The sequence below is a fragment of the Paenibacillus dendritiformis genome, assembly GCF_021654795.1.
Lineage (GTDB): Bacteria > Bacillota > Bacilli > Paenibacillales > Paenibacillaceae > Paenibacillus_B.
In genome coordinates this window covers 5,815,515-5,873,185 of record NZ_AP025344.1, presented here as the reverse complement: position 1 = coordinate 5,873,185, position 57,671 = coordinate 5,815,515, and the positions used below count along the sequence as shown (strand labels likewise).

General features: G+C 56.7%; 54 protein-coding genes and 1 riboswitch (1 of these 55 only partly in view). Of the genes, 53 read left to right on the top strand and 1 reads right to left on the bottom strand.

The features are described 5' to 3' along the window. Positions 1–968 carry the 3' portion of a hypothetical protein gene (locus tag L6439_RS26165; protein WP_213469859.1) on the top strand. 37 nt of this gene lie to the left of the window's left edge, so the window shows 968 of its 1,005 coding nt (coding positions 38–1,005); the start codon falls outside the window, past its left edge; its stop codon occupies positions 966–968. Between the two features lie 409 nt (positions 969–1,377). Beyond that, positions 1,378–2,532, top strand: a complete 1,155-nt coding sequence (locus L6439_RS26160) for a hypothetical protein (protein WP_213469860.1) — start codon at positions 1,378–1,380, stop codon at positions 2,530–2,532. Positions 2,533–2,630: 98 nt separating this feature from the next. Here the strand turns inward: L6439_RS26160 and L6439_RS26155 are convergent, their stop codons facing one another. Then, a complete protein-coding gene (locus L6439_RS26155) occupies positions 2,631–2,777 on the bottom strand; it encodes a hypothetical protein (protein ID WP_168182704.1) in 147 nt (48 codons plus the stop codon). A 406-nt stretch (positions 2,778–3,183) separates the two neighbouring features. Between L6439_RS26155 and ychF the strand changes: the two genes are divergently transcribed. The 51 genes from ychF to L6439_RS25900 all read left to right on the top strand — a co-directional run bounded on the left by ychF (position 3,184) and on the right by L6439_RS25900 (position 57,239). After that, the gene (gene ychF, locus L6439_RS26150) at positions 3,184–4,284 is read left to right on the top strand and encodes a redox-regulated ATPase YchF (protein ID WP_168182705.1); all 1,101 of its coding nucleotides are present in this window, start codon (positions 3,184–3,186) and stop codon (positions 4,282–4,284) included. A gap of 140 nt (positions 4,285–4,424) precedes the next feature. Beyond that, on the top strand, positions 4,425–5,498 hold the full coding sequence (gene prfA / locus L6439_RS26145) for a peptide chain release factor 1 (protein WP_168182706.1): 1,074 nt from the start codon (positions 4,425–4,427) through the stop codon (positions 5,496–5,498). Next, a complete protein-coding gene (gene prmC / locus L6439_RS26140) occupies positions 5,495–6,481 on the top strand; it encodes a peptide chain release factor N(5)-glutamine methyltransferase (protein ID WP_237096654.1) in 987 nt (328 codons plus the stop codon). The genes prfA and prmC overlap by 4 nt, the downstream gene beginning before the upstream one ends. A 260-nt stretch (positions 6,482–6,741) precedes the next feature. Then, positions 6,742–7,530 (top strand): stage II sporulation protein R, encoded by a 789-nt coding sequence (gene spoIIR / locus L6439_RS26135; protein ID WP_168182374.1) that lies wholly within the window; start codon positions 6,742–6,744, stop codon positions 7,528–7,530. Positions 7,531–7,743: 213 nt separating this feature from the next. Next, positions 7,744–8,916 carry an L-threonylcarbamoyladenylate synthase gene (locus tag L6439_RS26130; RefSeq protein WP_213469861.1) on the top strand — a complete coding sequence of 391 codons (1,173 nt, stop codon included), beginning with the start codon at positions 7,744–7,746 and terminating at the stop codon, positions 8,914–8,916. Positions 8,917–9,024: 108 nt separating this feature from the next. After that, positions 9,025–9,588: a manganese efflux pump MntP gene (locus L6439_RS26125; RefSeq protein ID WP_168182372.1), complete on the top strand. Its 564-nt coding sequence runs from the start codon at positions 9,025–9,027 to the stop codon at positions 9,586–9,588. A gap of 184 nt (positions 9,589–9,772) precedes the next feature. Next, on the top strand, positions 9,773–10,366 hold the full coding sequence (locus tag L6439_RS26120; protein WP_168182371.1) for a low molecular weight protein arginine phosphatase: 594 nt from the start codon (positions 9,773–9,775) through the stop codon (positions 10,364–10,366). A gap of 44 nt (positions 10,367–10,410) precedes the next feature. Then, a riboswitch (ZMP/ZTP riboswitch) is annotated at positions 10,411–10,494 on the top strand. Between the two features lie 471 nt (positions 10,495–10,965). After that, a complete protein-coding gene (rpiB, locus tag L6439_RS26115; RefSeq protein WP_168182370.1) occupies positions 10,966–11,424 on the top strand; it encodes a ribose 5-phosphate isomerase B in 459 nt (152 codons plus the stop codon). A 23-nt stretch (positions 11,425–11,447) separates the two neighbouring features. Continuing rightward, positions 11,448–12,017: a TIGR01440 family protein gene (locus L6439_RS26110; RefSeq protein ID WP_168182369.1), complete on the top strand. Its 570-nt coding sequence runs from the start codon at positions 11,448–11,450 to the stop codon at positions 12,015–12,017. A 72-nt stretch (positions 12,018–12,089) separates the two neighbouring features. Next, a complete protein-coding gene (locus L6439_RS26105; protein ID WP_168182368.1) occupies positions 12,090–13,340 on the top strand; it encodes a serine hydroxymethyltransferase in 1,251 nt (416 codons plus the stop codon). Between the two features lie 524 nt (positions 13,341–13,864). Beyond that, a complete protein-coding gene (gene upp, locus L6439_RS26100; protein ID WP_213469862.1) occupies positions 13,865–14,494 on the top strand; it encodes a uracil phosphoribosyltransferase in 630 nt (209 codons plus the stop codon). Positions 14,495–14,560: 66 nt separating this feature from the next. Next, positions 14,561–15,715, top strand: a complete 1,155-nt coding sequence (gene wecB / locus L6439_RS26095) for a non-hydrolyzing UDP-N-acetylglucosamine 2-epimerase (RefSeq protein ID WP_213469863.1) — start codon at positions 14,561–14,563, stop codon at positions 15,713–15,715. A 176-nt stretch (positions 15,716–15,891) separates the two neighbouring features. Beyond that, positions 15,892–16,125 (top strand): AtpZ/AtpI family protein, encoded by a 234-nt coding sequence (locus tag L6439_RS26090; protein ID WP_168182365.1) that lies wholly within the window; start codon positions 15,892–15,894, stop codon positions 16,123–16,125. Beyond that, the gene (locus L6439_RS26085; protein WP_168182364.1) at positions 16,118–16,495 is read left to right on the top strand and encodes an ATP synthase subunit I; all 378 of its coding nucleotides are present in this window, start codon (positions 16,118–16,120) and stop codon (positions 16,493–16,495) included. The genes L6439_RS26090 and L6439_RS26085 overlap by 8 nt, the downstream gene beginning before the upstream one ends. 30 nt (positions 16,496–16,525) lie before the next feature. Next, on the top strand, positions 16,526–17,311 hold the full coding sequence (atpB, locus tag L6439_RS26080; protein ID WP_168182363.1) for a F0F1 ATP synthase subunit A: 786 nt from the start codon (positions 16,526–16,528) through the stop codon (positions 17,309–17,311). A 97-nt stretch (positions 17,312–17,408) separates the two neighbouring features. Then, complete coding sequence (atpE, locus tag L6439_RS26075; RefSeq protein WP_005544835.1) at positions 17,409–17,621, top strand: F0F1 ATP synthase subunit C; 213 nt, start codon at positions 17,409–17,411, stop codon at positions 17,619–17,621. Between the two features lie 92 nt (positions 17,622–17,713). Continuing rightward, a complete protein-coding gene (gene atpF, locus L6439_RS26070; protein ID WP_168182362.1) occupies positions 17,714–18,199 on the top strand; it encodes a F0F1 ATP synthase subunit B in 486 nt (161 codons plus the stop codon). Next, complete coding sequence (locus tag L6439_RS26065) at positions 18,196–18,738, top strand: F0F1 ATP synthase subunit delta (RefSeq protein WP_168182361.1); 543 nt, start codon at positions 18,196–18,198, stop codon at positions 18,736–18,738. Before atpF ends, L6439_RS26065 begins: the two co-directional genes overlap by 4 nt. A 34-nt stretch (positions 18,739–18,772) precedes the next feature. Continuing rightward, positions 18,773–20,287, top strand: coding sequence for a F0F1 ATP synthase subunit alpha (gene atpA / locus L6439_RS26060; protein ID WP_213469865.1), 1,515 nt, complete (start codon positions 18,773–18,775; stop codon positions 20,285–20,287). A 103-nt stretch (positions 20,288–20,390) separates the two neighbouring features. Further along, complete coding sequence (gene atpG / locus L6439_RS26055) at positions 20,391–21,251, top strand: ATP synthase F1 subunit gamma (protein ID WP_168182359.1); 861 nt, start codon at positions 20,391–20,393, stop codon at positions 21,249–21,251. Positions 21,252–21,294: 43 nt separating this feature from the next. Then, complete coding sequence (gene atpD, locus L6439_RS26050) at positions 21,295–22,701, top strand: F0F1 ATP synthase subunit beta (RefSeq protein ID WP_168182358.1); 1,407 nt, start codon at positions 21,295–21,297, stop codon at positions 22,699–22,701. Positions 22,702–22,768: 67 nt separating this feature from the next. Then, on the top strand, positions 22,769–23,191 hold the full coding sequence (locus L6439_RS26045) for a F0F1 ATP synthase subunit epsilon (protein WP_168182357.1): 423 nt from the start codon (positions 22,769–22,771) through the stop codon (positions 23,189–23,191). Positions 23,192–23,649: 458 nt separating this feature from the next. Continuing rightward, positions 23,650–24,024, top strand: a complete 375-nt coding sequence (locus tag L6439_RS26040) for an NADH-quinone oxidoreductase subunit A (RefSeq protein WP_213469867.1) — start codon at positions 23,650–23,652, stop codon at positions 24,022–24,024. Then, complete coding sequence (locus L6439_RS26035; RefSeq protein ID WP_168182355.1) at positions 24,009–24,527, top strand: NuoB/complex I 20 kDa subunit family protein; 519 nt, start codon at positions 24,009–24,011, stop codon at positions 24,525–24,527. Before L6439_RS26040 ends, L6439_RS26035 begins: the two co-directional genes overlap by 16 nt. Then, positions 24,524–25,864, top strand: coding sequence for an NADH-quinone oxidoreductase subunit C (locus L6439_RS26030; protein ID WP_237096653.1), 1,341 nt, complete (start codon positions 24,524–24,526; stop codon positions 25,862–25,864). The genes L6439_RS26035 and L6439_RS26030 overlap by 4 nt, the downstream gene beginning before the upstream one ends. A gap of 5 nt (positions 25,865–25,869) precedes the next feature. Then, positions 25,870–26,970: an NADH-quinone oxidoreductase subunit D gene (locus L6439_RS26025; RefSeq protein ID WP_213469869.1), complete on the top strand. Its 1,101-nt coding sequence runs from the start codon at positions 25,870–25,872 to the stop codon at positions 26,968–26,970. Further along, on the top strand, positions 26,970–27,980 hold the full coding sequence (gene nuoH, locus L6439_RS26020) for an NADH-quinone oxidoreductase subunit NuoH (protein WP_168183047.1): 1,011 nt from the start codon (positions 26,970–26,972) through the stop codon (positions 27,978–27,980). The genes L6439_RS26025 and nuoH overlap by 1 nt, the downstream gene beginning before the upstream one ends. Before the next feature lie 16 nt (positions 27,981–27,996). After that, a complete protein-coding gene (gene nuoI / locus L6439_RS26015; protein WP_168183046.1) occupies positions 27,997–28,449 on the top strand; it encodes an NADH-quinone oxidoreductase subunit NuoI in 453 nt (150 codons plus the stop codon). Then, positions 28,442–28,963, top strand: a complete 522-nt coding sequence (locus L6439_RS26010) for an NADH-quinone oxidoreductase subunit J (protein WP_168183045.1) — start codon at positions 28,442–28,444, stop codon at positions 28,961–28,963. Before nuoI ends, L6439_RS26010 begins: the two co-directional genes overlap by 8 nt. Next, a complete protein-coding gene (nuoK, locus tag L6439_RS26005; protein ID WP_168183044.1) occupies positions 28,964–29,275 on the top strand; it encodes an NADH-quinone oxidoreductase subunit NuoK in 312 nt (103 codons plus the stop codon). Positions 29,276–29,294: 19 nt separating this feature from the next. Continuing rightward, entirely contained in the window at positions 29,295–31,190 is a 1,896-nt protein-coding gene (gene nuoL, locus L6439_RS26000) for an NADH-quinone oxidoreductase subunit L (protein ID WP_213469871.1), read from the top strand. Then, positions 31,191–32,804 carry a complex I subunit 4 family protein gene (locus L6439_RS25995; protein ID WP_168183042.1) on the top strand — a complete coding sequence of 538 codons (1,614 nt, stop codon included), beginning with the start codon at positions 31,191–31,193 and terminating at the stop codon, positions 32,802–32,804. 4 nt (positions 32,805–32,808) lie between these two features. Beyond that, on the top strand, positions 32,809–34,353 hold the full coding sequence (locus L6439_RS25990) for an NADH-quinone oxidoreductase subunit N (protein WP_213469873.1): 1,545 nt from the start codon (positions 32,809–32,811) through the stop codon (positions 34,351–34,353). A gap of 166 nt (positions 34,354–34,519) precedes the next feature. Continuing rightward, positions 34,520–34,795: a hypothetical protein gene (locus L6439_RS25985; RefSeq protein WP_213469875.1), complete on the top strand. Its 276-nt coding sequence runs from the start codon at positions 34,520–34,522 to the stop codon at positions 34,793–34,795. Between the two features lie 561 nt (positions 34,796–35,356). Next, positions 35,357–38,221, top strand: coding sequence for a S8 family serine peptidase (locus L6439_RS25980; RefSeq protein ID WP_213469876.1), 2,865 nt, complete (start codon positions 35,357–35,359; stop codon positions 38,219–38,221). A gap of 41 nt (positions 38,222–38,262) precedes the next feature. Then, positions 38,263–38,523 (top strand): DUF1146 family protein, encoded by a 261-nt coding sequence (locus tag L6439_RS25975; protein ID WP_168179153.1) that lies wholly within the window; start codon positions 38,263–38,265, stop codon positions 38,521–38,523. Between the two features lie 296 nt (positions 38,524–38,819). After that, entirely contained in the window at positions 38,820–40,148 is a 1,329-nt protein-coding gene (murA, locus tag L6439_RS25970) for a UDP-N-acetylglucosamine 1-carboxyvinyltransferase (RefSeq protein WP_172878952.1), read from the top strand. Between the two features lie 406 nt (positions 40,149–40,554). Continuing rightward, a complete protein-coding gene (spoIID, locus tag L6439_RS25965) occupies positions 40,555–41,712 on the top strand; it encodes a stage II sporulation protein D (protein ID WP_213469877.1) in 1,158 nt (385 codons plus the stop codon). A gap of 84 nt (positions 41,713–41,796) precedes the next feature. Continuing rightward, entirely contained in the window at positions 41,797–42,579 is a 783-nt protein-coding gene (locus L6439_RS25960; protein ID WP_168179150.1) for a M23 family metallopeptidase, read from the top strand. A 349-nt stretch (positions 42,580–42,928) separates the two neighbouring features. Next, complete coding sequence (spoIIID, locus tag L6439_RS25955; protein ID WP_006674820.1) at positions 42,929–43,216, top strand: sporulation transcriptional regulator SpoIIID; 288 nt, start codon at positions 42,929–42,931, stop codon at positions 43,214–43,216. A gap of 200 nt (positions 43,217–43,416) precedes the next feature. Continuing rightward, a complete protein-coding gene (gene mreB, locus L6439_RS25950) occupies positions 43,417–44,424 on the top strand; it encodes a rod shape-determining protein (protein WP_168179149.1) in 1,008 nt (335 codons plus the stop codon). A 45-nt stretch (positions 44,425–44,469) separates the two neighbouring features. After that, entirely contained in the window at positions 44,470–45,336 is an 867-nt protein-coding gene (locus L6439_RS25945) for a flagellar hook-basal body protein (RefSeq protein ID WP_213469878.1), read from the top strand. 21 nt (positions 45,337–45,357) lie between these two features. Further along, positions 45,358–46,188, top strand: a complete 831-nt coding sequence (locus L6439_RS25940) for a flagellar hook-basal body protein (RefSeq protein WP_168179147.1) — start codon at positions 45,358–45,360, stop codon at positions 46,186–46,188. A gap of 18 nt (positions 46,189–46,206) precedes the next feature. Beyond that, complete coding sequence (locus L6439_RS25935; RefSeq protein WP_168179146.1) at positions 46,207–46,611, top strand: DNA-directed RNA polymerase subunit beta; 405 nt, start codon at positions 46,207–46,209, stop codon at positions 46,609–46,611. A 168-nt stretch (positions 46,612–46,779) separates the two neighbouring features. After that, positions 46,780–47,295: a CDP-alcohol phosphatidyltransferase family protein gene (locus tag L6439_RS25930; protein ID WP_006674815.1), complete on the top strand. Its 516-nt coding sequence runs from the start codon at positions 46,780–46,782 to the stop codon at positions 47,293–47,295. A gap of 282 nt (positions 47,296–47,577) precedes the next feature. Further along, entirely contained in the window at positions 47,578–48,009 is a 432-nt protein-coding gene (fabZ, locus tag L6439_RS25925; protein ID WP_168179145.1) for a 3-hydroxyacyl-ACP dehydratase FabZ, read from the top strand. 187 nt (positions 48,010–48,196) lie between these two features. Further along, positions 48,197–50,197, top strand: coding sequence for a DUF5693 family protein (locus L6439_RS25920; RefSeq protein WP_213469879.1), 2,001 nt, complete (start codon positions 48,197–48,199; stop codon positions 50,195–50,197). Beyond that, positions 50,173–51,381 carry a polysaccharide pyruvyl transferase CsaB gene (gene csaB, locus L6439_RS25915; RefSeq protein WP_213469880.1) on the top strand — a complete coding sequence of 403 codons (1,209 nt, stop codon included), beginning with the start codon at positions 50,173–50,175 and terminating at the stop codon, positions 51,379–51,381. The genes L6439_RS25920 and csaB overlap by 25 nt, the downstream gene beginning before the upstream one ends. 15 nt (positions 51,382–51,396) lie before the next feature. Further along, positions 51,397–52,164 carry a WecB/TagA/CpsF family glycosyltransferase gene (locus L6439_RS25910; protein WP_168179142.1) on the top strand — a complete coding sequence of 256 codons (768 nt, stop codon included), beginning with the start codon at positions 51,397–51,399 and terminating at the stop codon, positions 52,162–52,164. 114 nt (positions 52,165–52,278) lie between these two features. Beyond that, the gene (locus L6439_RS25905; protein ID WP_168179141.1) at positions 52,279–53,406 is read left to right on the top strand and encodes a glycosyltransferase family 4 protein; all 1,128 of its coding nucleotides are present in this window, start codon (positions 52,279–52,281) and stop codon (positions 53,404–53,406) included. Positions 53,407–53,603: 197 nt separating this feature from the next. After that, positions 53,604–57,239, top strand: coding sequence for an S-layer homology domain-containing protein (locus tag L6439_RS25900; protein WP_213469882.1), 3,636 nt, complete (start codon positions 53,604–53,606; stop codon positions 57,237–57,239). The last annotated feature ends 432 nt before the right edge of the window (positions 57,240–57,671 follow it).

Genomic DNA, 57,671 nt, shown 5'->3' with positions numbered 1-57,671 from the left:
TAAGCATGCTGGTGATGGCGGCCCTGCCGTTGACTGCGGCGGCCCAAGCGAATAACAGCAAGGCGAATAGCCATCAGGTGAGCGGTCAGGTCGTCAGCCAACAGGCAGACCATGTTGAAAAAGGCAATAAGAATAAGGATCTTGATCGGCCGATTGAACAGGATTGGCTCGCCACGAAAGGCACAATGGAAGAGATCCGCATCAATAAGAACGGCGCTTATGTCACGGTTACCGGGGAGGGCGTGCAGGACAATGCGCAAGATACCGTGGTGCTGGCCTTGACGAAGGAGACCGCGATTGTGGATCAGAACGGCAAAAAGGCGCATCTGCACCAGGCGGTAAAAAAAGGCTGGACCGTGACCGCTTGGTACGGCCCGAAGCTGACCCGCAGCATTCCGGCGCAGGGCACGGCGGAAAAAATCGTCGTTGAACGCCCGAGCAATGGCAATGACGAGCAAAAGAACGAAAAGAAAACGGATGGCATCATCGTGAACGCAAGTAAGGATCGCATCGAGCTGCTGGGCGAGAATCCGGTTATCCTGAACATTACCGACAAGACGGTCATCAAGGATGAAAAGGGCAACAAGCTTACAGCCGATGCGCTCAAGAACAATGTCCGGGTGGAAGCCCGTTACAGCGGGGTGATGACGAAGAGCCTGCCTCCGATCAGCAATGCCTCCAGCATCGTGGTCAAGGAAGAGACGGTCCGCCAGACAGGCACGATTCTCGATGTGAATGCGAAAGACGGCCAGGCGTCGATTCGCCTGGATGCGGATTCCGACGGGAACACCAACAACGATATCGTGTTATCCGTCAATAAGGATACGACGATCGTGACGAAGGACGGCAAGGAGCTGAAGGCAAGCGAGCTGAAGGCCGGCCAAAAAATTATCGGCTTTCATGCGCAAATTATGACCATGTCTTTGCCGCCGATGAGCTATGCTTATCAAATTGTGGTAACGGAATAATATATCTGAACAAGACAGTCCGGCCGGAGGATTCTGGCCGGACTTGTTTTATATCCGACTCGGAGACTGGATCTCTTTGACGTTATGCCTGCGTTCCGGCCTTCTTCATCCGAAACCATGGGGAGAATGCTGCGGCGAATGGATACGCCCCCTGCCGCGCAAGGCTCCAGGGGGCGTTCCGTGCCGTCTATTCGAAAAGGGGGGAGAATGTCATGCTAGTATAGATTTCACCGCTTATCGGCCACTTGAAACGGAAATGGTTTTCTTTTTGGAGCGAATGCGGCCTGCCGGGCATTTTTCATTTCGACATTTTCCGATATTTTTCAGTAACTTCCCGCGTCTCAAGTGATATAATGGCAATTAAAACCACGGCCCCGATAGAAAGGGCAGGCATATGGAGGAGAGAGTAATGGGGACGGCTTATGATGCGGGATGGCTGCATGCGTTCGGCTCTGGAGATTATATGCCCGAATTGCTCCACGTGATGGAGAACGGTTCACGGGAGCAGTCGGCTGATGCGGCCCATTCGTTATTCGAACAATTGTGCAGCGAGAGCATTGAGATGGATATCGCTGTCTGCGGATTGATCCATTCGCTGATCGATATTTTAACCGTGCAGAACAAATCCGTCGCGAAGGCGACGATTTTGAACGGCATCGCCCAGGTGCTGCGTCTGACGGCGACCTGCCGGCTTCCGTTCGGCGTTACGCCGAACTCCCGGATCCCGGACGAAGCGGGGGAGGGGGAAGCGGAACAGTTGGCAGGACGGTGGCTGACGGCACTTCGTGACCGGTTCGCGGAGTGGACCGCGCTCCTGCATGAAGACGAGCAGACGGCGATTCAGGCCATTTATGTCATTCATCTGATGCAAGACGCGGCGCCGGAAGCGGAGGATATGCTGCTTCACGCCACTCTGCATGCGGAATCGCAGCGGGTCCGGCTGAACGGGCTCATTGCGCTTGCCGATTGCCGCCGCCGGCTTCATAAGCCGTTCAATCCTTCGCTTGCGTTCGGCCAATACCGCGACGATGTGAAGGAGGAGGCGGTCCGTTCCATCTGCATGGCATTGGCCGGGCAGGAACGGCTGGGGCAGAACGAGTGGGAGCAACTGATTCAAGGCTGCGCCCTGCCGCGCCTCGATCGGATACAATTCCCCTGGGCCGACGGCGCCATCTCTTCCGTATGCGCCCAGGCGGCATGCCTCGCTCTCGCCCGATCCGCATCGCGCGAGGAGCGGGCCGAATTTTGGATGAAGGCATTGGAGCGGACCATTCAAGCGCATCGCCAGCGTTCCCGGCAGGTCGTCTGGGAAATCGGGGCCTCTACGGTGCAATGGGACGAGGAGTGGCTGCAGTGGAATTGGAACGGACCGATGCTGGTCGCGGACGGGATGCTGTCCTCCTTGTTCGCGGGGGGCCGCGAGGCCGAGAGCGAACCGGAGAACGAGCTGCCCATCGTCGCCAAAGTGCTCAAGCTATGCCTTCAGTATCAGGTAGAAATGCCGAATGCCGGGCGGTACGGGGCAAGCCGCCTCATACGAAGTCTGTACCGTTACCTCACCTAGACCTCCTTGGCTTCGGCTGCAGGGAAGGCCGCCAGCGGCGGCCCGCCTTTTATTGGCTGTCGGGACTGCCGGCCGCAATGGCCGCAATGGAGAACCCCTTACTTATTGTCCCTTGCCCGTCTGTCGGGAAGCGGATTCACCGACTTGGCATCTTCGACGTTGTCGTTCACGAAGGCCATGTCCTGGTTTTGGGCATTCATCCGCGTCGTGCCTTTGTAGTTGCCGCGATGCGTTTTATTTTCCATCGTCTTGCACCTCTTTCTTCCTGAGCTTATTTTATGCGGGCGGTTCTTGGGGCCCGAATTTACTTTTTGCCGAGAGCGAAAGACTTATCCGCTCCCGCGGACAACGGTTCAGCGGCAGCGGGCTTCCCGAATTCCGCCGGAACCGGCGGAGCGGCCTTTCCGGAAGCTTGATGTCCCGGCACCGCCGGCGGAGGGAGAACCGAACGGGGAACCGTGCCCGGGAGATGTAGACAATTCGGAAAAAATCCAGTCGATGACTAGGTTTTTTTTGTGTTGTTGGTTATAATGGTTAAGGAATTTTTGCGTCCTTTTTAACAGTAATGGTCAACGACAGGGCAGGGCCCGATCCTGCCGGCACAATGGACTTATGGATAGAGCACATCGAATGAAGGAGTTGTCATTATAAATGGCTTTGAAAGCTGGTATCGTCGGACTGCCGAATGTCGGCAAATCGACGTTGTTCAATGCGATTACGCAAGCGGGGGCGGAATCCGCCAACTACCCGTTCTGCACGATCGATCCGAATGTCGGCGTGGTGGAGGTTCCCGATGAGCGTCTGGACAGATTGACCGAACTCGTCGTACCGAACAAGACGGTGCCGACGGCATTCGAATTCGTCGATATTGCCGGCCTTGTTCGCGGCGCGAGCAAGGGGGAAGGGCTCGGGAACAAGTTCCTCGCCCATATCCGGGAAGTCGACGCGATCGTTCACGTCGTCCGCTGCTTCGAGGATGAAAATATTACGCATGTGGACGGCAAAGTGAACCCGGTTAGCGATATCCAGACCATCAATCTCGAATTGATTCTGGCTGACCTGGAATCGGTCGAGAAGCGTCTTGAGCGGACGAAGAAGAACATGAAGAGCGGCGATAAGAAATTCGCCCAGGAGGCCGAAGTGCTCGAGCGCCTCAAAGAAGTGCTCTACAATGATCAGCCGGCCCGCAGCCTGGAGCTGACCGATGACGAGAAGCTGCTAGTGCGCGATCTGCATCTGCTGACGATGAAGCCGGTGCTGTATGCGGCGAACGTGAGCGAGGACGGCGTAGCGGAGGCGGACAACAATCCGTACGTGCAGCAGGTGCGCGACTTCGCGGCTCAGGAGAATGCGGAGGTCGTGCCGATCAGCGCCAAGGTCGAGGCGGAGATCGCGGAGCTGGACGGCGAGGACAAGGAGATGTTCCTGCAGGAGCTTGGACTTGAGGAATCCGGCCTGAACCGTCTTATCAAGGCGGCTTATCGTCTGCTTGGGCTGTATACGTACTTCACCGCGGGCGTGCAGGAAGTGCGCGCGTGGACGATCCGCAAGGGCATGAAGGCTCCGCAGGCGGCGGGCGTCATCCATACCGACTTCGAGCGAGGCTTCATTCGGGCGGAAGTGGTGTCTTATGACGATCTGATCGCCGCCGGGTCGATGAACGCCGTGAAGGAGCAGGGCAAGCTGCGGCTGGAAGGCAAGGAATACGTCGTGCAGGATGGAGACATCATGCACTTCCGGTTCAATGTATAGATAAGCGCATGCGCCGATTGCCCGGCGGCGGCATATTGCTGTTCATAGTGCCGGGTCATTCGGTTCATTTGAAATATCGGTTAATTCAGAATTAACCAAAACAAGAAGCAAGTTGCATATCAGAAAGAGGTGAACGTGATATGTTGGACCGTCTGCAATCTTTGGCGGATCGTTATGATAAATTGAGCGAGCTGCTGTGCGATCCGGATGTGGCGAACGATCCGAAAAAGCTGCGCGACTATTCGAAAGAACAGTCCGATTTGCAGCCTGCGTACGAAGCTTATATGGAATACAAAAACGTGATAAGCGAGCTGGATGCGGCCAAAGCCATGCTGCAGGAAAAGCTGGACGATGACATGCGCGAAATGGTGAAGATGGAAATCGAGGAACTGGAGGAGCGCAAGGTCAAGCTGGAGGAGCGCATCCGCGTGCTGCTGCTGCCGAAGGACCCGAACGACGATAAAAACGTCATCGTCGAGATTCGCGGAGCGGCCGGCGGCGACGAAGCGGCGCTGTTCGCGGCCGATCTGTACCGCATGTATACGCGCTACGCCGATGCCCAGGGCTGGCGCACGGAGCTGATGGAAGCGAATATCAGCGATCTGGGCGGATTCAAGGAAGTGATCTTCCTCGTCTCCGGCAAGGGCGCTTACAGCAAGCTGAAATACGAAAGCGGCGCGCATCGCGTGCAGCGCATTCCGGCGACGGAATCAGGCGGCCGCATTCACACTTCGACCTCGACCGTCGCCGTCATGCCGGAGATCGATGAAGTCGAAGTGGAGATTCTCGACAAGGACATTCGCGTCGATACGTTCTGTTCGTCCGGCGCCGGCGGGCAATCCGTCAATACAACCAAGTCGGCTGTGCGGGTGACCCACATTCCGACGGGCATCGTGGCGACCTGTCAGGACGGGAAGTCGCAGAACGACAACAAAGTGAAGGCCCTTCAAGTGCTGCGGGCCCGGATCTATGATATCAAGCGGCAGGAAGAGGAAGCGAAATACGCGGGCGAACGGAAAAGCAAGGTCGGAACCGGCGATCGCAGCGAGCGCATCCGCACGTACAATTTCCCGCAGAGCCGCGTGACGGATCACCGCATCGGCCTTACGCTGCACAAGCTGGATCAGGTGATGAACGGCGATATGGAGGAGATTATTCAAGCGCTGACGCTGACGGAACAGGCCGAGCTGATGGAGCGGGAGAATCACGCATGATCCGGCCCGGCGGATCGGAGCGGGGAGCGCCAGGCTCCTTCCGCCTAGCCTGGCCGTTAACGATAAGAGAAGCCTGGGTGCAGGCTTCTTCTTTTTTGGCGGCCGGCGGGGTGGAGGATGCGCCGCATCATGCGGAGCTGCTGCTGCGCCATGTGCTTGGCTGGGAGCGGGCGCCCTATCTCGTGCGGCTGCCCGATCCGATGCCCGAGACGGCCTGCCGTCCGTACGAGGCCGCGATTGAACGGCGGGCCGGAGGCGAGCCGACCCAATATATTATCGGGGAGCAGCATTTCTACGGCCTCCCGTTCGCCGTGTCTCCGGACGTGCTGATTCCGCGTCCGGAGACGGAGCTGCTGGTCGAGGCGATCGTGGCCGAAGCGGATCGCCTCTGGCCGGCGGGAACCGCGCTGCGGGCGGCCGACATCGGCACCGGTAGCGGGGCCATCGCCTGCACGCTGGCGCATCTGCGGCCGTCCTGGCAGGTGACGGCGACCGACATCTCGCCTGCGGCGCTCCGCATGGCGCAATCCAACGCCGAGCAGCTCGGCGTGGCGGATCGCCTGAGCTGGCGCGAGGGCGACCTGCTGGCGCCGCTCGCCGGCTGCGGGCTGGACGTGCTCGTGTCCAACCCGCCGTATATTCCGGCCGGCGACATTGGCGGGCTCATGCGCGAGGTGCGCGATTACGAGCCCCGCACGGCGCTGGACGGCGGCGCGGACGGGCTCGACCCGTACCGCCGCATCGTCGCCATGCTGCCGCTGCTGAACTGCCCGCCCCGCCTCATCGGCTTCGAGGTCGGCCAGGGCCAAGCCTGCGACGTGGCCGCGCTGCTGGAGGCGGCGGGCTACGGGGAGCGGCTTGTCATCGTGCCGGATCTGGCCGGCATCGAGCGCCATGTCATCGGCGTGCACGCCATGCGGCCGGACGAGGAGGAGCCGAGTGGCGCCGCGGAGGAGCCGGACTCGGCACGGCAAGACGGCTGAGCGTTGGCCTGCAGTGAAGTTCCCGAACGAATCTCCCAATGGTGTCTCTAAGCGTGGAATCGGCTAGATTCGCTAGATAGATTATGCTTTTCAACTATTGATAGAGTTCCTCACCAGAGCGGCCTGTCTCTCAGGCAGGCTCAGGACGCGGGACTCTATTTTTTCTTCTATGAATTGCGAAGCGCCGACGTTTAATCCTGCCGCTGCCGGACATACTGATAGACAAGAGGCGCGCCCAACCTCACAAGGAGTAGAAGAACATGAAATCACGGATGTTCGTACTCGGTCTCCTGCTGGCAATCATCGCCGCAGGGACGTGGATGCGTTGGGATCAAGGCCGCGCGGCAGCGGCTGTGGAGGAAGCAGGCTTGACGGGGATAAAGACGGCGGAAGCCGGGCAGAGACCGGCAGCAGCGATACCCGAGGAGGCGATTCGGCTGCGCGTGCTGGCGAATTCGGACACGGACGACGATCAGCGGGTGAAGCGGCTGGTGCGGGATCGCATCGTCGAGCAATTGAACGGCTGGCTCCAGCAGCAGGACGCTCCGCAGACACGGGAGGAGGCGCGGGAATTCATCGCCGGCCATCTCGAGGATCTGGAGCGTACGGTCACGCGGGCGCTTGCGGGGGAAGGCATGCCGTATTCGGCGGAGCTGACGCTGGGCGAGGTCCCCTTCCCGGCGAAGCTGTACGGCGGCCAGGTATATCCGGCGGGCATGTACGAGGCGCTGCTCGTCTCGCTGGGCGCGGGCGAGGGTCAGAACTGGTGGTGCGTTCTGTTCCCGCCGCTCTGTTTCATTGACGGGGATACGGGCCAGGCGAAGGATGAATCCGGTGCCGGCAGCGAAGGCGTCTCGCCGGCAGACGCCGGGCAGGATGAAGCTCCGGGGGGCGGGGCAAGCGGGACATCCGGAATGGACGGCGGATCCGCTGCTTCGGGGGAGGATTCAAGCATGGATGAAGGAACGGAAGTGCGCTTCTTTTTATGGGATATGCTGGTAAGCTTGTGTCGGTGGCTGGCAGAGGTGTGGAATGCTCTTATCGGTTAAATTATAGGTTCCTCTAATCGGTTATTGGCGTGGATAGCGGTTGCTCTTGTTGCGGCATGTGTCGCGGGCCGGCGGGGCTGCGCCGCATGCTGGACGAGCTCTTGGCAATTATGGTACAACTAGAAGAAGACATCAATTCGACGGGATGGACTGGAGATGCCGAAGCTCTTTTGGCATCTTTCTTGCGTTGATCCCCATCTGAGAGAATAAGGAATGAACGTCATGAATCGATTCAATGAACCGAAGCTTGCCGACCAGGCCTTGGAAGTTGCTGCCGGTCATGAGGGCGAAGCGACGAAGCGCTGGACGGTCGATGCGGCGCGGCCGCTCGACGGTCAGCCGGCCATTGTGGAGGCGGCGGCCCTGCTGGCCGCGGGCGGCACGGTGGCTTTCCCGACCGAGACGGTCTACGGCCTTGGCGCCGACGCCCGCGATACGCAAGCCGTCGAGCGCATCTTCGCCGCCAAGGGCCGCCCGTCCGACAACCCGCTCATCGTGCATATCGCCGATATGGCGATGCTGGATGAGCTGGTCGAGCCGTTCGGCGGGACGGCGCGCCGCCTGATGGAGCGCTTCTGGCCCGGACCGCTTACGATTGTGCTCCCGGTGCGCCCCGGAGCCGTCTCGCCGCGGGTGACGGCGGGCCTCGACACGGTCGGCGTCCGCATGCCGGCGCATGATACGGCTCTGGCCCTGATCCGTACCGCCGCATGCCCGGTGGCCGCGCCGAGCGCCAACCGGTCCGGCCGTCCGAGCCCGACACGTGCCGAGCATGTCGCCGAGGATCTGGACGGCCGCATCGGCGGCATTGTCGACGGCGGACCTACCGGCGTTGGCGTCGAATCGACCGTCGTGGAGCTGCACGGCGACCGTATCCATGTGCTGCGCCCCGGCGGCGTGACGACCGCCATGCTGCGCGAGATTGCCGCCGAGGTTACGATCGACCCGGCCGTCGATCCGGACGGCGCGCTGGCGGTTCCCGCGGCGCGGGAGGACGGCGAAGCGCTGGCGGCGCCGCGTTCCCCGGGCATGAAATACGCCCACTACGCTCCGCAAGGCATGCTCGCGATCGTGAAGAGCGCCTCGCCGGAAGCCGCGGCCCGCCGCATCCAGGAGGAGCTCGACGCCGCCCGGGAACGCGGAGAGCGCACGGGCGTGCTCGCTTTCACCGAGCAGGCCGCTGACTACCGCGCGGATGTCGTCGTGCCGCTGGGCAGCGTGTCCGCGCCGGAGGAGGCCGCCCACCGGCTGTATGAAGGGCTGCGCCGCTGCGACGAGGAAGGGGTCGGCTTCATTATGGCGGAAGCCTGCTCCACCGAAGGGATCGGGTTGGCGGTGATGAACCGGCTGCTGAAGGCCGCCGGCCACCGCGTTATCCGCTGCTGAACGGCGGGGATATCAGGCTGGACGCCGCGCGTCCCCCTTAAGGACTAGTCATCATTGCCTTCTTGTCCGCATACGCTGATCTCAGACGATGGACAAGGGGAGAACGCGATGTGGGAGACGGCAGTACCGGCAGGTCAGTGGATCACGATAGTCGTCATGGCCGTGGCACTCGGTTTTGACGCCTTTTCGCTTTGTCTGGGCCTGGGCATGAGAGGGGTGCGCTCGGCGGATATGCTCCGCATCGGCGGAATTATCGCGCTGTTCCATGTCGCGATGCCGCTGCTTGGCGTCCTGACGGGCCATTACATCAGCTCCATCCTTGGGCATGTCGCGGTGATGGCCGCCGGCGGGCTGCTCATTATGCTGGGCGCGCATATGATGTTCAGCTCTTTCCGCGGCGGGTCTTCGGGCTCTTTGTATCAGATGCGGATCTGGGGAACGCTGCTGTTCGCTTTGAGCGTAAGCGTCGATTCGTTCTCCGTCGGGGTATCGCTGGGGATGTTCCATACCAGCCTTATCGTAACGATCATGGCCTTCGGCCTGGCCGGGGGAGCGATGTCCGTCATGGGACTGGCACTCGGCCAGCGGGTCGGGGCCGCCATCGGCGAATACGGGGAAGCGGTCGGAGGAGCGATTCTGCTTGCCTTTGGCATTCTCTTTTTGCTGCCATGACGGGTAAGCTGTCAATTTGGACGATTCGGGTACGATACAGTAAGGGATTTTTCCGTGTGGGGAGGAGACACGAGCCTGAAAGCCGCGGCTGGACTTACCGATAATCAGGGAGCCCGGTGCGCTTGCAGCCGCCCCGCCCTGCCGAGAAATAGAAAGCATATACCATCCAAAGGAGTGACGGCCTATGAACCGGATATTATTCGTATGTACTGGGAACACCTGCCGCAGTCCGATGGCGGAAGCGATGTTCCGCCAATTGGCCGCCGACCGGGGGCTGGCGTTGGAGGTCAAGTCCGCGGGCGTATCGGCATGGGATGGGACGCCGATGTCGGATCATGCCGCCGCCGTGCTCAAGGAACACAATATCGAGGGACACGAGACGTTCGCTTCGACCGCGCTGAGCGACGCGGAGGTGTCCTGGGCCGATCTGATCTTGACGCTGACCGTCGGCCATAAGCGCCATGTGCTGCAGCGGTTCCCCTCGGCTGCCGATAAAATATACACGCTGAGGGAATACGCGGAGCCGGGAGAGGGCGGTTCCGGAGAGCGCGAACGGCTGCAGGAGCTGGCCGCCGAGCTGCAGTTGAAGCAGGCGCTGGGACAGGAGCCGACGCCGGAGGAGCGGGCGGAGCTGGCTGAACTGGAGCGTCGCTGTCCGAACCCGGATGTCGCCGATCCGTTCGGCGGGTCGCTGGAGGAGTACCGGATGACCGCGATGCAGATTCGGGAAGCGCTGCTTGTCGTGGTGGACAAGCTGGCCTCGTCTGACACAAAGTGATTGCATTTCCGCGGCGCATCCCTTATTATCGGAAATAGATGAGTGGCACTCGGTGTGACTGGCGACGGAAGTGGGAGAACCACGGTGGAGCATCGAGTGATATACGGCCGGTCGCCTGGGCGAAAGAGCAATGCATGGTTACGGCCATGCTATGCTCTTTTTTCATTTTTGAGCGTCCGCTTCTGATCGCGAACGGAGGCAGGAAGTAGTTCGGCATCGAATCTTGCATTCGCTCTCGAACAGCGTCCGCTTCCGAAGTATGTTTCCTGCGGAAACGTTGTAGCTGTTCATGCCGTCTTGCCTGCACTGCGCGGCTCCTTGCAAGTTTTGCGAAGCAAAACTCGCTGCGAAAGCATCCGCTTCAAGTTCTTGCGACCTTCCCGGTGCTGAAAACCGGCCTTTTGAATACGCATGTCATGGCCTATACGGGGGATGCGGCCCCTTCTTCCGGTGCTGGCGTTGAGAAGCAAGCTTTCGCGAAAATGATGTCGAGAACGCGGGCCAACGGTTCGAAAATTGGTTATAATGGACAGACAGCATATTGTTTCCTGGAGGGGCGGAGGCTTCGCCCAGGGAATGATGGGATGGAGGGAACGTACATGAAAATTGCAATTGGGGCGGATCACGCAGGTGTGAAGCTGAAGGACGGCATCATCGCGGTCATTCGCGAACTGGGACATGAGGTGGAGGATCTTGGCTGCCATTGCGCCGATTCGGTCGATTATCCGGATTATGCCGTGCCTGTCGCCGAGAAGGTGGCCGCCGGCGAAGCCGATCGCGGAATTCTGATCTGCGGGACCGGGATTGGCATGTCCATCGCCGCGAACAAAGTTCCTGGCGTGCGCTGCGCGCTCGTGCATGATCTGTTCAGCGCGAAGGCGACCCGGGAGCATAATGATTCGAACGTGCTTGCGATGGGGGAACGGGTCATCGGCCCCGGCCTGGCGGAAGAGATCGTTCGCGTCTGGCTCGGCACGGAATTCAGTCAAGGAGAGCGCCATCTCGGCCGCATCCGCAAGGTGGAGGAAGCCGAGCGCAAGTACAACCCGGCTCCGTAGCGCATCAGCGAGGAGGAAGCGACATGAATTCTTCTTATGAGCGGCAGGCCGAGCAGGCTGCCCGGGAATTGGCGGCTTCGGCGAAGCTTGTCCCGGGCCAGCTGGTCGTGATTGGCTGCAGCACAAGCGAAGTGGCCGGCGCGCGCATCGGCACGGCCGGCACGCTTGAGGTTGCCCGCATGCTGTTCGACGGCCTGAATGTGCTGCGGACCGAGTTCGGCCTGCAGCTTGCATTTCAATGCTGCGAGCATCTGAACCGCGCGCTGGTGGTGGAACGCCGCACGCTGGAGCGGTTCCGCCTGGAGGAGGTCGCCGCGGTGCCTGTTCCGCATGCGGGCGGCTCGATGGCGGCGCAGGCGTACCGCATGCTGCCGGATGCATGTCTGGCCGAGTCGATCGAGGCGCATGCCGGGATCGATATCGGCGAGACGCTGATCGGCATGCATTTGCGCCGGGTGGCCGTCCCGCTGCGGACGGAACTTCGCGCCATCGGCAGCGCCAGGGTGACGATGGCTTCGACGCGGCCGAAGCTGATCGGCGGCGAGCGGGCGGTCTACCGCGTGCCGGACGATAGCGGAACTTCATGCGATTAGTGCGGTTCGCGGCCTGTTTTCGCAAGATTGGTGTCTGATTATGATTAAGGATGAAATGGGAGGGCTTAGCCAATGGTAGAACATTTACGACAAGCGGATCCGGAAGTGCTGAGAGCGATGGATTTGGAGCTGCAGCGGCAGCGGAACAATATCGAGCTTATCGCCTCGGAAAATATCGTAAGCGAAGCGGTCATGGAAGCGATGGGGACCGTCCTGACGAATAAATATGCGGAAGGCTATCCGGGCAAGCGCTACTACGGAGGCTGCGAGCATGTCGACATCGTCGAGGACATTGCCCGCAACCGCGCGAAGGAACTGTTCGGGGCCGAGCACGCGAATGTGCAGCCGCACTCCGGCGCGCAGGCGAACATGGCGGTCTATCTGGCGGCCTTGAAGCCCGGAGATACCGTTCTTGGCATGAATCTGGCGCATGGCGGCCACTTGACGCACGGCAGCCCGGTCAACGCTTCGGGTCTGCTCTATAATTTCGTGGCTTATGGCGTGGAAGAAGACACGTTCCTGATCGATTATGACAAGGTGCGCAAGGCAGCGTTCAAGCATCGTCCGAAAATGATCGTCGCCGGCGCCAGCGCTTACCCTCGCATCATTGATTTCGAAGCGCTCGGTGCTATCGCCAATGACGTGGGCGCGTTGTTCATGGTCGATATGGCGCATATCGCCGGTCTGGTCGCCGCGGGTCTGCATCCGAGCCCGGTTCCGCATGCGCATTTCGTGACGACGACGACGCACAAGACGCTTCGCGGTCCGCGCGGCGGCATGATTCTGTGCCGTTCGGCCTGGGCGCAGGCAATCGACAAAGCCGTCTTCCCGGGCACGCAGGGCGGTCCGCTCATGCATGTGATTGCTTCCAAGGCCGTTGCGCTGGGCGAAGCTCTCCAGCCATCCTTCAAGCAATATGCGGCACAGGTCATCGAGAATGCGCAGGCGCTGGCAGCGACCCTGCTCGAAGAAGGACTCAATATCGTATCCGGCGGCACAGACAACCATCTGATGCTGATTGACACGCGCAATGTCAACATTACCGGCAAGGATGCGGAGAAGGTGCTGGACTCGGTGGGCATTACCGTGAATAAAAACGCGATTCCGTTCGATCCGACAAGTCCGTTCATTACAAGCGGTATCCGCATCGGCACGCCGGCTGCGACTTCACGCGGCATGGATGTCGAAGCGATGCGCACGATCGGCAAGGTGATTGCCATGACGCTCAAAAATCCGGCCGACGAGGCAACGCTTTCGAGCGCGCGCCGGATGGTCCAGGAATTGACGGGGCAATACCCGCTGTATCAGACGATCAAATATTAATCGGCATAGAAGATGTAGTCCGGCTTTCCCCGGGGCGGCAGCTCAGGGGGGGCCGGTTTTTTTATGGGAGGAGAGGTGAAGGGCAGCCTTATCTCCACTATCCCCGCAGCCCATAATTTTCATCTTTTCCGAGTTGGCATATTCCCCTGCCTGACTGGATGGGAGAGAAGCCTGACCGGAGGGGATAGGGCCGCAAAGGACGGCATAGGAGATAAATCTACTCAAGGAGAACTCCAAGCCGGGCCTTTCCGGATTCAGGCGTTTCCGTACGCAGGGCGGAGAAAATGTAAAAAGGGCACAAACTTTATTTTTGATCCAGGTATAACCAAAGGGAGGGATGTCACTAATAGGGATAGAGCCGATTTGATGCGAGAGGCGCAGGCGATAAATGGGAGTCATAAAGTGATCTCGAAAACGTGCAGATGCAGGGCTGGAATGTTATAATAGGCCTGTTTGACGATGTATATGAATCGCTGGACATTTTCTAAGAAGCAACATGAGTAAAAAGCGGAGGGACACATTATATGGGCAAATTGATCATTTGCGATCATCCTTTGATTCAACACAAATTGACACTGATTCGCGACAAGCGCACGAATACGAAAGATTTTCGCGAGTTGGTCGACGAAGTCGCGACACTGATGGCGTATGAGATTACGCGCGAACTTCCGCTGCAGACATCCACGGTGGAGACGCCGGTGGCGGAGACGGAATGCAAGGTGATTTCCGGCCGCATGCTGGGCCTGATTCCGATTCTGCGTGCCGGTCTGGGCATGGTAGAAGGGGTCGTGAAGCTGATTCCGGGGGCCAAAATCGGACATGTCGGTCTGTTCCGCGATCCGGAGACGTTGAAGCCGGTTGAATACTACACGAAGCTGCCGACCGACGTGCATGAGCGGGCGCTGATTGTCATCGACCCGATGCTGGCGACCGGCGGTTCGGCGATTGCCGCCATTGATGTGCTGAAGAAGCGCCAATGCACCCAGATTAAGCTGATGTGCCTCATCGCGGCGCCGGAAGGGGTCAAGGCGGTTCAGGATGCGCATCCGGACGTCGACATTTATTTGGCCGCGTTGGACGAGCGTCTCGATGATCACGGCTATATCGTGCCGGGATTGGGCGATGCCGGCGATCGGCTGTTCGGAACGAAATAAGGGTTTTTCGCAAGTTAAACGGTGGCATGAAATGCCAATAATATGGGAATAGCGGAGGAGAACGAAATGTCGAAGCTGAAAGTGATGACGGTGTTCGGTGTCCGCCCGGAGGCCATCAAGATGGCGCCTCTCATTCTGGAATTGCAGAAGCATCCGGAGGAGATCGAATCGATCGTCTGCGTGACGGCTCAGCACCGTCAAATGCTCGATCAAGTGCTGGACGTATTCCGCATTCGGCCGGACTATGATTTGGACATCATGCAGGCCCGGCAGTCATTGAACGATATTACGATCAGGGTGCTGCAAGGGCTGGAGCCCGTGCTGAAGGAGGCGAAGCCGGACATCGTGCTTGTGCACGGCGATACGCTGACGACTTTCCTGGCCAGCTATGCGGCGTTCATGCAGCAGATTCCTGTCGGTCACGTCGAGGCGGGATTGCGCACGTGGAACAAGCTGTCGCCGTATCCGGAAGAGATGAACCGGCAGCTGACCGGGGTGCTGGCGGACCTGCATTTTGCCCCGACAGAATGGTCCGCGAACAACCTGAAGCAGGAGAATAAGAAAGAATCATCGATATATGTCACAGGCAACACAATAACAGATGTGTTTCAATATACAGTACGTTCCGATTACACCCATGAGGTTCTGGAATGGGCACAGGGCAAGCGCCTCGTGCTGATGACGGCTCACCGCCGGGAATCGCAAGGGGAGCCGCATCGCAATATTTTCCGTGCCGTGCGGCGCATCGCCGATGAATTCGAGGATATTGCCATTGTCTATCCGGTGCATCCAAGCCCGGCCGTTCGTGTTCCGGCGCATGAGATGCTGGGCGATCACCCGCGGATCAGGCTTATCGAGCCGCTCGATGTCGCTGATTTTCACAACATCTATCCGCATACGCATCTTATCCTTACGGATTCCGGCGGCATGCAAGAAGAGGCGCCGTCCTTTGGCGTACCCGTACTTGTGCTTCGGAGCACAACCGAGCGCCCGGAAGGCATTGAAGCGGGCACGCTGGAGCTCGTCGGCACGGACGAAGAGAAGGTGTATAACCGAACCAAACAATTGTTGACCGATCAGGAGCTATATTCCCGGATGAGCCGCGCGGCGAATCCGTACGGAGACGGGAAGGCGTCCCAGCGTATTGTCAGTGCGATTCTTCACAGTTTCGGGCGGCAAGCGGAGCGTCCGGAGTCTTTTCACACAAAGTTCACAATTTGAATTCGGAGCGTCTTCTATACCCTAACGTACCAGCATACAGTGATACTGTACGGTTTACGCGGATTTTTACGACATCGAGAGCCAAAATACAACGTTTTCATCCTTATAAATACAAGGTTTTTACGAATTGACAAAATCTCGTATTGTTCAGTAAAATGAATGGGAATTATTAGCCTATGAAGACTTCGAAACGCAATGACAGCGCTTGGTTCATCGCTCTCAGCATCGGTGGAGCCGGTGTCACGCTCGCCGTGTACATCGTCATCGGATACTTTGCGGGGAAATGGCTGGCGCAAATGTTGGACGGGCCCAAGCTGTGGCTGGCCGTCGGCATGATCGCCGGGATGTGTCTCGGCATCATGAACATTATTTATTTTGTAAGGAAGTTCATGGGGGAACAAGATGAATGATATGACTTCGATTGTCCATGCCGTGACCAGGGTGGCATTCATCCTGATGTCGATGTTCCTTCTCGTATGGGCTTTTTCACCGGAGCACCGCCCTTATGCAGCCGGCTTGACGCTAGGAACCGTCGCCGGTCTCATCAATGCGCGCTATTTGTCGATGAAGGTGAGACAGCTGGCCGAACTTGCCGCCAGTCAGACAAGGCAGAGGTTCAACCTTGGACTCGTTACGAGAATGTGTATCGTTCTCTTGGCCGTGATGATCGGCATGAAGTTCGAACAGGTGTCGCTTGTGTCGACCATTGTGGGACTGATTTTCATGCAAGTCATGACCATTATCGTTAGCGTCATTATGGAATGGAGAAAAGGTGAATAAGCAGCTTATTGGAAAGGGGTGAACACATTTATGCACTCAGCACCGATTATCGAGGTTGGCGGACTGCACTTGGATTTATCCATTATACTCACGCTGCTCATCAGTGTAGTCATCGTATTCATCATTGCACGATTGGCCGTCCGCAATCTGTCGGTCGAGAACCCTTCCAAAATGCAGAACTTCATGGAATGGGTTGTCGAATTCGTACAGGGGATTATCGGCAGCGCGATGGATTTCAAAAAAGGCAAGGCATACATCTCCCTCGGGATGACGCTTATCTTGTTTATTTTTGTATCCAACCTGCTGGGATTGCCGTTCGCGGTTATTACGGAGGCGCACCACCCGGTAACCATCTTCGGCCAGGAGATCGTTACGACGAGCCAACAGGTCTTCAACGATCTTGCTGCCAAAGGCAAGCCGGAGCACGTCCATCTGCTATGGTATAAGTCGCCGACGGCAGACATTTCCGTTACCTTCGGTCTGGCGTTCATGGTCTTCGTCATCGTGAACTTCCTGGGCTTGAAGAACAACCGCAAGCATTACCTGAAGCATTATATCGAGCCGTTCCCGATTTTCCTTCCATTGAACATTGTGGAAAACCTGGCGAAGCCGGTCGCGCTCGGTATCCGTCTTTACGCGAACATTTTCGCGGGCGAGGTCTTGATATCGACGCTCATCGGAGCGGGCGTATTCGGTCTTCCGTTCCTCGCGGCTTGGCAAGGATTCAGTATTTTTATCGGCGCATTGCAAGCTTTCATCTTCACGATGTTGACCATGGTCTACATCGCGCAAGCGTCCGTGCATGAAGAACATTAACAAACTCTGCCGAATCATCATTTTGATGAGCTACTTCGGGTGAGACATATAAACAAAAGCAATTCACAAATACATGAATTTGAGGAGGACTTTTCTAATGGGTATGTTAGCAGCAGCAATTGCAGTAGGTTTGGGCGCATTGGGCGCAGGTCTTGGTAACGGTATGATCGTAAGCCGTACGGTGGAGTCGATCGCCCGCCAACCGGAAGCCCGCAACATGTTGCAGACGACCATGTTTATCGGTGTCGGTATCGTCGAGGTTATTCCGCTCGCAGCTACAGTTATCGCATTCCTGGCAATGTTCTCTTAATGAATAGACAAACGGTCTGGCGGGGAAGGCCGATGCCATCCGCGCCTTCGTTTTGTAAATGCGCGTCATGTTAACGGAAAGGAGTGACTGTAGTGAATTTCGTGTGGGAAAATTTCGTATGGGCGATTCTCGCGTTCCTTATCCTATATTTTTTGCTTCAAAAATATGCGTTCGGGCCTCTGTTCAGCGTCATGGAGAAACGCCGCGAGCTGGTCAAGCAGCAGCTCGACGAAGCGGCCAACAGCCGGACTCAAGCTCAGGCTTACATCGAAGAGCAGAAGCAAGCTCTCGATTCTGCCCGCAAAGAAGCTTATGACATTATCGAGCAGGCGAAGCAGACCAGCGTTAGACAGGCCGACGAAATCATCGGTCAAGCGAAGACCGAGACAGCTCGCTTGAAGGAAGAAGCAGCCCGCGATATCGAGAGCGAGAAGAACAAGGCTGTGGCTGCCCTGCGCAATGAAGTCAGCGGCATGTCTGTCGCCATCGCCTCGAAGCTTCTTCAGAAGCAGGTGGACGAGAAGGACCAAGAGCAATTGGTTGACCAGTACCTGAAAGAGGTAGGGGGCAAACAATGAGCAAAGATATAGCGAAGCGTTATGCCAAAGCGCTGTTCGACCTGGCATCCGAGCGCAAAGCCATTGCCGAGACCGAGCAGCAGCTGAAGGCTGTCGTTGAAGTCATGAACTCGACTTCGGAACTGTACGTTCTGTTCTCCGCGCCGAATATTGATATCAGCGTGAAGCAGGCTATCGTTCGGCAGGCGTTCGAAAGCGAAGTATCCGAGATTGTCCTGAATACGCTGCTGCTCCTGACGGAACGGGGGCGCATCCGCATCCTTCCCGACCTGGCGAATCACTTCGTCCGCATCGTCGGCGAAGCGACCGGCGTGACAGATGCCTATGTGACGACTGCCTTTCCGCTGGACGAGGCCGGGAAGCAAGAAGTGGCCGCCCAGTTCGGACAGATGCTCAACAAGACGATCCGCGTTCACAATGTGGTCGATGCTTCGATCATCGGCGGCATGAAGGTGCGCATCGGCGATGTCTTGTATGACGGAAGCTTGTCCGGCCAGCTGGAGCGTATTCAAAAAACGTTGAAAACACAAGTACGTTAAACGATATAAGCACGGAAGAATGGGGTGAAGCGAATTGAGCATCAGACCTGAAGAAATCAGCACATTGATTAAAAGTCAAATCGAGAATTACAAGACTGAGATCGAAGTGGCCGAAGTCGGCACGGTTATCAATGTCGGTGACGGTATCGCCCGCGTTCACGGTTTGGAGAACTGCATGGCCGGGGAGCTTCTGGAGTTCTCCAACGGCGTCGTAGGCATGGCTCTCAACCTGGAGGCAGGCAACGTTGGTATCGTTATTCTTGGTCCTTACACCGATATTCGCGAAGGGGATCAAGTCAAACGTACGGGACGCATTATGGAAGTGCCGGTCGGCGAAGCGCTGCTCGGCCGCGTCGTGAATTCGCTCGGACAGCCGGTTGACGGCAAGGGAGAGATCGCGACGACGGAATTCCGTCCGGTGGAATCGAATGCGCCGGGCGTCATCGACCGTAAATCGGTTCATGAGCCAATGCAAACCGGGATTAAAGCGATTGACTCGATGGTGCCGATCGGGCGCGGACAGCGGGAGCTGATCATCGGCGACCGTCAGACCGGGAAGACGACCATCGCTATCGATACAATTATTAACCAAAAAGGCAACGGCGTAAAATGTATTTACGTCGCTATCGGCCAAAAGCAATCGACCGTAGCTCAAGTCGTGGAAACACTGCGCCGCCACGGCGCTTTGGACTATACGATTGTCGTTACGGCATCGGCATCCGAACCGGCGCCGCTTCTCTTCCTGGCACCGTACGCAGGCTGCGCGATGGGCGAGTACTTCATGTACAAAGGCGAGCATGTGCTGGTCGTATACGATGACCTGTCCAAGCAAGCGGCGGCATACCGCGAGCTCTCCTTGCTCCTTCGCCGTCCACCGGGCCGCGAGGCATATCCGGGCGACGTCTTCTATCTCCATTCCCGCTTGCTGGAGCGCGCGGCGAAGCTCAGCGACGAGAATGGCGGCGGCTCCTTGACGGCCTTGCCGTTCATCGAGACGCAGGCGAATGACGTATCGGCGTACATTCCGACGAACGTCATCTCGATTACGGACGGACAGATCTTCCTTGAGTCCGATCTGTTCTTTGCCGGCCAACGTCCGGCGGTTAACGTCGGTATTTCCGTATCCCGCGTAGGGGGAGCGGCTCAGATTAAGGCGATGAAGAAGGTCGCCGGGACACTGAAGCTGGATCTGGCTCAATACCGCGAGTTGCAGGCCTTCTCCCAGTTCGGTTCCGATCTGGACAAATCGACGCTGGCCCGCCTGGAGCGCGGCGCCCGTCTGATGGAAATCCTGAAGCAGGGCGTCAACGAGCCGCTTCCGGTTGAGAAGCAGGTCGTCAGCATCTATACGGCGACGAGAGGCCATGTCGACGATATTCCGGTCAAGGACGTTCTTCGCTTCGAGCAGGAGCTTCATATGTACCTGCAGTCGAACAACGATGAAATCTATCAATCGATCCGGGATACGAAAGATTTGAGCAAAGAAAACGAAGAGGCACTGGTGCAGGCGATTACCAAGTTCAAGAAGAGCTTCGCCGTGTCGAGCTGATTATAGAGTGAACAGGCAAGCCGGGAAGCCAATGGCGGCCCGGCCTGCACAGGGATGAATTCCGCTTTGCCTCCCGCAAAGTGTGAAAGGCAGGTGAAGGTAAGTGGCTAAAGGGATTCTCGAAATACGACGCCAGATCAAGAGCATACAGAGTACAAGGCAGATCACGAAGGCAATGGAAATGGTGGCGGCAGCGAAGCTTCGCCGCGCACAGGAGAAGGCGGAAGCGGCTCGTCCTTATGCGGATAAGCTGAAGGAAGTCGTCTCCAGCATCGCCGCAGGCACGCAAGGCATTCAGCATCCGATGCTCGCGAAGCGTCCGGTGAAGAAGACGGGATATCTGGTCATCACTTCCGACGGCGGATTGAAGGGCGGCTATAATGCCAACGTGCTCCGCAAAGTGATGCAGGTCATTAACGAGCGTCACCGTTCGGCGGATGAATATGCATTGTTCGTCATCGGGCGCAAAGGCCGCGATTACTTCCGCAGACGGGAAATGCCGATGGTGGAGGTCGTGACGGAGCTGCCTGATTCTCCAAGCTTCGCGAATATTAAGACGATAGCTTATAAAGCCGTGAAATATTTCGAAGAAGAGCAGTACGACGAACTCAACCTGTTCTACAACGAATTCGTCAACGCGATCACGCAGGTACCGGTCGAGAAACGCCTTCTTCCATTGGATGATGACGCATTGGGCGGAGAGACGACCAGTTATGAGTATGAACCTTCGCCGGAGGCGGTACTGCATGATCTGCTGCCGAAATATGCGGAGACGCTCATTTACAGCGCGCTGCTGGATGCGAAAGCAAGCGAATTCGGCGCGCAGATGACCGCTATGGGCAGCGCGACGAAGAACGCGACGAAGATGATCAACTCGTTGACATTGTCTTATAACCGTGCGCGCCAAGCGGCGATCACGCAGGAAATTTCTGAAATTGTAGCTGGAGCGAACGCTCAAGCTTAAACGGGTAACAGGATAGCGCAAGTTTTCAGTAGGAGGGAACGAGATGAACAAAGGACGCGTGATTAGCGTAACCGGTCCGGTTGTCGACATTGAGTTCGAACGCGGTCAACTTCCGGAGATATTGAACGCGATCAAGATTGAACAGAAATCGACGACTCCTGGCGCGCCTGACATCGACTTGACATTGGAAGCATCCGTCCATCTGGGCGATGACGTAGTGCGCTGCGTCGCGATGTCTTCGACAGATGGTCTGGTGCGCGGCATGGAAGCAACCGATATGGGGCATCCGATTACCGTACCGGTAGGCGCGGCGACATTGGGCCGTGTCTTCAACGTGCTGGGCAATACGATTGACAATGCGGGGGACGTCAGCCGCGAGCTGTCCAGCCCGATTCATAAGCCGGCTCCTAGCTTCGACGAGCTGACGACGCAAGCGGAGATTCTGGAGACCGGGATTAAGGTCATCGACTTGCTTGCTCCGTACGTCAAAGGCGGCAAGATCGGCCTCTTCGGCGGTGCGGGCGTTGGGAAAACCGTCACCATTCAGGAGCTTATCAATAACATCGCGCAGGAGCACGGCGGGATTTCCGTCTTCGCCGGCGTAGGCGAGCGTACCCGGGAAGGGAACGACCTCTACTATGAAATGAGAGACTCCGGCGTTATCAACAAGACGGCGATGGTGTTCGGTCAGATGAACGAACCGCCTGGAGCGCGTCTGCGCGTTGCTCTGACCGGTCTGACGATGGCGGAATATTTCCGTGACGAAGAAGGCCGCGACGTGCTGCTTTTCATCGATAACATTTTCCGATTCACGCAAGCGGGCTCCGAAGTATCCGCCCTGCTGGGCCGCATGCCTTCCGCGGTAGGTTACCAGCCGACGCTGGCTACCGAGATGGGACAATTGCAGGAACGAATTACGTCGACCAAAAAAGGCTCCGTAACATCCATTCAGGCGATCTACGTTCCCGCGGATGACTATACGGACCCGGCGCCGGCGACGACGTTCGCCCACTTGGACGCAACGACGAACCTCGACCGGAAAATTTCCGAATTGGGTATTTTCCCGGCGGTCGATCCGCTGTCTTCGTCATCCCGCGCCCTGTCGCCGGATATCGTCGGCAAGGAGCACTATGATGTGGCGCAAGACGTGAAGAAGCTTCTTCAGCGCTACAAAGAGCTGCAAGACATTATCGCCATTCTCGGTATGGATGAGCTGTCGGAGGATGACAAGCTGACGGTAGCCCGGGCGCGGAAGATTCAACGCTTCCTGTCCCAGCCGTTCCACGTTGCCGAGCAGTTCACGAACATTCCCGGGAAGTACGTGCCGGTCAAGGAAACGGTTCGCAGCTTCAAGGAAATTCTCGACGGCAAGCACGACGACCTTCCGGAAGCGGCATTCCTGTTCGTCGGCACCATCGAAGAAGCGGTGGAGAAGGCAAAGACGCTATAAGCGGCTTGACGTGAAACGGGCTGTCCGGAACGGGTAGTTCCGGATGGAACGGAAGGAGGAACCGCAGTTGAGCACCTTTTTATTGGAAATCGTCACACCCGAGCATAAAGTGTTCGAGGATCAAGTGAACATGATTACCGTCAAGGGCGTGGAAGGTGAACTCGGCATTTTGGCAGGACATATCCCGATGGTAACGCCGCTGCAGGTTGGGCCGATGAAGATTAAGACAGGCAGCAAGGAGCACTGGCTTGCTGTTCATGGCGGGTTCGTGGAAGTACGCAGAGACAAGGTCGTTGTCTTGGCGGAAAGCGCGGAATTGCCGGAAGAAATCGACATCGAGCGTGCGAAGGCAGCAAAGGCGCGTGCGGAACAACGCCTGGCAATGGCTCAACGGAGCAAACAGGATCACGTCGATTTCCGCCGTGCGGAATTGTCGCTCCAACGTGCCGTAACACGGATCCAAGTGTCCCAAAGAAACGTACAACGATAATCGATTCAAGCCGAGCGCTGTTAGCGTCTCGGCTTGATTTATATGCGGAAGGCTTGCGCAGCGCTCTTCCGCCGAATTGACCCCTGGTTAGTTGAACGCAGCCGCCTGGCTTCCGTCGGAATACCGATATTCGACGCATGATTCCGCAACAACGATCCCTCAACGATGAACCATGGACTATTCTCTCTAAGCCGATAGTAATAATAGACTTTATCTCTCTGGACTTTCATTTGAACGAATATGTATATATTTCCACAAAAGCTTCTTTGAAATGCTTCTATTGTCCTGTCGCGATGAATAAAATATAACGATATGTCCATAAGCCGTATTACAAAAAGAAATACAAATTATGCCAGGAATTGCATAGACGGGGTTGGTAGGTTTTGTTATAATTGTGGCGGGTTTTATAACAATTGAATACAGGATTGTCTGTAATACGATAAGCTGCGACGGAGGGGATGTCTTTGGAGTACATCAACAATTACGTCATCGTGGCCATTTTTGTCGGACTCGGTATTTTTCTGCCGGTGGCCGCTCTGACAGCGGGCCGGCTGCTCAGGCCGAAGAAGCCGACAGACATGAAACAAACAACGTATGAAAGCGGTAACGAGCCGGTTGGTGTGGGACAAGTTCGATTTAACATCCGGTATTATTTGTTTGCCCTTATGTTTGTCATTTTCGATGTGGAAACCGTTTTCTTGTACCCGTGGGCGGTTGCGTACAAGCAGCTTGGCCTGTTCGCGCTGATCGAGATGCTGATTTTTGTCGGATTGCTGTTGGTTGGATTAATTTACGCCTGGAAAAAGAAGGTGTTTCGATGGGATTCTCTTTAGAGTCAATCACGTTGGAAGAGCGGCAGGAACTGGAGCGCAATGTCTTTTTCGGCACGCTGGAGCAACTGAAGGCATGGGCGCGCAGCAACTCGCTCTGGCCGCTGACGTTCGGTCTCGCCTGCTGCGCAATCGAGATGATGGGCACCGGCGCTTCGCACTATGATCTGGACCGCTTCGGCGTCATATTCCGGACCTCCCCCCGCCAGTCGGACGTCATGATCGTGTCCGGAACGGTAACGAAGAAGATGGGGCCGCTGTTGAGACGTCTGTACGAGCAGATGCCTGAGCCGAAATGGGTGATTGCCATGGGCTCCTGCGCGACGGCTGGCGGACCTTATGTCAAATCGTATTCGGTTATCAAAGGCGTCGATCAGATTGTACCGGTCGATGTCTACATACCGGGTTGCCCGCCGAATCCGGCGGCATTGATTTATGGCATTAACAAGCTGCAAGCGAAAATCCGCTACGAAGCGAAGACCGGAAAGCGGGTGACGGATGCGTGAGCAAGAAGAAGAGGAAGGATCGGGAGGCGGTTCAGCCGCCGCTAGAAGCCGAGAAGGATGAAAAAACGGAACAGGCTGGGAAAGAAGAGCAGATTGAAACTAACGAAACGGCCATGAAGGAAGAGCGGACAGAGAAAGAGGAAAAGACGGCACAGCAAGAGAAGGCTGAAAAATCCGGCAAAACCGGGATGGCCGTGAAGGCCGAGGATACCGATCAAGCCGGGAACGATGCACCGGCGAGAGAAGCCGGGGAATCTGAAAATGACGAACCGAACAGGAAAGTCGGGGGAGCTTCTGCCGGGCCGGAAGGGAAGGAGGCAGTACAAGCGGAAGCAGCCGCGCCGAGTCCAGGGGATGCCGAACCGTCCGCGTCTGCAACGGGGGAAGGAGAGACAGCGGAGAAGCCGGTGAAGGAGACGGCCGAGGGAACGGCGCCGCTGGAAGAGCCCGCGTCCGATCCGGAAGGCGCTGCGGAAGCGCCAAAGGCGGAGCCCGCGAAGGAAGCGGCGTCCCCGTCCGCTGAGAGCGCGCCGCCTGCCGTGGAGGCGAGCGAACGCGCCGAAGCCGCGCCGAAGCCGGCGCCCGAACCCGGCTCGTCCGAGCCGTCCGCGCCGGCGGATAAGGCGAAGCGCGCGCCGCTTAGCGAGGAGGAGAAGGCCGCCCGCCTGAAGGCCGCGGAGGAACGGCGCGCCGCGAAGGCGAGGGCTGCGGCCGAAGGAGGCGAGGGCGCCGCGGGAGCTGCGGGCGAACGGCCTGCCGGGGCAGCTGCGGGAGCCGCAGCCGGCGACAAGCCCGAGCGCCCGGCACGAGCGCCGCGGGCGAAGGCGAGCGAGGAGCCGCCGAAGCCGAAGGAGCCTTCACCGAAGCAGCCCATCCTTGATGCGCTGGTCGCCCTGCTGAAGGCGGAAGTGGCGGCGGATGCGGTGGAGGAGGCCGTCATTAACGAAGAGAACGGGCATTTGCCGACGATTACCGTGAAGAATGAGCACTGGTTGGCTTGCGCTCAGCTGCTTCGGCATCATCCGGAGTGGTCCTGCAATTACTTGCGGAATCTGGCCGGCGTAGACCGCGAGACGCATCTCGAGGTTGTCTACTATTTGATCAATTTATCCACGAAGGCCGAGGCGGCGGTTCACGTCAAAACCGATCGGGATCAGCCGTCCATTGCTTCGGTCACGCCGATCTGGCCTACCGCGAATTGGTGTGAACGGGAAGTGTATGACCTGCTGGGCATCGATTTTCCCGGGCATCCCGATCTCCGCCGCATCATGATGCCGGACGATTGGGTCGGCCACCCGCTGCGCAAAGACTATGAGCCGTTGGATTCGGAGGTGTAATCCCCTTGATTCGCACAGAAGAACTGCTCTTGAACGTCGGTCCTCAGCATCCGAGCACGCATGGCGTTTTTCGCATTGTCGTGAAGCTTGACGGCGAAGTGATCAAGGAAGCCACCCCCGTGATGGGCTATCTGCACCGGGGGACAGAGAAGCTGGCCGAGAACCTCAACTACACGCAAATTATCCCTTACACTGATAGAATGGACTATGTGTCCGCGATGACGAATAACTATGTGCTTGTCCATGCCGTCGAGAAGATGATGCAGCTCGAAATCCCGGAACGAGCGGAATTTCTCCGCCTGATCGTAATGGAGCTGCAGCGCGTGGCCAGCCATCTCGTCTGGTGGGGCACCTACCTGCTGGACATCGGGGCGATGAGCCCGTTCCTCTATGCGTTCCGCGATCGAGAAATTATCATCGATCTGTTCAACGAGCTGTGCGGCGCGCGGTTGACGTACAACTATATGCGCGTCGGCGGCGTCAAGTGGGACGCTCCGCCGGGATGGATTGACAAGGTGCGCGACTTCATTCCTTACATGCGCAAGCGGTTGAAGGAATATGACAAGCTGGTAAGCGGGAACGAGATCTTTTTGGCCCGCATCAAAGGAATCGGAACCTATGATGCCGAGACGGCCATCGCCTATGGATTGAGCGGAGCGAATCTGCGCTGTACCGGCGTGAAATGGGATCTGCGGAAGGAGGAGCCGTACAGCTTGTACGACCGCTTCGAATTCGACGTCCCGGTGGGAACGGGCGGCGATTGCTATACGCGTTACGTCCTCCGGCTGGAGGAGATTCACCAGAGTCTGCGCATTCTGGAGCAGGCGGTGGAACAATTCCCGGGCGACGGGGAGACGATGGGCAAGGTGCCGCGCGTCATCCGTCCGCCGGAAGGAGAAATCTATGCGCGGATTGAATCGCCGCGCGGCGAGATCGGCTGCTATATCGTATCGCGGGGCAAGCAGGAGCCTTATCGCTTGAAGTTCCGGCGTCCTTCCTTCGTCAACCTGCAAATCCTGCCGAAGCTGCTCGTCGGAGAGACGATGACGAACCTGATCACGATACTGGGCGGGGTTGATATCGTCGTCGGGGAGGTGGATTGCTAGTGCAAGAACTAATCGCGCAATCGCTCACTTGGACAAATGCATTTATCTTTCTGGGCTGGGCTATTGTCATGATGCTTGTCGTTCTCGGCTTCGTCACGTATGCGATCTACTTTGAACGGAAAGTGATTGGCTGGATGCAGTACCGCCATGGCCCGTCCCGGGTCGGTCCGCTCGGGCTGCTGCAGACCGTCGCGGACATATTCAAGCTGCTTATTAAGGAAGACACCATTCCGCGCAAAGCCGACCGGGCCTTGTTCATCCTCGCGCCAGTCATCGCCTATGTGCCCGCGTTCGCCGTACTGGCTACGGTACCGTACAGCGAGCGTCTCGGCTTCGCCGATCTGAATGTGGGCTTGCTCTACTACGCCGCCCTCTCCAGCATTACGACCATCGGCATCATTATCGGAGGCTGGGCCTCGAACAATAAATATTCACTTTTGGGCGGAATGCGCTCTGCGGCGCAGATGATCAGCTATGAGATACCGCTTGTCATCTCTGTCGTCGGCATTATTCTATTGAATGGATCGCTCAGTTTGCGTACCATTGTAGAGGGGCAGGGCAATTATTTTTGGGAATGGAATCTGTTCCCGCAAATTATCGGCTTCGTCGTCTTCATCATTGCAGGGATATCGGAGCTGAACCGGACTCCTTTCGATTTGCCGGAGGCGGAGTCCGAGCTGGTCGCCGGCTATCATGTGGAGTACAGCGGTTTCCGGTTTGCCTTTTTTATGCTGGCGGAATATGTGTACGTCTTCGCGCTCTCCGCGCTGACGACGGTGCTGTTCCTTGGCGGTTGGCATCCGCCGTTTCCGTTCCTTGATTTTATTCCCGGAATCTTATGGTTCGCGCTCAAATTCTCGTTCTGCGTCTTCTTCGTCTTCTGGCTGAGGGCGTCCATGCCGCGCATTCGCGTGGATCAACTGATGAGCTTCGGCTGGAAGGTGCTGCTGCCGCTGGCGCTTCTGAATGTGTTTGTGACGGCGCTGTACATCGAATTTTTCAACAAATAGGCTAGGGGGGAAATACGTGAAAGGAATATTCAAAGGGCTGGGCGTCACAATGAAGGCGCTGACTTCCAAAAAAGTCACCTATCCGTATCCCGATAAGCCTCTGGTCATGCCTGACCGGTTCCGCGGCATTCAATATTTCGATCCGGACAAATGCATCGTCTGCAACATGTGTGCGCGCATTTGCCCGACCGATTGCATTACGCTCACCGGCAAGCCGAACCCGGATCCGGAGAAGAAGGGCAAGGTTATCGATACGTTCGACATCAATTTTGAAATTTGCATTTTGTGCGATTTGTGCACCGAGGTATGTCCGACGGAAGCGATTGTCATGACGAACAATTTCGAGCTGGCGACGTACAGCCGGGACGATCTGTTCAAAAACATGGAATGGTTGAACGAGAACAACCAGAATATTCGGCAGGAAAACAATTCAGCCATGCCAAAAGGGGGCGCCAGAAAAAATGTTTAACTTCTCCATCGAGTGGACGGGAGAAACGGTAGCCTTCTTCGTGCTTGCCATTTGCATCATTACCGGATCCGTATTGATGCTCAATTTTACGAAGGTCGTTCATATGGTCGTGTCGCTGGCCTTCGCTTTTCTCGGGCTCGCGGGCATTTTCGTTATGCTGGAAGCCGAGTTCGTCGCCTTCGTCCAGGTGCTGGTCTACACGGGAGCCATCTCGATTCTGATGATCTTCGGCATTATGATGACCCGGCATGATCGTCAGGACGAGGAGGTATCGCGCCCGCTGAGGGAGACATTGGCCGCCCTTGGCTGTCTGGCCTTGTTCGGGGTGCTGTTCTTTACGATACGCGGCACCGACTTTCCCGCGCCTGAGCCGGCCGGGCTGGCCCAGAACAATACGCTTCAGCTCGGGAAGCAGATATTCACGGAGCATGTCATCCCGTTCGAGCTGCTGTCGGTGCTGTTGACCGTCGCATTTATCGGGGCGATCGTGCTTGCGAAGAAGGAGGCGGATTAAATGGGTAGCATGCTGGCTTCCTATCTTACGCTGGCAGCCATCCTGTTCTGCATCGGATTGTTCGGGGTGCTGACGAAGCGCAATGCCGTCATCGTGCTGCTGTCCATCGAACTGATGCTGAATGCGGCCAATCTGAACTTGATTGCCTTTTCCAAGTATGGGGTCGTGCCGAACCTGAAGGGCCAGATCTTCTCGCTCTTCACGATTGCCGTCGCCGCGGCGGAAGCGGCGGTCGGCGTCGCCATTCTAATCGCGTTGTACCGGAACCGCGGCACGGCTAACGTGGACGAATACAACGAATTGAAGAGATAACCGTAAGGAGGATACGACAATGGAATCCGTCTTGTCGCAATATGCATGGATTATCCCGGTCATTCCGCTGCTCGCGTTCCTCGTGCTGACGGCATTCGGCCGCCAGATGAAAGGTGCTGCCGTCACGCTCGGCGTCTTCAGCTCGTTCGCGGCATGCGTACTGTCCATCCTCATCCTGTGGGAGCGGATGACAGGAGCGCCTGACGACTACACCCGCAGCTTCGAATGGTTCCGCGTCGGCGATATCCGTCTCGAGTTCGGATTTGACGTTACGAATCTCAATGCGCTGATGCTCGTGATTGTCACGCTGGTTAGCACGCTGGTCAATATGTATTCCAAAGCCTATATGGAGGACGACGAGCGGCAGACGGTGTTCTATGCGTACATCGCTCTGTTCACGGGCGCCATGCTTGGACTTGTCCTGTCGCCGAACCTGATTCAGCTTTATATTTTCTGGGAACTGGTCGGGGTCTGTTCCTTTCTCCTGATCGGCTTCTGGTATGAGCGGCCTGCGGCGCGCGCCGCCGCCAAAAAAGCCTTCATCGTGACCCGCATCGGCGATGTCGGGCTGCTGGTCGCGATTCTCATTCTGTTCTGGCATATGCCGAACCATGCGCTTGATTTTACGATGATCGGGAACGTGTTCGCCAATGCCGATTCCATGGCGCAGCATGGCATCTCCGCCGGCTTGGGCACTTGGCTTGCCGCGCTGATCTTCCTGGGAGCCGTCGGCAAATCCGGCCAGTTCCCGCTGCATACATGGCTTCCGGACGCGATGGAGGGGCCGACGCCCATCTCCGCGCTGATTCACGCGGCGACCATGGTTGCGGCTGGCGTATATTTGGTCGCCCGGACCTTTGCTATTTTCTCGCTCTCGCCGACGGCGATGATGATCGTGGCGGGGGTAGGCGGCTTCACCGCGATCTTCGCGGCATCGATTGCCGCGGCGCAGCGGGATATGAAGCGGATTTTGGCCTATTCCACCGTCAGCCAGCTCGGCTATATGATGATGGCGCTCGGGCTCGGGGCGGTTACGGCCGGGATATTTCATCTGTTCACCCATGCCTTCTTCAAGGCGCTGCTGTTCCTCGGGGCAGGCAGTGTCATTCACGCCATACATACACAGGATATCTTCCGCATGGGTGGCTTGGGGAACCGGATGAAGGTGACGGCCTGGACCTTCGCCATCGGCGCCCTGGCGCTGTCCGGCATTCCGCCGCTGTCCGGCTTCTGGTCCAAGGACGCCATTCTGGGGGCCGCTTGGGAACAAAATATGCTGCTCTTCATCGTTGGAGCCGTCACCGTATTCATTACCGCCTTTTATATGGCGAGATTGTTCTTCCTGGTCTTCACCGGTTCGGCGGCCGCCGATTCGGATGCGGAGAGCGTCCGCGAAGCTCCGGCTTCCATGACATTCCCGCTCGTCGTCTTGGCCGTGCTGGCCGCTGTCGCCGGCTTCGTTCATACTCCGTTCAGCGGCGCGTTCGGCACGTGGCTGAACGCGGATGAACCGGGCTCCTCCGTTCATGCGGCAGCCATGATCATATCGGTGCTGGCGGGCGTGCTCGGCATCGGGTTGGGATATATTTGGTACGGACCGCGCGGAAGCCGCCGCGGCGGTACGCGGGAAGCGGCCAATCCGTTCTATCGGCTTGTGGCGAACAAGTACTATATCGACGAGATGTACGAGATCGTCTTCGTCCGCTCGCTTGCCGGTCTCGGCCGCATCCTGCAGGCGTTCGATAAATGGATTGTCGCCGGAATTGTCCGGCTTGTATCGGGAACGGCCATTGGCATCGGCAAGACGGGGACCCGGCTGCAGAACGGGCAGATCCAGACCTACGGGCTGATGTCGCTGTTCGGATTCGCTGCGCTGATCGTGTTCATCCTGGCGCTCGGAAGGAGGTTCTGGTAAATGGTAAACGGGCTTACATCGCTGCCCTTATTGTCACTGCTGACCTTCTCTCCGCTGTTAGGCGTGCTGATTTTGCTGTTCGTGCCGAAGGGCTGCGCGCGCGCGATTCGGTTCATCGGCATCGCGGCGACCTTCCTGCCGCTCATCTTGGCGCTCACGGTGTACGGCATCTACGATTTGGTCGATAAGGGAGCGTCTTTAACCGAGCAATACGCTTGGATCTCTCTTCCGCTGAACCTGGAGATCGCCAGCGGCATTCAATCCTGGTCGTTCAATATCGATTATCATTTGGCCATTGACGGTCTGTCGCTGCCGCTCGTCGTCATGACGACGATTGTGGCCTCGATGGCTGCTATCGCTTCATTGGGCATCAAAAAAAGATGGAAAACGTATTACATTCTTTTTCTTTTGCTTGAGGTCGGAATGATTGGCGTCTTCCTGGCGCGGGATTTGCTCCTGTTCTTCATGTTCTTCGAATGGACGCTCGTGCCGACGTTTTTCCTGATCGGCATATGGGGATTGATGCACCGGGAGAAGGCGGCGAACCGCTTCCTCGTCTATAACGGGCTCGGTTCGGCCTTGCTGCTCGTAGCCTTCGTCATGCTGACGGTAACCGCGGGCTTCGCGAACCATCCCGACTTCCCGGATGGCGGCCACTATATCTACAGCAGCAACCTGAATGTCATTATGGACAATCTGGGAAGCGCGTCAGCTTACGTCAATCAGGCGGACTACAGCGTCTTTTATCTGACCGCGGGAATGAAGACGACGGTGTTCGTGCTGCTGCTGATCGCCTTCGGCATCAAGCTGCCGTTTTTCCCGTTCCATACGTGGATGCTGAAGGTGCATGCCGAAGCTCCGGCTCCGGTCGTCATGCTTCACTCGGGGATTTTGTTGAAAATGGGAGCTTACGGGCTCGTCCAATTCGGTGCGGCGCTGCTGCCTCGCGAGACTTCATCCTGGGCGGCCGTGTTGGCCGTGCTCGGCGTAATTAATGTGCTGTACGGTGCGGTATTGGCATTCCGGCAGCGGGAGCTGCGTCTGCTGCTGGCGTATTCCAGCATCAGCCATATGGGCTTCGTGCTGCTCGGCGTCGCGGCGATGAACGAGCTGGGCATACAGGGCGCAGTCGTTCAGATGGTGTCGCACGGCTTCATCTCGGCCCTGTTCTTCCTGCTCGTCGGCAGTCTTAGCGAGCGAACGGGCACGACGCGCATCGGGGAACTGGGCGGCCTGGCGAAGAGCATGCCGTTCTTATGCGGGATTCTGCTCCTGGCCGGTCTGGCTTCGCTTGGCTTGCCGGGGCTGTCCGGCTTCGTCGCGGAGCTGCTGACCTTGCTCGGGCTGTACGGTACCGCATCCTGGGCCGCGATACTCGGAGCGCTCGGGGTCATCTTCAGCGCCGTCTATGTGCTCCGCGGGGTGCTGGCCATCTCGTACGGGCCGATCGATGCCCGCTTCGAGGGGCTGAAGGATGCGCGGCTGGCGGAGGCGATTCCGATAATGGTGCTGACCGCATGCATTGTCCTTATCGGTCTGTTCCCGTCCTTCGTAACCGACCCGATAGACAATAGCGTCGGGCAAATGATCGAATTATTCAAGGTGAGGGGGTAGGCTCATGGAAACGCCGCATGTTCAACTGCTGCATTTGGCCGATCTCGCACTGCTGGCGCCTGAGCTTACGCTAGTCATTGCGGCCATTGTCATCTCGCTCATTGACTTGGCTCTTCCCCGCCGGATCCACCGCGACGTCATGGGCGTGCTCTCGCTGATGGCCGTCGCCGTGTCGCTTGGCTTCGTCCTGCTCAAGCTATATCAGCGGGCGAAGCTGACGGCAGAGACGGCGCAGGCGGTGCAACTGCTGGAACACAGCTATCGCATCGACGGCTTCGCGCTGATAATGAAGGCCATCATTCTGATTGGCGTCGGGTTCGTCATCATGATGAGTCTGGGCAATCTGCGCAAGGAAGAGCTGCCGAACCGGGGAGAGTATTACTATCTGCTCCTTCCGGCCGCGATCGGAGGCATGATGATGGCTTCCTCCGGCGATCTGCTTACGCTTTATGTCGGCTTGGAGCTGCTTAGCATCACATCGTATATTTTGGTGGCGATGAAAAAGCACGACAGCAAATCAACGGAGAGCGCCTTCAAGTATACGGTGCTCGGAAGCGTCGCTTCGGCCTTTATTTTATACGGCATGTCATTCCTCTACGGGATTAGCGGAAGCACGGCTTTCAATGGAATCGCCCATGCGCTGGCCGATCGAAGCGCCGGGTTCGAGGCGCTCATTTATGTCAGCTTCATCCTGATGATCGTCGGCTTCGGCTTCAAAATCGCGGCGGCTCCGTTCCACGCCTGGGCCCCGGATGTATACCAGGGGGCGCCGACGCCGATATCCGCCTTTCTGGGCGTCGTGTCCAAGGCGGCGACGATAGCTGTCGTATTCCGCATGTTCTACAGCATGTACCTCGGTCTGGGTCAGAATATGGCCATCTATTCGGACCTGTCGACGATCTTGCTGTCTATCGCAGCCTTGTCCATGATCGTCGGGACGACGATGGCGCTGCGCCAGGCCAACGTGAAGCGGCTGCTTGCCTTGTCCGGAATCGCGAACGCGGGCTATCTTCTGGTTCCGGTCAGTCTGAACTTGTTCGGCCAGCATCTGCACGCGTCGAATTTCGCGGAATTCATTTATTATCTTATCGCGTATTTGTTGATGACCTTCGGGGCTTTTGCCGTTCATATGGTTGTGGAACGGTCCTCCGGCCATGACGAACTAAGCGGCTATGCGGGCCTCTACTACCGTTCGCCGTGGCTGGCCGTCGCCATGACGGTGATGGTCTTGTCGCTGGCCGGCATTCCGGTTACCGCGGGCTTCTTCGGGAAGCTGTTCATTATTCTCGGGGCGATTGCATCGCACACGCTCTGGATCGCCATCGTCATGATGGTCACGAGCGTTGTCTCGTTCTACTTCTACTTCGGCTTTATTCGCCAGATGTATATGCGCGGGGATAATGAGGAGGCGGTCCGCATTCCATGGACGCAAGGTCTCGTCATCGTCGTCTGTGTGCTCGCGATTGTCGGCCTCGGGGCATTCCCGAATCCGGTCATCCATGCGCTGGGCCGGGTCTTCTCGATCGGGGCCGATCTGCTGGTGAGATAAAAATGAGCCATTAGGGCTCCTGAACCTGGGCACCAGGTTCAGGGGCTTTTTGGGTATTTAGAATTTAACTATTTTTGGAGCATCATCGCCTACTGAGGGCATCGGTTCCTCCTCGGGCTTGAACGTGTGGAGGGAATTGCTGCTATTTTACAGGAATTTCGGTTCAATGAGTCCGCATCCCGAGGAAATGCTGCAAATCTACATCATTTTAGGCCGTTGTGCTCCAAGCCGGAGCCAAACGGGTGAAATTGCTGCAGTTTTGCAGGATTCTCTTTTAGCTGAAGCCGTGCCTATCGAATTGCTGTATTTACGCAGGATTTTGCTTACCGAATCGACGTGTCTGAAGAAATCGTGGAATCTTCAGTCCGCTGGCCCCCTTTTTTACGAAGGGGCGGGGATTGTCCAATTTCCTAAGCAAAACTTGACACTCCGAGCGTTTTAAATCCATTTCTTTCTAAATGAGAGACAAGTCCTAATGAAGTTCCGAAACATCCCTTGGACTTTCTTAATTTTAGATAGGGCGGGGCCGGGGAAGGCAGAACAGGTTAAGTTAGGGCTAGCGGGTCCGTGCATGAAGCAGGCTGATCCGGCATGAAGCCAGTTAGTCCCCCGCATGAAATTGCCGTACAGGCGAAGTTTTTTTATCCGGGAGGCGGGGAACGAGGGGTTAGTTTTCCATCCAAAAACAATGGTGAAGAGGCGGGCTTGCGAGCCCGTTGATGCGGAATTTGTTGATAATAGGTCCAAGGAACTATATTGGCTTTAAATAAAGGATTGTCCTTTTCATGTGACGAATCTTATATATCTTACGACGCCTTGTGCAGTCATTCGGCATCCCTTACAATAGCAATGGGTTCCATGGCGAATGGCATGGCGGACAGGAATGTTCTGTCAACAAGCAAGGTTTACCGATTGACAGCAGGGTGATGGTCTGGTTTAATCATCCTCTGAATGAGGCACGGTGCCCGTGCATAACCTGAATGATTGGAATGGGATGAAAGTTATGAAGACACGATGGCGAACAGCCGTCGGATCGATGTTGGTTGCAGCCTTGGCCTTGCTTGTCCTGGTGAACTCCTTGACTCCGCTGCAGACAGAGATTCGTAATCTGCGGCCGGTCGACCGGGCAGGGACGGACGGCAATCTTCTCTCCTTAAGCGAGATGCGGCGGGAAAGCGCCGCGAAGGAAGAGGCAGCCGACTCCTGGATTGTAAAATGGAAAAATGGACATTACGATGATCGGCTGCTGGCGAACAGCCAAATCGTAAGCGAGCAGCAGGCCGTCAATATTTCGATCGTCAAGCCGCAGCAAGCGGACGCCGCCGGGGATTGGCTGGAGCTGCTGAGACAGTCGGAGCATGTTGAATATGTTCAACCGAATCAGTCTGTCCAGACGCTGAACGCGGCCGTCAAGCCCAATGATCCGCTCTATTCCCAGCAGAAGTACTTGCGGCAGATCGGAGCGGATAAGGCGTGGGGTCAGGTCAAGGGCAACTCGAGCATTACGATCGCGCTGGTAGATACCGGAGTGGACCTGAACCACCCTGATCTGAAGCCCAATCTCGTCAAAGGCACGAATCTGCTGGAAGCGGGGCTGCCTCAGGACGATAACGGCCATGGCACCAGCGTGGCGGGCGTGCTCGCCTCCGTGGGCAATAACGGCAAGGGTACCGCAGGGGTGCTGTGGAACGCGAAGATCATGCCGATCAAGGCATTGGATGCGCAAGGCTACGGGGACGAAGACAAGTTAGGCGCCGGCATATTGTACGCGGTCGATCACGGAGCCAAAATCGTTGTCATGTCAGTGGGATTGTATCGTTATTCGAAATATATGGAAGATATCGTGAGTTACGCCGAGAAAAAGGGCGTGCTGCTCGTCGCGGCCACGGGCAATGACGGCTTGCGCTACCAGGAGAAGGTGGAGGTCAAATATCCGGCGGCCTATCCGACTGTGCTGGCTGTCGGGGGAAGCTCGCCCGATCTATTGGTAGAGCCGCGGTCGAACACGGGGCCGGAGGTCGATCTGGTCGCTCCGTGGCATGTCTTTACGACAGCGCTCGGCGGCGGCTACAAGGCGGAGGAAGGAACCTCGATGTCTGCGCCGCAAGCGGCCGGAGCGGCCGCCCTGCTGTGGAGCAAATATCCCGCGCTGAAGCCCTACCAGATCCGGGAGCATCTCCGCCGCACCGCGCAGAATATCGAATCGCCAGGCTGGGACCGGGAGAGCGGATACGGCCTGCTGCGTGTGGACGAGGCGCTTCGCATCCCTTACGATGAGCAAGCATTCGGCACGAATACGACTCGCGCCTCTGCGCGCGTATTCCCTATCGACACGTCGCTTAGCGGCGTATTCGCCCCGAATAAGCGGACCCAATGGTTCGCGGTCGATGCCCCTTACGAAGGCACCTTGCAGCTCTCGCTGGAACGGATCCAAGGGAAAGGAACCGTTCAGGCGACGCATTACGAAGGGAAGCAGAGCACAGGCAAGACGTACAGCGACGCAGGCGGCAAGAAGACCCTCATTCCGGTGAAGCAGGGCCTGAATATGATCCGTCTCCAGCATCAAGGTTACGAGGGAAAGGAGACGCTGTCCTATAAGCTGTCGTCCCGGTTTTTCATCTACGAGGATCCTTTCGAATCCAATGACCTGCAGTACCAGGCCTACACGATTCCGGCGCGGACGCAGGATATTGCCGGCACGTTCGGACATGCGGGCGATGTCGACTGGTATATGATTCAACTGCCGCGCAAAGGCACGCTGCGCCTGAAGGTCAGCGTGGATACGGTGCGTATCGATCCGGCGCTGGAGGTGCGCGGCTCCCATATTCGGACGCAATGGATCGATGAAGAGAAGGAGGGGCGGTCGGAATCGGCCGTGCTGACCGATCTTCCCGCGGGGAAATATTACATTCAAGTGCAGAATGTCGTCACGGCGCATCCGGAGCCGGTCGCGGGCGAGTATAAGCTGCATGTCGATTATATTACGCAATACACCGATCCGAATGAACCGAACGACAAGATGTATGAAGCGGTCACGATGAGCGAAGGCACCGAATATGTCGGCGTGTTCGACAAAGACAGCGATGTGGACTGGTTCCAATTCACGGTCAAAAATCCGGTCTACGGCACGGTGACCTTGAAGAGTCTTCCGACGGACCGGAACGTCGGCATGACGGTGATGACGAAGGAGCAGAAGAAGCTCGCCGGCGCGCAGAGCGGCTCCAAGCTAGAGCAGATATCGGCAGGCGCCGTTCTGAAGCCGGGAACGTATTATGTCCGCCTGACGACGGACAAGAAGTTCGACACGAAATATTACCGTTTGTCCTTCAACACCGAGCCGTTGGTTGAAGGCTTCCGGGATATCGGCGGCCACTGGGCTCAGGATGCGATTGTGACGGCCGTCCGCTCCAAGTGGATCAAGGGCTATGACGAGGCGCTGTTCCGGCCGAACCGCCAGATTACCCGGGCCGAAGCGGCAGCCGTCCTGACCAAGGCCTTCGAGCTGGGCGGAAGCATTCAGGGAGCTCCCACCTTCGTTGACGTTCCGGCGAAGCATTGGGCCTACGCCGATGTCTCCCGGGTAGCGAAGGCGGGGATCACCGGCGGCATCGGCAACCGCCGCTTCGGTCCGGCTCTGCCGGTCAAGCGGGCGGAGATGGCTGTCATGATGGGCAAGGCGCTCGGCATTCAGCCGGAGCGTCCGGCGGAGGCTCCGTTCCGCGACGTGCCCGTGAACCATTGGGCCGCCCCGATGCTGGCCGCCATGAAAGAGGAGGGCCTTATCCAAGGGATGGACGAGGACCTGTTCGCTCCGGATCGGGAGGCGACCCGGGCGGAGTTCGTGTCGATGCTCGACGGGCTGCGGTAAGCTGGATTTGAGGAACAACCTCTATAGAAGGAGGGTGTGTTATGGATAATTCTTGGTCGAATCTATCGGCAGCTGTCGGTTGGGGCGGCGTGGTGAATATGCTTGTCACGCTGCTGTGCATCGGCGTCGCGTGGTGGTCGCTGCAGCATGTCAAGCTCGATCTGTTCATCCGCCACCCGCAGAGCCCGCAGGGCAAGATGCTGCACTTGCTCCTGGCGATTATAGTCGGGCGGGCAGTGGCCGGTTTTTTCATCGATTATTGGGGCTGGACGCAGTCCGTGCGTTATCTGTTTGGAGCGTAGCGATTGTGGTTAAGAGGAAATGAAAAACATTCACCGCATGCCGGCAGCCTTTCCTGTCGCTGCCCTGGGATGGCAGAGACCGGGGACGGCCGGCGGATTCGGTGGTTGTCGAATAACATCGAATAAAGATGTCAACAATGGGAGTAGCCCCAAGTAAATTGTGGAAGGGTATGTCGAAAAATATCGCTTGTCGGCCTCGTTAGGCGGTGGTATGATGAGGGTTGGGCAAGAGAGAGACCTACCATCTTGTACAGTGATGTGAGGATGGGGCGAAAAAAGGCGCGGAGGGAAACATGATGAGCAAATTTATCGTCCGCGGAGGCAAACGATTGACGGGAACCGTCCGCGTAAGCGGTGCAAAGAATTCGGTGCTGCCGATCATCGCTGCTTCGTTATTGGGAGAGCATGGCGTAAGTGTAATATGTGACGCGCCTCCACTCGACGATGTCAAGACGATACACCATGTGTTGGAGAAGCTGGGAGCCAACCTTACATATTCCAATGAAACCATTCGCGTAAACGCAGAGCATCTTCACTCGTATGAAGCTCCGTATGAGCTGGTGCGCAAAATGCGGGCGTCGTTCCTCGTGATGGGCCCATTGCTGGCCCGCGCGGGTCAGGCACGGATCTCCTTGCCTGGCGGCTGTGCGATTGGAACGCGGCCTATCGATCAGCATCTGAAGGGCTTCGAAGCGATGGGTGCGCAGATTGGATTGGGTCAGGGCTACATTGAAGCGAAAGTGAACGGCCGGCTGAAGGGCGCCAAGATCTATTTGGACGTGGCCAGTGTCGGCGCGACTGAAAATATAATGATGGCTGCAACGCTGGCCGAAGGCACGACGACGATTGAAAACGCGGCGCGCGAGCCGGAAATCGTCGACTTGGCCAACTATTTGAATAAGATGGGCGCCAAGGTGCGGGGCGCCGGCACCGGAGTCATTCGCATCGAAGGTGTAGAGCAGTTGCACGGGGCCGAGCATACGGTCATCCCGGATCGAATCGAAGCCGGCACCTATATGGTGGCCGCGGCGATGACCGGCGGGGATGTGTACGTTGAGGGGGCCATTGCAGACCATCTTGGTCCAGTTATTGCGAAGATGGAAGAGATGGGCGTGCAGATCGAACCGGACGAGAATGGAATCCGGGTTCGAGCCGATCGGCCGCTCAAGGCCGTAGACGTGAAGACGCTGCCTTATCCGGGCTTCCCTACGGATATGCAGTCGCAGATAATGGCGCTTCTGCTTGTGGCGGAAGGGACCTCCGTCGTCACGGAGACGGTATTTGAGAACCGCTTTATGCATGTCGATGAGTTCAATCTGATGTCGGCGAATATTAAGGTTGATGGACGGACCGCCGTCGTCACGGGAGGCGCTAAGCTTGTCGGGGCGAAGGTGTGCGCGACGGACCTGCGCGCAGGCGCGGCCTTAATCTGTGCCGGACTGGTGGCGGAAGGAACGACCGAGGTGAGCGGGGTGCACCATATCGACCGCGGCTACGTCAATATCGCGGAGAAGTTATCCTCGCTGGGAGCCGATATCTATCGCGTCACGATCGAGGAGCAAGCGCAGGAAGCGAAGGAAGAACAGGACATTCCGCTGTTCAGCGCGCAGCCGACCTGGGCGTAGATATTCATATCGCTCTCTTTGCGGTTATGATTTGAATAAATGAATCCGGTCTGGATTCGTCCGTTCGAAGGTTCCAAGATTCGGATGCGGCGGCTAAAGACGTCAATTCAAGCAAGAAGCGGTTCCTCCGCAGAAGAGGAACCGCTTTTCGTATTTATATGCTAGTTCCTCAGCTGCTGCGGGTACCTTCGATTTCGTGAGCAATCTGCCGTACCAAAAACGGAAACTACTATATATACGTGTCCTGCCGGCACCTGACCTTTATGGTCCGGCGAAGGACAGAGCTTGTCAGATTCCGGTTCTTTCGTCTCTCAAAAAAGCATAGGATGAAAGTAGATTACCTCCTTCCCTCTATATCCGGTTCATAGAAAGAGGGAGCCATCGGGAGGATAAGGAGAGAGAAGCGATGACAATGCTGCCGACACGGATTTCTGCCAAGCGATGGAAGGGAGGTCCCGCGGCGAGACGATCATCCCGGAGGAACGACATGCTGGGACGAGTCATCCTATGGGCGGGGGGCCTGATGGTGCTGGCGGTGCTGCTCCCGCTCGGGCTGGTAGATCGGCTGGTGGATCGCCCTCCTGCCGCAGAGATCGGTCCCGGTCCGGCGCCGCCCATGACGGGCACGCCCGAGGGCGGGAGGGAAGTGCGCGTCTATCTGGCGAACGCGCGCAAGATAGAGAATGTCCCGCTGGAGCAGTACGTGCGTGGCGTCCTGGCGGCCGAGATGCCGGCCGATTTCGAGTTGGAGGCGCTGAAGGCACAGGCGATCGCCGCCCGCACGTATATTGTGCGCCGCCTTCGATCGGGCGACACTGCCGGCGTCCCTGAAGGGGCTGACGTGACGGATACCGTGGCCCATCAGGCGTATATCCCGCTGGACGAGCTGGCGAATCGGCCGGAGCGCATGATCGCGAGGCTTAACCAGGCCGTCAATGAGACGCGGGATCAAGTGGTTACTTATCAAGGGGAGCCGATAATGGCCGCTTTCTTCTCGACGAGCAACGGGTATACCGAGAATGCCGAGGACTATTGGAAAAATCCGGTTCCCTATTTGAAGAGTGTGCCGAGCCCTTGGGATCAGGCCGAGTCTCCCCGGTACGCCGAGACGGTCGAGCTGCCGCTGAACGAAGTCCTCGACAAGCTCGGCCTGACTCCGGCGGCGGTACCGGGGCTTGCGCAAGCCACGCGGCAGGGAGGAACGGGAAATTCCTCCTCGGGCACACGGCCAGGCGGCGGGCTGGCAGCGGATGTGCGCATCCTGTCCCGAACGGCCGGGAAGCGGGTGGAGGAGGTTCAATTCGGATCGAAGCGCTTCAGCGGCAGGGATATCCGGGAGAAGCTGAATCTGCGATCGAGCGCGTTCGATTGGGAGCGGGACGGCGACAAGCTGCGCATCACGACTTACGGTTACGGCCACGGCGTCGGCATGAGCCAGTATGGGGCGCAGGGCATGGCGAAGCAAGGAGCGGGGGCCGAGCGGATCTTGACCTACTATTATACAGGGGTTCGGTTGGACAAAGCTTCGAAGTTACTAACGGCGTCCGGCAGGCCTTCCTCGTAAGAGAACTATCAATCTAAAAAATTAGCAAACTTCCACGTATAAAAGCGATAGCCCCGGTAACAATGGTTACTGAGGTGATCACAAATGAGTGAACAAAACCAAAACAACTCGAAAAACAAATCCACAACCAGTTCATCGGCTAACAATGCAGCGAACACGCCGGAAGCTTCCAAAACGATGCCGGGAGCGCAGGCGGTTCACACTTCCACATGGAGAAAGCTGTTGTCCAAGCGATGGGTCTTTCCTGCTTTGTACATGGCCGCAGCAGCAATCATCCTAACGTTAGTGTGGGTCTACCAGGATATGAACCGGCCGCTCGACCCGAACGCGGAGACGGCGCAGGTCGATCAGACGGTGGTAGATTCCGGAACACAGGCGGAGGGAACGGTCAACGAAGACGCGGTCGAAGTGGTCGCATCCAACGAGACGCTGGGTTGGCCGGTGAAAGACGCGCAGGAAGTAGACGTCGTCATGTCCTTCTATGACGAGACGGCCAGCAAAGAAGAGCAAGCGGCGGCGCTGATAGAGTTCGAACAGACCTTCACGCCGAATGTAGGCATCGACCTGGCCCGCAAGGATCAGCAAGCGTTCGACGTCCTGTCTGCCATGAGCGGCAAAGTCACCCGCGCGGAGCAGCACCCGAAAAACGGCTTCGTCGTGGAAGTGGATCACGGGGGCGGCATGAAGACGGTCTATCAGAGCCTGGCGGATGTCAAGGTCGCGAAAGGCGATACGGTCAAGAAGGGCGACACGCTCGGCACGGCCGGGCGGAGCGAGCTGGAGAAGGCATTGGGCGTGCATGTGCACTTTGAAGTGTACGACAATAACAAGCCGGTCAATCCGACGAGTCTGTTGGCGAAAAACTAATCTTCTCCACTCTTCGGAGGAAGGCGGAAGCGAACATGCTTCCGCCTTTTGCCGTTCCAGGAGATGGAGCGGGACAGCCTGGATTAAATTTTTTTCAGATCGTTCTATTCCGGCGGACAGCCTTCCCGCGATCGCTCTTGCACGGTTATCGGCACTGAAGTTTTCCGCATCGCACCGCCATTTTTGGACAGGACAAGCGTCCAGGTTCGGCTCCCGTATCCCGGGGGCCTCCTCCCCGCCTGGTCAAATTTATCGGTTAAGCCAGGCTTGTCAGGCTGTCCAACAACGCATAAGTGTGCGGCCCACTCATATAATGTACCAATTAAACCGAGTAGAGGGAGGCGGGAACGTGCACGATTACATCAAAGAACGGACCATAAAAATCGGCCGCTGCATCGTCGAGACCAAGCATACGGTTCGCACTATCGCCAAAGAGTTCGGCGTATCCAAGAGCACGGTACACAAAGATTTGACCGAACGGCTGCCCGAAATTAATCCCGATTTGGCGGACCAGGTGAAGCACATTCTCGAGTACCATAAATCTGTGCGCCATCTGCGGGGAGGGGAAGCGACCAAGATCAAATACAAGAAATCGAGCTCAAAAAAACGTGAAGTGATGACGGCAGGCAAGTCGTAACGGCCGTTCCGAACAAGTGGATCGCCGCCGGATCGTATCGCCTCCTGGCTTTGTTCCGAATAAGACGGATCCTCCTTCATTCTTTCATTGAATCCAGCGCTGTTAGTATGATATGGTAAACGATGAGTAAATATTTTGCAGGAATCGGTCGGATTTCATCGAAAATCAGTTGAAAAATGAATGTGGAGGCTCTTGAACTTATGCTAAGCAAGGATATCGGAATCGACTTAGGAACGGCGAACGTTCTCATTCATATCAAGGGGAAGGGGGTTGTGCTCGACGAGCCGGCCGTCGTCGCGATTGAGAGCGATGCCAAGCGCGTGCTTGCCGTTGGGGAAGAAGCGCGAAGAATGGTTGGACGGACCCCGGGCAATATTGTGCCGATCCGTCCCTTAAAGGACGGCGTCATCGCCGATTTTGAAATTACGGAGACAATGCTGAAGCATTTCATCTCACGCGTCGGCGGCCGCAAATGGTACTCGCATCCACGGATTCTGATTTGCGCCCCGACGAATATTACCTCTGTCGAGCAGAAAGCGATCCGCGAAGCGGCCGAGCGGAGCGGCGCGAAGGAAGTCTTTTTGGAAGAGGAGCCGAAGGCGGCGGCGATCGGCGCAGGCATGGATATATTCCAGCCGAGCGGCAATATGGTCGTCGACATCGGTGGCGGAACGACGGACGTGGCCGTGTTGTCCATGGGGGATGTCGTGACCGCCTCTTCTATTAAAGTTGCGGGGGACAAGTTCGACGACGCGATTATGCGCTATATCAAGCAGAAGTACAAGCTGCTGATCGGGGAGCGCACCTCCGAGGATATCAAGGTGAACATCGGTACGGTTCGGCCGTCGGGATCCGGCCATGAGCGCGAGATGGATATCCGGGGCCGCGATATGGTATCCGGCCTTCCATATACGGTAACGATCACATCGAACGAAGTGCGTGAAGCCCTATGGGATCCGATCTCCTCCATTGTGGCCGCCGCCAAATCGGTATTGGAACGGACACCGCCGGAATTGTCGGCGGATATTATCGATCGCGGAGTCATTCTGACCGGGGGAGGCGCGCTGATGGACGGATTGGACGAGCTGTTGGCCGAGGAGCTGAAGGTTCCGGTGCTGATTGCGGAAGATCCGATGCATTGCGTCGTCAAGGGAACGGGCATGATGCTCGATAATTTGGATAAAGTCATTAAGAAACGGTTCGTATAATCCGATATACAAGGTATATTGTCTACAGTTACGGGAGGAGCTTCCATGATTAGAGGATTATACACGGCTGCGTCAGGTATGGTTACCCAGCAGCGCCGGCATGACACAGTGACGAATAACGTGGCTAACCTGCAGACGCCAGGTTACAAGGCGGTTACCGAAGTAAGCCGATCCTTTCCTGAGATGATGCTGACCTTGATGGGAAGCGATAAGGCCCAAGGCCAGACGATCGGCCGGCTGAACACGGGCGTATTCGCCGAAGAGAGCCGCTTGGTGTTCACGCAGGGCGATCTGCTGGAGACGAGGCAGCCGGGCGATTTCGCGCTGCTCTCGGATATCCAGGTGCCAGGCGTTACCTTCGATGCGACGGGCCAGGGCCAGGATGCGAACGGCAATCCTGTATTCCAGCCGGAAGCTTTTTTCACGGTGCAGGCGGGGGATGAGATCATGTACACCCGTGACGGCCGTTTTCATGTGAATGCGCAAAATGAGTTGGTGACGTCCGATGGCTCATTGGTGCTGAACCGCAATAATGCGCCGATCGTGCTGGAGAATGAACAGGCGCTGGAGTTCATCCAGGTGGACGGAGAAGGCCGGCTGTTCGATACCCGGACCCGTACGCCGATCGAAGGCGGGGAACTGCTCATTAGCCGTATCGACAATCCGAATGATCTGATTCGGGCCGGCAATGGGCGCTTCCGGCTGCAGCCGGGCGCCGCTCAAGCCGCCCCGGTGGCGGCAGGCGATGCCGTGGAGATTCGCCAAGGCGTGCTGGAGCGTTCCAATGTGGATCCGGCACAATCGATGGTGGATATGATGACGGCATATCGCGCCTATGAAGCGAATCAGAAGGTTGTGCAGTTCTATGACAGAACGCTGGACAAGACGGTGAATGAAGTAGGCCGGGTCTAACGCCAGGGCGGGAGGAACGACATGAATCAGACGATGATAGCGGCCGCGGTCTCGATGAATGGTCTGCAGCGGAAGCTGGACATTATCGCGGACAATGTGGCGAACTTGAATACGAAGGGCTACAAACGGAAGACGGCATCCTTCGCCGATGTGCTGACGAATGTGCAACGGCATAATGAAGAATTTCGGCAGGCTGGGCGGGTCACTCCGATGGGGTATACGCTCGGATACGGCTCCAAGCTGACCGGCTTGAGCCGCGACATGAGCCAAGGCTCGCTGCAGCATACCGGGGTCAGCACCGATGTGGCCTTGCAGGGGAACGCGTTGTTCGAAGTGGGCACTCCAACCGGAACGGCATGGATGCGCGAAGGTTCTTTCCATTATATAATAAGAGATGGGGATGAACGGATTCTTGCTTCCTCCGAAGGTCATCCCGTAATGAGCACGAACGATACGGAGATTCGCATTCCGGCCGGCTATGAGATGAAGATTGATGAGGCTGGCCGGGTGTTCGCCGTGAAGACAGGCGAGCCGGACGAGGAGCTCGGACAGCTTAAGGTGGTCCGGCCGCTGAAGCCGGAGCTGCTCGTGCAGACAGAGAACAATCTGTATGTGCTGCCTCAGGGAGCGGACCGGAACGCGGTCGTGGAGACCTTGAATCTAACCGGGGATCGTTCCGATCCGAATGCGCCTCATGTCTATGTGATGCAGGGCATGCTGGAAGAATCGAACGTGTCGATGGTGGACGAGATGGCGGAATTGATTCAAGCGCAGCGGGCCTATCAGTTGGCTTCGCGGGCATTGATGTCGGGCGATGCGATGTGGGGGCTGGCCAATAGTCTGCGTGCGTAATGAAGCAGGTGAATAGCAATGAGTGACGAGAAGAAGCTGCCGGATTTCGAGCCGGAGCAGCAGGATATCTCGCTGCAGCGCCTTGCGCGCAGACAGGGAGAGGAGGCGGTTCGGCGGGCTCCGGGACCTGCGGACACGCCGAGACCGGCTCGGCAGCATGCAGCGGCGGAGCGGACGACCGTTCGCAAGTCGCAGCGGCATAAGGATACAGAGAAAACTGAGGGACAATCGAACGGGACCGCGAAAAAGAAAGCGGGCAGCCCGGTCAAATGGTTGGTCCGTCTGGTCATCGTTCCGCTGATTTGCCTTTTGACCCTAATTGCAGGGTTGATTACCGGATACGTCGTCGTAGGTAAGGGCACAGTGGCGGAAGCGCTCAATTTTGATACATGGAGACACCTGTTTCAACTGGTGTTTGCCTGATTTTGGCCCCGCCTTGAGCGGGGTTTTTTCTGTGTTTTGTTTTCCGGCCGGCGCTCGGTGCCGATGTGGCCCGGTCTGAGCCTGTGCTTGTGCGGTTTTCATTTTAATAACAGGCATGTATAATGAGTTGGAGGAACTGTAATATGGGGGGAACTGGGGGTCTTACGTTTGAATTTGCCTAATGCGCTGACCATGGTTCGATTCGTTCTTATCCCCGTCTTTTTGACTTTGTTCTTCTTCGGTGAGCGGTTCGCCGCGTTCGGAATCTGGCTGTTGGCGGGCGTGACGGATATCCTGGACGGGTATTTGGCCCGCAAGCATAATATGGTGACTTCGGTAGGGATGATGCTTGATCCGTTGGCAGACAAGCTGATGATGTTGACGGTCATGCTGTCATTGCTGTGGGCCGGCGATCTGTCTATCGCCGCGGCGCTGGCGATGCTGGTGCGCGATGCTGGGATGATCGCGGGAGCGGCGTTGATGCATTTTAAGGGCAAGCGGACGGTTCCCGCCAACTGGATGGGCAAGCTGACGACGGTATTGTATTATATCGCCATATTGTTCATCTATTTTCAATGGCCGCAAGCGCATGCCATCTTATGGGGCGTTATCCTGTTCTCCTTCGTCACGACTTTCATGTATCTCGTGCTCGTCGTCCGCGTGAACCGAAAGAGCGAAGCATAACGGCGGTGAGCCCATGCCTCGCGACACAGAAAAGGCATCGAATAAACTGTAACCATTAGAGAGAAGCCGGATACCGGCAATATGCGGTCTGTCCTGCAGAAGATAAGAGCGTGTTCACAGCCATGAGAATACAAAGAGCCTCCCGTAACAGCGCCTCGCCGCTGGGGAAGCTCTCTATCTTAACCTTCACGCCTGCAGTCATTGAAGGATGATGTTAGTGTAGACGGGAAGGAACGCTTTTATTCATGCGAGTCCCGAATTTATCGAAAGGAGCATGCGTACATGCTGAATATTGAACAAATTCAAGAAATCATCCCTCACCGATATCCATTTCTTCTGGTCGATCGCATTGTGGAACTGGAAGAAGGGAAACGCGCGGTCGGCATCAAAAATGTCACGATGAACGAGCCGCATTTCGCCGGTCATTTTCCGGGTTATCCGGTCATGCCTGGCGTTTTGATTGTGGAAGCGTTGGCTCAGGTCGGGGCCGTTGCGATTTTGAAGCTGGAGCAGAACCGCGGGAAGCTGGCCTTCTTCGCCGGCATCGATCATTTCCGGTTCCGCGGGCAGGTCGTCCCTGGGGATACGCTGACGCTGTCGGTCGAGATTACTCGTCTCAAAGGAAGCGTCGGCAAGGGACAAGCCGCAGCCAAGGTCGGCGACCAGGTTGTCGCAGAGGGCGAGTTGATGTTCGCGCTGGCGGACCGCACGTAAAAGAAAGGTACGGAACGGGATAAGTCATGCAAAGATTCGGCATGGTTCGGTTATTCTATACGATAAGCGATCCGTGATCGAATCGTTATGTCTTGTTCCTGTCGAACGAGGTCATATGCTCTCGGGAGATGACGGGCTTTTTCGACATGGGGCAACCGTGCCGGTATTGGATTAAGGAGGGAACTTCGTGCTTCAACAGTTGGAAAGAGGGAACCGCCGCATGAAAAAGTGGCTCTGGCTGCTTGTCATCGTCGGATTGGTAGCGGCCATACCGGTTGCTGTCCAGCGGGTTCAGACGGAGCAATCGTCGAATCAAGTGGAATTGGTCGTGAATTACCGCAATCTGGTGGAGGCGGCCGCTTATGCGCCTCAACCGGCGAAGTATATGAATGAACAGCTCGATCGGCTGAAGCAAGCCGGCATCGGCTCGATGGCCATGTTCGAGAGCTCGCTGGCCGAGCTTCGCAATGTCAACCGAATCCTGCTGTATAACTCTCAAGAGGCGGCTCTGCTTGATCAGAAGACGCCGCCGCTCAATGAAAATTATACATATGTGCTCTTCACGAGTCCGGAGAATGCGGAGCGGCTGTCTCCGCTGATCGAGAATACATTCCTCGGGCTCGATATTAATGTCCGCTTGTGGAGCGGACGGGATGGCCTGATTATCGAGGCGCCCGTAGAGAGCGCATCCATGAAGCCGCTGCCGCAGGATCCGATAGCGATCGAGCAGCTGCTCGCCAAAGGCTTCCACATCGTGCCGCGGCTGTCCGATGCGCTTCCCTACAATCAGGAGCAGGTGGAAGCGCAGTTGAAGGGCTTCCACGATATCGGCGTGAAGACCATTATTTTCGACGGCGAGTCGGTCAGGGGCTTCAATGATGATCTGGAAATGAATAGCCTGACTGCCTTTGCCGATTTGTTGAAAAAATATGATATCGCGATTGCCGCCATTGAAGGCTTGAAAGTGGAGCAAAAAGGAATGAAGAAGCTGGCGTATTTGACGGATTATAATGTCATCCGCCTGCACTCCATTACCGATCAGGAAGCGTTCAATGAGCCGGATGTGCTGGGTGATCGCTTGTCGCTCGCCGCGAAGGACCGGAATATTCGGATGATTTATTTCAATATCGGAGTGAAAAAGGACTTCACCAAAGCGGAAATTGTCAATTCGATTGACAACATGCTGCACAGCTTGAAGGAGCCGGGGCATGCCCTTGCATCGATTGAAGCCAATGGATATACATTTGGGCAAGCGGAAGCGTTCCATGTCGTCGATGCGCCATGGCAGCGCTATGCGAAGCTGCTGGTCGTCATTGGCGGGGTCGCGATGATCGCGCTTATGATTTCGTTCTTCGTTCCGTATGTGATGCTGCCGGCCTTCCTTATCGGCCTGATTGGCAGTGCCGGCTTGTTCGTCCTGAAGCCGAATCTGTTGGAGCAGGCGCTCGCCCTGGGCGTTGCTATCAGCGCGCCGACCATTGCGATGGTGCTTGCGGTCCGCCGGGTCGATATGAGCCCGGCCGTGACGGCGGGGGGAACCCGGTTAGCCAAGGCGCTCGGCTTGTTCCTCCGCACGACGGTATTGTCGCTGATGGCGGTTCCGTTCGTGATTGCGCTGTTGAATAACATTACGTACAGCCTGGTGCTGGAGCAGTTCCGCGGCGTGAGTCTGCTTCATTTCGTGCCGATTGTCTTGACCGCGCTCTATGTATTCCTGTATCGCGGGGAATCGGTATATAAGGAAGGCAAGCGATGGTTGTTCATGCCGATTACGGTCGTGTGGGTCATTGCTCTGGGCGTCGTTGGCGCAGTGGGGCTGTTCTATTTGTCCCGCACGGGCAATGCCGGGACGCTGCTTCCGGGGGAAGCGACCTTCCGGGCTTTGCTGGAAAATACGATTGGCGTCCGTCCGCGCAATAAGGAGTTCCTGATGGCCCATCCGCTTCTGATTGCGGGCGCCTTCATCGCTTATCGATACCGCTTCGGCGTCTATCTGTTTATCATCGGATCCATTGGCCAGTTGTCCATGGTGGATACGTTCGCTCATATCCATACGCCGGTCATTATCTCGCTGATTCGGACCGCATTGGGTATCGGGCTAGGCATCGTGGTCGCTCTTATCTTCGTGTTGATATGGAGTATTATTGAAAGGTGTTGGAAGGCATGGCGGCCGAAGTTCGAAGCATAGCGCTGTCCGGCTATTACGGATTCGGCAACAGCGGAGACGAGGCCGTGCTGCTGTCGATTCTGACCGCGCTGGAGCGGGCCGGCCAGGAGGAAGGCCTCCGGATTCAGCCGATCGTGCTGTCGGGCGATCCGGTGACAACCTCCCGGCTGTACGGGGTGCAAGCCGCTCATCGAATGAAGCCGGCCGAGCTGCTCGGCGCGATCCGCGAATGCGACGGCCTCATCAGCGGCGGCGGCAGTCTGCTTCAGGATGCGACCAGCTGGAAGACGATACCGTATTATTTGGCGGTATTGAAGCTGGCCCAGTGGTTCGGCAAGCCGACCTTTATTTACGCGCAAGGGGTGGGGCCCGTCGGAAGACAGGCCTTCTACCCTTATATCCGCCGCGTGTTCAATAAGTCGGCCTATCTGTCCGTCCGCGATGCGGAGTCGGCGGATCTGCTGGCCCGCATGGGCGTGAGCCGGGAACGCATCGATATCGTTCCCGATCCGGTCATGGGGCTGAAGCTTCCCGAAGGCCGGGGACCGAGGAAGGAGAACGGCCCGCACGCGGAGGGGGATGGGAAGGGCTTCGATACGGCCGGCCGTCCGATTGTCGGCGTGTCCCTTCGCTTCTGGAAGGACGATCGCTCGGATATGCGGGCGATTGCGGACCTCCTGAAGCAGGCCGCCCGCCAGCGGCCTGTGCATCTGCGCCTGTTGCCTTTCCACGGGGAGGCCGATACGGAAGCTTCGCAGTATGTCATGGACCTGCTGCGGGAAGAGGTTCCGGCCTGGAATGGAAGCGAGGATTCAGCCCAGGGGGAGCAGGCAGCGGGCGGCGGCTCGGTGATGAGCCTGTGCCCGGCTCAGGAGCACCCGCAAGCGATGCTGTACGAGGTCAGCCGCTGCCGCGCGCTCGTCGGCATGCGCCTGCACTCGCTTATCTATGCCGCTTCCCAGGACGTTCCGATGGCCGGCATATCCTATGATCCGAAGATAGACCAGTTCTTGCACCGGCTAGGCATGAGGGCGGCCGGTTCGACGGACAGCCTCGACAGCGCGGCTGCGGCTGGCGAACTGGCGGAGCTGCTGGATGGAGCCGACAGCTGGCGGGAGTCCCATCGGAGCGCGATTGAATCGTTGAAGCGTGAAGCGATGACTCCAGCGCAGAATATCGTCCGCAGGCTGCTCGAGAAGAAATAAAGTGGGTGATGCATGATGGGGCAACAGGAAAGTCTGGCGAAAATACCTACCGTGTCCATATATGGAATTCATTTTTCCAAGCTGAATATGCAGGATACCGTGGCCTGTCTGGAGAAGGTAATAGAAAGCGGGCATTCGATCCAACTGATTACAGCCAATCCGATCATGGTAATGGAGGCGTTGGAGAATCCTAAGTTCATGAGTGTCATGCAGCAGGCTGATCTCATCATTCCGGATGGGACAGGCATCGTATGGGCCGCGAACTATGTAGGCGATCCGGTTGCGGAGCGGGTAACCGGCTTCGACTTGCTGCATGAGCTGATGAAGGCGGGCGAGGTTCGCCGCTGGAAGGTATTTCTTCTCGGGTCGGCGCCCGACGTGGTTGGGGCCGCGGCGGAGCGTTTGCGCCAGCAATATCCGCTGGTCGATATCGTCGGCGTGCGTGACGGCTTCTTCGGGGAAGCGGAGGATGAGGCGGTCGTTCAGTCCATTCGCGAGGCCGCTCCGGATATCCTGTTCGTCGCCCGTGGCCTCGATACGCAGGAGCCCTGGATTGCGAAGCATCGTCATGAGCTGCAGGTTCCGTTGATGATGGGAGTCGGGGGAAGCTTCGATGTCATCTCCGGCAGAAGCAAGCGTGCCCCGGCATGGATGCAGCGGCTGCGTCTGGAATGGCTGTACCGCCTGCTTCGGGAGCCGAAGCGCTTCGGCCGGATGCTGGCCTTGCCGAAGTTCGCCTGGAAAGTAATGCGCGATAAAGATAAGGTGACAAAAGTGCAATGAAATGGAGCCTATGCTTATGATTTCGTAAGAATGCTCCATAATCTGCTGTTGGTGTTTCCCTTATGAACGGAGTATAATTCGATCCGGTACCATAAATGGGGGTTGGAACAACCGATGATAACCGTATATATTGTTGGTGGACTGGTCGCTTTGCTGCTGGCCACCGGTTTGACGCCGCTAGTCAAGAAGTTCGCGATAAAAGTCGGTGCAGTCGACGTGCCCAATGCACGCAAAGTGCACACCCGCATTATGCCGCGCATGGGCGGCCTAGGGATTTTTGCCGCTTTTGTTATCACGTTATGTTTATTGGCATTATTTGTTCCTGATATATTGTTCGGTCGCCGTGATTCCAGCCTGATATGGGCATTGCTCTCCGGAGGGGCCATTATCGTGCTGACGGGGGCGCTGGATGACCGGTTTGAATTGTCGGCCAAGGTGAAGCTGGTCGGCCAGATTATCGCGGCCTGCGTCGTCGTGTTCGGCTTTGATCTGACAGTCGATTTCGTTAATGTGCCGTTCGGCGATCAATATTTGAATATCGAATCCTGGATTGCGATTCCGCTCACGATCTTCTGGATTGTGGGCGTGACGAATGCCATTAACCTGATTGACGGGCTTGACGGATTGGCGGCTGGCGTATCCGCTATTTCCATTGCCACCATTCTCGCCATGGCGGTCTTTATGGGCAATCCAATGGTGATTCTGTTGTGCGCCGTGCTGCTGGGCAGCATTATCGGGTTTTTGTTTTTTAACTTTCACCCGGCCAAAATCTTTATGGGGGATACCGGATCGCTGTTCCTTGGGTTCAGCCTGGCGGTATTGTCCTTGCTGGGCTTTAAGCAGATTGCCATCGTCTCGTTCATTACGCCGCTCTTGATTATCGGCGTTCCTTTGTCGGATACGTTCTTCGCGATTGTGCGCAGAGCGGTGCAGAAGAAGCCGATTTTTGCGCCAGACAAGGGGCATTTGCACCATTGCTTGCGCGAGCTCGGCTTCAGTCATCGCAAGACGGTGCTCATCATCTATGCGATTGCCACCTTCTTCGGCGTATTGGCCATTATTCAGTCCGTGGCGGCCTCGCATGATGCGAACTGGGTGACGTTTGTCGTCATCTGCATTCTGATTGTCTCGCTTCAGCTCGGCGCCGAGGTCATCGGCATCGTCAGCAAGACGAAGCGGCCGCTGTTGAATATGCTTCATCGCATGCGCGTGAAGGCGAATGCGGATTCGCGGTCAAAATAAGTGCATGTTGTCAAACCAAGCTTGCTCCTGTTGCGGAGCAGGCTTTTTTTGTTCCTATTTTGAAGATGGCTTTGGGACTGTATTCGCGTCAAGAATTTATCTTGATTTTGGACATTGTCTAAAAAATATGCGATGCCGAGCCGATAAAAAGGGGTATGTAGCGTTTGGAATCAATACAGTCATATGGAGGCGATACAATGCGCGCTTGGCTTAAACCATTGTACATGCTGCTTGTCATTGCGCTGATATCCATGTCGATTCCGCTGGATATCGTCAAGGCGGCGGATCAAGATGGTGCCAGATATTTTCACTTTGACAATTTGAGTACAGTGAAAGAACATCCGACCCAGGTCAATACCGAAACGATTGAAGTGAAAGGAACCTTCAACGGGGTGTCCTCGAGTTCGATTGGCTACCGGGTTGATTTGGAAGTAAACGGGAAGATTGAGCATACCACATACGGGACCGATGTAAAGCCGATTATTACCGGCAACTCATTTATTTTTCGTGCGGTTCCGCTGAAAACCGGCTTGAACATTGTAACGGTCACCGGTCTGGGTCCGAACGGTAACACCGTAGAGGCGAGCGCCTATGTTGAGTTCAGCAATGCGCCGGCTATCTCGGATATCAAGCTGTCGGACGGCAGAATTCTCGAATCCGGCGTTCCGCTGATTGTGAGAGGCGATACCGCGTCCCTGTCACTCAAGGCGCCGAACGCGTCGACGGTCACCGTGAACGGGCGTCAAATGTTCAACGGCGGCGCGGGCATGTTCGTATCCTCCGGGATTGCGCTTCAGCCCGGCTTGAACGAGCTCGTCATCGTAGCCACGAACGGCAACCTGACCTATACGATTACGCGTCATGTTATCTCGTTCAATGGCGTTCTTACCGGCTATGACACCTTCATCGGGGCCAGCGCGATTGACGCGACGGCGAACCACTATGTGTCCGCTCCGGTGAGCGGCACGGTCAAAGGGAAGTTCATCGTGCCGAAGTCGCAGCAGAACAACACGCCTGCGCCGCCTACCGTAGAAGTGGTCATCACGAAGGAGAGCGACGGCACCGAGATTTTCAATGAGACCGGCATCACGAACGTGACGAAGAAGGAAGAGGGCTCGACTTATATCATTTATGAGTATGAGACGACGGGTACAGCTTCTCCATCTTCAACCGGGAAGTATAAATTGAACTTAAAGGTCGCCTATGACGGTAAAACGAATGTCTTCTATAATCACTTCACGGTAAGAGATGCGAACGCGGCCGAGATCCTGGGCGTGAAGCAGCTGTTCAATCCGCAGGAGAGCGGAAGCACGGTGTCATTCGGCGCGGAAGCGACGTTTGCGCAGAACAGCACGGTGTTCGAGCTGCCGCTTTATCTGAAGCTGGATGTAAATAATTTTACGGGTCAGCCGGTTTCGATCACCGATTGGCAAAACGGCAAGCAAGTGGGGAGCACCGAGTTCCAAAGCAATCCGAGCTTGACAACCGTCAACGGCGAACCGGTGATCCGGATCGACGCGATGCCTGCCGGGGATCAAACGCTGAAAATCGAGGTCGGCGGGGAGACTTACGAGATTAAAGTAAGCTACTCGCCTGGTCCTTATATCAAGTTGACGAACGTGCATGACGGAAAAACCTTCGATTTGGCAGATGGCCTGCCTGACATTCAAGGGCAGCTGATCAACTTTAATTTGAATAACAACGATGAGTTGGACAAACTCACTATTACCTTCAATGGAAAAAAAGAAAAGCTTACTCGTCCGAATAGTACTGATGGGACATTCACTCATAGTCTGAATAGCCAACTGGTTCCAGGTCCCAACAAGATCACGTTCGACGGGGTAGCGAACGGGGTGCCGATCAGCTATACGATTACCGTATTCTTCTTCTCGAAGGACGTTCCGGCGATTGTGAAAATGTATCCGGTGCCGGCGGCGCAGGATCCGACCAATCCGAACAAGGAAGATACGGAGCAGAAATTTAAGCTGATTAAAGATTATGAGTATGTCACGAAGGAGCGTTCGGCTGACGTATGGATAGAAATCCAGAACGCGACCTCGATGAACGTGTATATCGATGGCAAGCTGATTACGACGTTGGACGAGAAAGAACTCATTAACGGCAGCCCGAATACGAATCCGGCGATTCTGTTCAAGGAACAGAATACGACGACAGGGTCCCACTTGTTCTTGCTGCACAGCCTGGAGTTCCCGACATCCGGCAAGAAGAACGTGACCGTTGAAGTGCGTAAAGGGGTTACGACAGCCCGTCAGACGCTGGAGATTACGCGCGAACAGAATACGTTCGAGATTCTCTCTCCGAAGCTGCCGGACGAGAGTGTCGTCAACCAGAACTTCTTAATGGTAAGTATTCGTGCGGAAGGCGCGGATAAAGTGCTTATCGGCAAGCAGGAGCTGGTCAAGGGCGAGCAGGATATTTTCCGGGGCGAGATCACGCTCAAAAAGGGTAAAAATAAAATTAAATTTACGGTTATGCAGGGCAAGCAGAAGATTAACGGCACCTTCGAGGTCAACTATGCGGATGCCGCGCTGCCGGGTGCTCAGTACAAGACGACGATTGGCAAGAACGGCAAGCTGTCCGCCTTCGGAGGCAATCTGCTCGTGCAGCTGCCGAAAGGCACGATGCTGCGCGACATGAACCCGCGTCCGGGCCAGACGCCGAAGGAAATCCAACTGTTCGACAAACAAAACCTGCTGTTCGGCATCGCCGATCCGGATGACGGGCGGACAATTACGCGCGAGAACCAGGTTGGCGTGCGCAAGCCGGTAACCGGCGGAAGCGATGAATTCCTCGACGGTCAGCTCCGGCGGATCGATCCGGATGAATTTGCGCGCAGCGTGCTGATGCCGAAGGCGCATTTCGGACTCGGTTCCAGTCTTTATTGGATCGACGCAGGATATTTTAGCTCGGAAGACAGCGTTCTGAATCAGGATTATAAGCTCGTCAGCCCGTCGCATCCTTATGATGAAGCGAAGAAGTTCTACGAACGCGGCGACCGGATGTGGCTGGAGCCGACCCAACGGGGCACGATTACGATTAAATATGATCCGAATATTGTGAACGAGCATGCCCGCAATGTCGGCGTATGGCGGTGGAACAACACGAACAAGTCATGGGAGAATCTCGGCGGCAAGCTGGATACGAAGAAAAAAACCATCACGGCGCCTTTTGACGGCTTCGGTTATTATGGAGTCTTCGCGGTCCGCTACAGCTATGACGATATTATTTCGCATAAATATGCCCGCAAGAGCCTGGAGCTGATGATGTCCCGCGGCTTCATGAAGGCGAAGAACCTCAATGAGTTCGGGGTATATGACAATATTACGCGCGGCGAAATGGCGACGATGCTCGTGAAGATGCTGAATATTCCGCTGGATTACGATCCGGACAACTTGACCTTCGATGATGTGGTCAACTATGAGGTTCCGGACCTGCTGTGGGATTACCGCTACATTGAGACGGCTGCCCGCAAAGGGATTGTCCGCGGCTTGGCTCCGCGACTGTTCATGCCGAACGGCGAGCTGACGCGCCAAGAAGCCGCTGTGATGATTTCACGGGCCTTGAACTTGAAGATTGGCGATCCGGATAAGGATCTTGCCAAATTGCAGAAGACATTCACCGATGCGAATATCATCGATCATTACAGCATAAGCCCTATTCTCGCGGTTACGAAGGCCGGCATCATCAACGGCATTCCGAACCAGACGCAGGAAGGCCAGAAGAAGCCGACGTACCGCTTCGATCCGAAGTCGAACCTGACGAGAGCCGACGCGGCGGTCATGGGCGAACGCATTTTGGGCAAGGTGAAATAAGCAGGCAATGTTTTGCCCGTTCCCGCAACGGGTAATGAAGAGAAGAGCCGAACTGCGCTTCGGCTCTTCTTCATCTGCAATTGTCCCCAGTTCTGTGAGGGGCTGCGCAAAATTGTTCTTCATGGGTGAACTTACACTCGTTGGTAAACATTAGCCCGTGACGAAAGGTATGAATCGCGCTATACTGTCATTTGTGACAACGAATGGTTCTTGCTTACATAACTTCGTACATATAGGTACTCGGCGGATTGTGGGGCAGAGCCATGCTCTATGCATGGCGGGCAAGCAGTGTTTTTGAAGACTTCATGAAGCGTTCGAAAAAGCTTGAGAATTTTTTTTAGAAGCCGCAACTTTTTCGAGCAACGCGCGTTTATATACATGAAGTTGAAAAACAAAGGGATAAATTCATTAGTATTCCCTGTATTTCTCAAA

Excerpts from the sequence above, each read along its gene's own strand:
- L6439_RS26160 (WP_213469860.1), top strand. The coding sequence starts at position 1,378 with ATGGGGACGGCTTATGATGCGGGATGGCTGCATGCGTTCGGCTCTGGA.
- L6439_RS26155 (WP_168182704.1), bottom strand. The coding sequence starts at position 2,777 with ATGGAAAATAAAACGCATCGCGGCAACTACAAAGGCACGACGCGGATG.
- ychF (WP_168182705.1), top strand. The coding sequence starts at position 3,184 with ATGGCTTTGAAAGCTGGTATCGTCGGACTGCCGAATGTCGGCAAATCG.
- prfA (WP_168182706.1), top strand. The coding sequence starts at position 4,425 with ATGTTGGACCGTCTGCAATCTTTGGCGGATCGTTATGATAAATTGAGC.
- prmC (WP_237096654.1), top strand. The coding sequence starts at position 5,495 with ATGATCCGGCCCGGCGGATCGGAGCGGGGAGCGCCAGGCTCCTTCCGC.
- spoIIR (WP_168182374.1), top strand. The coding sequence starts at position 6,742 with ATGAAATCACGGATGTTCGTACTCGGTCTCCTGCTGGCAATCATCGCC.
- L6439_RS26130 (WP_213469861.1), top strand. The coding sequence starts at position 7,744 with ATGAACGTCATGAATCGATTCAATGAACCGAAGCTTGCCGACCAGGCC.
- L6439_RS26125 (WP_168182372.1), top strand. The coding sequence starts at position 9,025 with ATGTGGGAGACGGCAGTACCGGCAGGTCAGTGGATCACGATAGTCGTC.
- L6439_RS26120 (WP_168182371.1), top strand. The coding sequence starts at position 9,773 with ATGAACCGGATATTATTCGTATGTACTGGGAACACCTGCCGCAGTCCG.
- rpiB (WP_168182370.1), top strand. The coding sequence starts at position 10,966 with ATGAAAATTGCAATTGGGGCGGATCACGCAGGTGTGAAGCTGAAGGAC.
- L6439_RS26110 (WP_168182369.1), top strand. The coding sequence starts at position 11,448 with ATGAATTCTTCTTATGAGCGGCAGGCCGAGCAGGCTGCCCGGGAATTG.
- L6439_RS26105 (WP_168182368.1), top strand. The coding sequence starts at position 12,090 with ATGGTAGAACATTTACGACAAGCGGATCCGGAAGTGCTGAGAGCGATG.
- upp (WP_213469862.1), top strand. The coding sequence starts at position 13,865 with ATGGGCAAATTGATCATTTGCGATCATCCTTTGATTCAACACAAATTG.
- wecB (WP_213469863.1), top strand. The coding sequence starts at position 14,561 with ATGTCGAAGCTGAAAGTGATGACGGTGTTCGGTGTCCGCCCGGAGGCC.
- L6439_RS26090 (WP_168182365.1), top strand. The coding sequence starts at position 15,892 with ATGAAGACTTCGAAACGCAATGACAGCGCTTGGTTCATCGCTCTCAGC.
- L6439_RS26085 (WP_168182364.1), top strand. The coding sequence starts at position 16,118 with ATGAATGATATGACTTCGATTGTCCATGCCGTGACCAGGGTGGCATTC.
- atpB (WP_168182363.1), top strand. The coding sequence starts at position 16,526 with ATGCACTCAGCACCGATTATCGAGGTTGGCGGACTGCACTTGGATTTA.
- atpE (WP_005544835.1), top strand. The coding sequence starts at position 17,409 with ATGGGTATGTTAGCAGCAGCAATTGCAGTAGGTTTGGGCGCATTGGGC.
- L6439_RS26065 (WP_168182361.1), top strand. The coding sequence starts at position 18,196 with ATGAGCAAAGATATAGCGAAGCGTTATGCCAAAGCGCTGTTCGACCTG.
- atpD (WP_168182358.1), top strand. The coding sequence starts at position 21,295 with ATGAACAAAGGACGCGTGATTAGCGTAACCGGTCCGGTTGTCGACATT.
- L6439_RS26040 (WP_213469867.1), top strand. The coding sequence starts at position 23,650 with ATGTCTTTGGAGTACATCAACAATTACGTCATCGTGGCCATTTTTGTC.
- L6439_RS26035 (WP_168182355.1), top strand. The coding sequence starts at position 24,009 with ATGGGATTCTCTTTAGAGTCAATCACGTTGGAAGAGCGGCAGGAACTG.
- L6439_RS26010 (WP_168183045.1), top strand. The coding sequence starts at position 28,442 with ATGTTTAACTTCTCCATCGAGTGGACGGGAGAAACGGTAGCCTTCTTC.
- nuoK (WP_168183044.1), top strand. The coding sequence starts at position 28,964 with ATGGGTAGCATGCTGGCTTCCTATCTTACGCTGGCAGCCATCCTGTTC.
- nuoL (WP_213469871.1), top strand. The coding sequence starts at position 29,295 with ATGGAATCCGTCTTGTCGCAATATGCATGGATTATCCCGGTCATTCCG.
- L6439_RS25995 (WP_168183042.1), top strand. The coding sequence starts at position 31,191 with ATGGTAAACGGGCTTACATCGCTGCCCTTATTGTCACTGCTGACCTTC.
- L6439_RS25990 (WP_213469873.1), top strand. The coding sequence starts at position 32,809 with ATGGAAACGCCGCATGTTCAACTGCTGCATTTGGCCGATCTCGCACTG.
- L6439_RS25985 (WP_213469875.1), top strand. The coding sequence starts at position 34,520 with ATGAGTCCGCATCCCGAGGAAATGCTGCAAATCTACATCATTTTAGGC.
- L6439_RS25980 (WP_213469876.1), top strand. The coding sequence starts at position 35,357 with ATGAAGACACGATGGCGAACAGCCGTCGGATCGATGTTGGTTGCAGCC.
- L6439_RS25975 (WP_168179153.1), top strand. The coding sequence starts at position 38,263 with ATGGATAATTCTTGGTCGAATCTATCGGCAGCTGTCGGTTGGGGCGGC.
- murA (WP_172878952.1), top strand. The coding sequence starts at position 38,820 with ATGAGCAAATTTATCGTCCGCGGAGGCAAACGATTGACGGGAACCGTC.
- spoIID (WP_213469877.1), top strand. The coding sequence starts at position 40,555 with ATGACAATGCTGCCGACACGGATTTCTGCCAAGCGATGGAAGGGAGGT.
- L6439_RS25960 (WP_168179150.1), top strand. The coding sequence starts at position 41,797 with ATGAGTGAACAAAACCAAAACAACTCGAAAAACAAATCCACAACCAGT.
- mreB (WP_168179149.1), top strand. The coding sequence starts at position 43,417 with ATGCTAAGCAAGGATATCGGAATCGACTTAGGAACGGCGAACGTTCTC.
- L6439_RS25945 (WP_213469878.1), top strand. The coding sequence starts at position 44,470 with ATGATTAGAGGATTATACACGGCTGCGTCAGGTATGGTTACCCAGCAG.
- L6439_RS25940 (WP_168179147.1), top strand. The coding sequence starts at position 45,358 with ATGAATCAGACGATGATAGCGGCCGCGGTCTCGATGAATGGTCTGCAG.
- L6439_RS25935 (WP_168179146.1), top strand. The coding sequence starts at position 46,207 with ATGAGTGACGAGAAGAAGCTGCCGGATTTCGAGCCGGAGCAGCAGGAT.
- fabZ (WP_168179145.1), top strand. The coding sequence starts at position 47,578 with ATGCTGAATATTGAACAAATTCAAGAAATCATCCCTCACCGATATCCA.
- csaB (WP_213469880.1), top strand. The coding sequence starts at position 50,173 with ATGGCGGCCGAAGTTCGAAGCATAGCGCTGTCCGGCTATTACGGATTC.
- L6439_RS25910 (WP_168179142.1), top strand. The coding sequence starts at position 51,397 with ATGGGGCAACAGGAAAGTCTGGCGAAAATACCTACCGTGTCCATATAT.
- L6439_RS25905 (WP_168179141.1), top strand. The coding sequence starts at position 52,279 with ATGATAACCGTATATATTGTTGGTGGACTGGTCGCTTTGCTGCTGGCC.
- L6439_RS25900 (WP_213469882.1), top strand. The coding sequence starts at position 53,604 with ATGCGCGCTTGGCTTAAACCATTGTACATGCTGCTTGTCATTGCGCTG.